General features: G+C 68.0%; 59 protein-coding genes and 1 tRNA gene (1 of these 60 only partly in view). 33 read left to right on the top strand and 27 right to left on the bottom strand.

Translation table 11 applies throughout. The annotated features are described in order from the left end of the window. Together EGH21_RS08140 and EGH21_RS08135 are read right to left on the bottom strand one after the other, a co-directional pair. Positions 1–15: the 5' portion of a DNA-directed RNA polymerase subunit B'' gene (locus tag EGH21_RS08140; protein ID WP_166968172.1), read on the bottom strand. Its footprint begins 1551 nt before the window's first position; the window shows 15 of its 1566 coding nt (coding positions 1–15); the start codon lies at positions 13–15; its stop codon lies off the left edge, out of view. After that, positions 15–242, bottom strand: a complete 228-nt coding sequence (locus tag EGH21_RS08135) for a DNA-directed RNA polymerase subunit H (RefSeq protein ID WP_220617961.1) — start codon at positions 240–242, stop codon at positions 15–17. The genes EGH21_RS08140 and EGH21_RS08135 overlap by 1 nt, the downstream gene beginning before the upstream one ends. Before the next feature lie 288 nt (positions 243–530). On the opposite strand from EGH21_RS08135, the gene EGH21_RS08130 reads away from it, so the two are divergent. The 4 genes from EGH21_RS08130 (at position 531) to EGH21_RS08115 (ending at position 2742) form a co-directional block, all read left to right on the top strand. Further along, a tRNA-Asp gene (locus EGH21_RS08130) sits at positions 531–603 on the top strand. 407 nt (positions 604–1010) lie between these two features. Then, on the top strand, positions 1011–1661 hold the full coding sequence (locus EGH21_RS08125) for a hypothetical protein (RefSeq protein ID WP_220617960.1): 651 nt from the start codon (positions 1011–1013) through the stop codon (positions 1659–1661). Between the two features lie 239 nt (positions 1662–1900). Then, a complete protein-coding gene (locus EGH21_RS08120) occupies positions 1901–2212 on the top strand; it encodes a winged helix-turn-helix transcriptional regulator (RefSeq protein WP_220617959.1) in 312 nt (103 codons plus the stop codon). A gap of 41 nt (positions 2213–2253) precedes the next feature. Next, entirely contained in the window at positions 2254–2742 is a 489-nt protein-coding gene (locus tag EGH21_RS08115) for a metallophosphoesterase family protein (RefSeq protein WP_220617958.1), read from the top strand. Between the two features lie 12 nt (positions 2743–2754). Here the strand turns inward: EGH21_RS08115 and EGH21_RS08110 are convergent, their stop codons facing one another. Beyond that, the gene (locus EGH21_RS08110) at positions 2755–3093 is read right to left on the bottom strand and encodes a hypothetical protein (protein ID WP_220617957.1); all 339 of its coding nucleotides are present in this window, start codon (positions 3091–3093) and stop codon (positions 2755–2757) included. Between the two features lie 117 nt (positions 3094–3210). Between EGH21_RS08110 and EGH21_RS08105 the strand changes: the two genes are divergently transcribed. Continuing rightward, on the top strand, positions 3211–3984 hold the full coding sequence (locus EGH21_RS08105) for a coenzyme F420-0:L-glutamate ligase (protein ID WP_220617956.1): 774 nt from the start codon (positions 3211–3213) through the stop codon (positions 3982–3984). Continuing rightward, positions 3971–4954, top strand: a complete 984-nt coding sequence (locus tag EGH21_RS08100) for a 5,10-methylenetetrahydromethanopterin reductase (protein WP_220617955.1) — start codon at positions 3971–3973, stop codon at positions 4952–4954. The genes EGH21_RS08105 and EGH21_RS08100 overlap by 14 nt, the downstream gene beginning before the upstream one ends. On the opposite strand, the gene EGH21_RS08095 is transcribed toward EGH21_RS08100, so the two are convergent. Further along, positions 4902–5129, bottom strand: coding sequence for a DUF8024 family protein (locus EGH21_RS08095; protein WP_220617954.1), 228 nt, complete (start codon positions 5127–5129; stop codon positions 4902–4904). The genes EGH21_RS08100 and EGH21_RS08095 overlap by 53 nt on opposite strands. A gap of 91 nt (positions 5130–5220) precedes the next feature. On the opposite strand from EGH21_RS08095, the gene EGH21_RS08090 reads away from it, so the two are divergent. The 5 genes from EGH21_RS08090 to yciH all read left to right on the top strand — a co-directional run bounded on the left by EGH21_RS08090 (position 5221) and on the right by yciH (position 10191). Next, positions 5221–5523: a DUF7573 domain-containing protein gene (locus EGH21_RS08090; protein ID WP_220617953.1), complete on the top strand. Its 303-nt coding sequence runs from the start codon at positions 5221–5223 to the stop codon at positions 5521–5523. A 171-nt stretch (positions 5524–5694) separates the two neighbouring features. Continuing rightward, positions 5695–6654: an AAA family ATPase gene (locus EGH21_RS08085; RefSeq protein ID WP_220617952.1), complete on the top strand. Its 960-nt coding sequence runs from the start codon at positions 5695–5697 to the stop codon at positions 6652–6654. A gap of 1 nt (position 6655) precedes the next feature. Then, on the top strand, positions 6656–7630 hold the full coding sequence (locus tag EGH21_RS08080) for a DUF58 domain-containing protein (RefSeq protein WP_220617951.1): 975 nt from the start codon (positions 6656–6658) through the stop codon (positions 7628–7630). Then, positions 7627–9843 carry a transglutaminase TgpA family protein gene (locus tag EGH21_RS08075; RefSeq protein ID WP_425433298.1) on the top strand — a complete coding sequence of 739 codons (2217 nt, stop codon included), beginning with the start codon at positions 7627–7629 and terminating at the stop codon, positions 9841–9843. Before EGH21_RS08080 ends, EGH21_RS08075 begins: the two co-directional genes overlap by 4 nt. Positions 9844–9897: 54 nt before the next feature. Then, a complete protein-coding gene (gene yciH / locus EGH21_RS08070) occupies positions 9898–10191 on the top strand; it encodes a stress response translation initiation inhibitor YciH (RefSeq protein ID WP_004516073.1) in 294 nt (97 codons plus the stop codon). Between the two features lie 86 nt (positions 10192–10277). Here the strand turns inward: yciH and EGH21_RS08065 are convergent, their stop codons facing one another. Continuing rightward, complete coding sequence (locus EGH21_RS08065; RefSeq protein ID WP_220617950.1) at positions 10278–10619, bottom strand: HalOD1 output domain-containing protein; 342 nt, start codon at positions 10617–10619, stop codon at positions 10278–10280. 267 nt (positions 10620–10886) lie between these two features. After that, entirely contained in the window at positions 10887–11504 is a 618-nt protein-coding gene (engB, locus tag EGH21_RS08060; RefSeq protein ID WP_220617949.1) for a GTP-binding protein EngB, read from the bottom strand. A 115-nt stretch (positions 11505–11619) separates the two neighbouring features. On the opposite strand from engB, the gene EGH21_RS08055 reads away from it, so the two are divergent. Further along, the gene (locus EGH21_RS08055; protein WP_220617948.1) at positions 11620–12900 is read left to right on the top strand and encodes a TIGR00341 family protein; all 1281 of its coding nucleotides are present in this window, start codon (positions 11620–11622) and stop codon (positions 12898–12900) included. A gap of 61 nt (positions 12901–12961) precedes the next feature. Beyond that, complete coding sequence (locus EGH21_RS08050) at positions 12962–13675, top strand: SIMPL domain-containing protein (RefSeq protein WP_220617947.1); 714 nt, start codon at positions 12962–12964, stop codon at positions 13673–13675. A 22-nt stretch (positions 13676–13697) separates the two neighbouring features. On the opposite strand, the gene EGH21_RS08045 is transcribed toward EGH21_RS08050, so the two are convergent. After that, positions 13698–14696 carry an NOG1 family protein gene (locus EGH21_RS08045; protein ID WP_220617946.1) on the bottom strand — a complete coding sequence of 333 codons (999 nt, stop codon included), beginning with the start codon at positions 14694–14696 and terminating at the stop codon, positions 13698–13700. A 147-nt stretch (positions 14697–14843) separates the two neighbouring features. On the opposite strand from EGH21_RS08045, the gene EGH21_RS08040 reads away from it, so the two are divergent. Together EGH21_RS08040 and EGH21_RS08035 are read left to right on the top strand one after the other, a co-directional pair. Further along, a complete protein-coding gene (locus EGH21_RS08040; protein WP_220617945.1) occupies positions 14844–15872 on the top strand; it encodes a DUF7972 family membrane protein in 1029 nt (342 codons plus the stop codon). An 82-nt stretch (positions 15873–15954) separates the two neighbouring features. After that, entirely contained in the window at positions 15955–16272 is a 318-nt protein-coding gene (locus EGH21_RS08035; protein WP_220617944.1) for an ASCH domain-containing protein, read from the top strand. A 4-nt stretch (positions 16273–16276) separates the two neighbouring features. Here the strand turns inward: EGH21_RS08035 and EGH21_RS08030 are convergent, their stop codons facing one another. From EGH21_RS08030 to pdxT, 4 genes are all read right to left on the bottom strand, one after another. Continuing rightward, a complete protein-coding gene (locus tag EGH21_RS08030; RefSeq protein ID WP_425433299.1) occupies positions 16277–16993 on the bottom strand; it encodes a hypothetical protein in 717 nt (238 codons plus the stop codon). Between the two features lie 120 nt (positions 16994–17113). Then, positions 17114–19033 carry an ATP-binding protein gene (locus tag EGH21_RS08025; RefSeq protein WP_220617942.1) on the bottom strand — a complete coding sequence of 640 codons (1920 nt, stop codon included), beginning with the start codon at positions 19031–19033 and terminating at the stop codon, positions 17114–17116. Between the two features lie 131 nt (positions 19034–19164). Then, positions 19165–19458, bottom strand: a complete 294-nt coding sequence (hisE, locus tag EGH21_RS08020; RefSeq protein ID WP_220617941.1) for a phosphoribosyl-ATP diphosphatase — start codon at positions 19456–19458, stop codon at positions 19165–19167. A 42-nt stretch (positions 19459–19500) separates the two neighbouring features. Then, positions 19501–20094 carry a pyridoxal 5'-phosphate synthase glutaminase subunit PdxT gene (gene pdxT / locus EGH21_RS08015; RefSeq protein WP_220617940.1) on the bottom strand — a complete coding sequence of 198 codons (594 nt, stop codon included), beginning with the start codon at positions 20092–20094 and terminating at the stop codon, positions 19501–19503. Positions 20095–20215: 121 nt separating this feature from the next. On the opposite strand from pdxT, the gene EGH21_RS08010 reads away from it, so the two are divergent. Then, complete coding sequence (locus EGH21_RS08010) at positions 20216–21250, top strand: PrsW family intramembrane metalloprotease (protein ID WP_220617939.1); 1035 nt, start codon at positions 20216–20218, stop codon at positions 21248–21250. On the opposite strand, the gene EGH21_RS08005 is transcribed toward EGH21_RS08010, so the two are convergent. Beyond that, positions 21247–21825, bottom strand: a complete 579-nt coding sequence (locus tag EGH21_RS08005; protein WP_220617938.1) for a riboflavin synthase — start codon at positions 21823–21825, stop codon at positions 21247–21249. The two genes, EGH21_RS08010 and EGH21_RS08005, sit on opposite strands and share 4 nt — an antisense overlap. Positions 21826–21956: 131 nt before the next feature. Between EGH21_RS08005 and EGH21_RS08000 the strand changes: the two genes are divergently transcribed. After that, positions 21957–22100 (top strand): hypothetical protein, encoded by a 144-nt coding sequence (locus tag EGH21_RS08000; RefSeq protein WP_220617937.1) that lies wholly within the window; start codon positions 21957–21959, stop codon positions 22098–22100. Here the strand turns inward: EGH21_RS08000 and EGH21_RS07995 are convergent. Together EGH21_RS07995 and gap are read right to left on the bottom strand one after the other, a co-directional pair. Next, positions 22097–23302 (bottom strand): phosphoglycerate kinase, encoded by a 1206-nt coding sequence (locus tag EGH21_RS07995; protein WP_220617936.1) that lies wholly within the window; start codon positions 23300–23302, stop codon positions 22097–22099. The genes EGH21_RS08000 and EGH21_RS07995 overlap by 4 nt on opposite strands. Before the next feature lie 151 nt (positions 23303–23453). Then, the gene (gap, locus tag EGH21_RS07990) at positions 23454–24461 is read right to left on the bottom strand and encodes a type I glyceraldehyde-3-phosphate dehydrogenase (RefSeq protein ID WP_220617935.1); all 1008 of its coding nucleotides are present in this window, start codon (positions 24459–24461) and stop codon (positions 23454–23456) included. A 198-nt stretch (positions 24462–24659) separates the two neighbouring features. On the opposite strand from gap, the gene EGH21_RS07985 reads away from it, so the two are divergent. Then, entirely contained in the window at positions 24660–25046 is a 387-nt protein-coding gene (locus tag EGH21_RS07985) for an Hsp20/alpha crystallin family protein (RefSeq protein ID WP_220617934.1), read from the top strand. A 192-nt stretch (positions 25047–25238) separates the two neighbouring features. Here EGH21_RS07985 and EGH21_RS07980 read toward each other — a convergent pair whose 3' ends face one another. The 3 genes from EGH21_RS07980 to EGH21_RS07970 form a co-directional block, all read right to left on the bottom strand. Next, complete coding sequence (locus tag EGH21_RS07980; protein ID WP_220617933.1) at positions 25239–26114, bottom strand: ATP-grasp domain-containing protein; 876 nt, start codon at positions 26112–26114, stop codon at positions 25239–25241. 61 nt (positions 26115–26175) lie between these two features. Beyond that, positions 26176–26376: a hypothetical protein gene (locus EGH21_RS07975; protein ID WP_220617932.1), complete on the bottom strand. Its 201-nt coding sequence runs from the start codon at positions 26374–26376 to the stop codon at positions 26176–26178. Positions 26377–26568: 192 nt separating this feature from the next. Beyond that, the gene (locus EGH21_RS07970) at positions 26569–27102 is read right to left on the bottom strand and encodes a 50S ribosomal protein L16 (RefSeq protein WP_220617931.1); all 534 of its coding nucleotides are present in this window, start codon (positions 27100–27102) and stop codon (positions 26569–26571) included. Positions 27103–27275: 173 nt separating this feature from the next. On the opposite strand from EGH21_RS07970, the gene EGH21_RS07965 reads away from it, so the two are divergent. Both EGH21_RS07965 and EGH21_RS07960 read left to right on the top strand, forming a co-directional pair. After that, the gene (locus EGH21_RS07965; RefSeq protein WP_220617930.1) at positions 27276–28340 is read left to right on the top strand and encodes a glutathione S-transferase family protein; all 1065 of its coding nucleotides are present in this window, start codon (positions 27276–27278) and stop codon (positions 28338–28340) included. A 75-nt stretch (positions 28341–28415) separates the two neighbouring features. Continuing rightward, entirely contained in the window at positions 28416–28910 is a 495-nt protein-coding gene (locus EGH21_RS07960; protein WP_220617929.1) for a type IV pilin domain-containing protein, read from the top strand. Here the strand turns inward: EGH21_RS07960 and EGH21_RS07955 are convergent. Then, a complete protein-coding gene (locus EGH21_RS07955; RefSeq protein WP_220617928.1) occupies positions 28907–29956 on the bottom strand; it encodes a TrmB family transcriptional regulator in 1050 nt (349 codons plus the stop codon). The genes EGH21_RS07960 and EGH21_RS07955 overlap by 4 nt on opposite strands. Before the next feature lie 136 nt (positions 29957–30092). Here EGH21_RS07955 and EGH21_RS07950 point away from each other — a divergent pair, with 136 nt between their 5' ends. After that, positions 30093–32492: a glycoside hydrolase family 15 protein gene (locus EGH21_RS07950; protein ID WP_220617927.1), complete on the top strand. Its 2400-nt coding sequence runs from the start codon at positions 30093–30095 to the stop codon at positions 32490–32492. Between the two features lie 79 nt (positions 32493–32571). Then, complete coding sequence (locus tag EGH21_RS07945) at positions 32572–34581, top strand: DUF7997 domain-containing protein (RefSeq protein ID WP_220617926.1); 2010 nt, start codon at positions 32572–32574, stop codon at positions 34579–34581. A 122-nt stretch (positions 34582–34703) separates the two neighbouring features. Here the strand turns inward: EGH21_RS07945 and EGH21_RS07940 are convergent, their stop codons facing one another. Next, a complete protein-coding gene (locus EGH21_RS07940; RefSeq protein WP_220617925.1) occupies positions 34704–35876 on the bottom strand; it encodes an ABC transporter ATP-binding protein in 1173 nt (390 codons plus the stop codon). 139 nt (positions 35877–36015) lie between these two features. On the opposite strand from EGH21_RS07940, the gene EGH21_RS07935 reads away from it, so the two are divergent. Then, a complete protein-coding gene (locus EGH21_RS07935) occupies positions 36016–38565 on the top strand; it encodes a glycoside hydrolase family 15 protein (protein WP_220617924.1) in 2550 nt (849 codons plus the stop codon). A gap of 19 nt (positions 38566–38584) precedes the next feature. Here EGH21_RS07935 and EGH21_RS07930 read toward each other — a convergent pair whose 3' ends face one another. Further along, positions 38585–40654, bottom strand: coding sequence for an alpha-amylase family glycosyl hydrolase (locus tag EGH21_RS07930; protein WP_220617923.1), 2070 nt, complete (start codon positions 40652–40654; stop codon positions 38585–38587). A gap of 295 nt (positions 40655–40949) precedes the next feature. Between EGH21_RS07930 and EGH21_RS07925 the strand changes: the two genes are divergently transcribed. Genes EGH21_RS07925 through EGH21_RS07915 form a run of 3 tightly spaced genes read left to right on the top strand, consistent with a single transcriptional unit; the run spans position 40950 to position 44290 of the window. Further along, positions 40950–42233 (top strand): extracellular solute-binding protein, encoded by a 1284-nt coding sequence (locus EGH21_RS07925; protein ID WP_220617922.1) that lies wholly within the window; start codon positions 40950–40952, stop codon positions 42231–42233. A 12-nt stretch (positions 42234–42245) separates the two neighbouring features. Next, the gene (locus EGH21_RS07920) at positions 42246–43208 is read left to right on the top strand and encodes a carbohydrate ABC transporter permease (RefSeq protein WP_220617921.1); all 963 of its coding nucleotides are present in this window, start codon (positions 42246–42248) and stop codon (positions 43206–43208) included. Then, positions 43208–44290, top strand: coding sequence for a sugar ABC transporter permease (locus tag EGH21_RS07915; protein ID WP_220617920.1), 1083 nt, complete (start codon positions 43208–43210; stop codon positions 44288–44290). Before EGH21_RS07920 ends, EGH21_RS07915 begins: the two co-directional genes overlap by 1 nt. A gap of 18 nt (positions 44291–44308) precedes the next feature. On the opposite strand, the gene EGH21_RS07910 is transcribed toward EGH21_RS07915, so the two are convergent. Continuing rightward, the gene (locus EGH21_RS07910; protein WP_220617919.1) at positions 44309–45043 is read right to left on the bottom strand and encodes a nucleotidyltransferase family protein; all 735 of its coding nucleotides are present in this window, start codon (positions 45041–45043) and stop codon (positions 44309–44311) included. Between the two features lie 75 nt (positions 45044–45118). On the opposite strand from EGH21_RS07910, the gene EGH21_RS07905 reads away from it, so the two are divergent. Both EGH21_RS07905 and EGH21_RS07900 read left to right on the top strand, forming a co-directional pair. Then, positions 45119–45280: a hypothetical protein gene (locus EGH21_RS07905; protein WP_220617918.1), complete on the top strand. Its 162-nt coding sequence runs from the start codon at positions 45119–45121 to the stop codon at positions 45278–45280. Between the two features lie 54 nt (positions 45281–45334). Then, on the top strand, positions 45335–46078 hold the full coding sequence (locus tag EGH21_RS07900) for a DUF429 domain-containing protein (RefSeq protein ID WP_220617917.1): 744 nt from the start codon (positions 45335–45337) through the stop codon (positions 46076–46078). A 68-nt stretch (positions 46079–46146) separates the two neighbouring features. Here the strand turns inward: EGH21_RS07900 and EGH21_RS07895 are convergent, their stop codons facing one another. The 3 genes from EGH21_RS07895 to EGH21_RS07885 are packed head-to-tail and all read right to left on the bottom strand — an operon-like array spanning position 46147 to position 46735. Beyond that, on the bottom strand, positions 46147–46341 hold the full coding sequence (locus EGH21_RS07895) for a cold-shock protein (RefSeq protein ID WP_123537499.1): 195 nt from the start codon (positions 46339–46341) through the stop codon (positions 46147–46149). Between the two features lie 2 nt (positions 46342–46343). Continuing rightward, positions 46344–46538, bottom strand: a complete 195-nt coding sequence (locus EGH21_RS07890; protein ID WP_220617916.1) for a cold-shock protein — start codon at positions 46536–46538, stop codon at positions 46344–46346. 2 nt (positions 46539–46540) lie between these two features. Beyond that, a complete protein-coding gene (locus EGH21_RS07885) occupies positions 46541–46735 on the bottom strand; it encodes a cold-shock protein (RefSeq protein ID WP_166968122.1) in 195 nt (64 codons plus the stop codon). Between the two features lie 153 nt (positions 46736–46888). On the opposite strand from EGH21_RS07885, the gene EGH21_RS07880 reads away from it, so the two are divergent. Together EGH21_RS07880 and EGH21_RS07875 are read left to right on the top strand one after the other, a co-directional pair. Continuing rightward, entirely contained in the window at positions 46889–47950 is a 1062-nt protein-coding gene (locus EGH21_RS07880; protein WP_220617915.1) for an ATP-binding protein, read from the top strand. Between the two features lie 38 nt (positions 47951–47988). Further along, on the top strand, positions 47989–48498 hold the full coding sequence (locus EGH21_RS07875; protein ID WP_220617914.1) for a hypothetical protein: 510 nt from the start codon (positions 47989–47991) through the stop codon (positions 48496–48498). On the opposite strand, the gene EGH21_RS07870 is transcribed toward EGH21_RS07875, so the two are convergent. Continuing rightward, the gene (locus EGH21_RS07870; protein ID WP_220617913.1) at positions 48492–49517 is read right to left on the bottom strand and encodes an NADP-dependent oxidoreductase; all 1026 of its coding nucleotides are present in this window, start codon (positions 49515–49517) and stop codon (positions 48492–48494) included. The genes EGH21_RS07875 and EGH21_RS07870 overlap by 7 nt on opposite strands. 117 nt (positions 49518–49634) lie before the next feature. Between EGH21_RS07870 and EGH21_RS07865 the strand changes: the two genes are divergently transcribed. Then, a complete protein-coding gene (locus tag EGH21_RS07865; protein ID WP_236035440.1) occupies positions 49635–49976 on the top strand; it encodes a hypothetical protein in 342 nt (113 codons plus the stop codon). Positions 49977–50055: 79 nt separating this feature from the next. Continuing rightward, complete coding sequence (locus tag EGH21_RS07860) at positions 50056–51051, top strand: DUF7972 family membrane protein (RefSeq protein ID WP_220617912.1); 996 nt, start codon at positions 50056–50058, stop codon at positions 51049–51051. Positions 51052–51053: 2 nt separating this feature from the next. Here EGH21_RS07860 and EGH21_RS07855 read toward each other — a convergent pair whose 3' ends face one another. Next, positions 51054–52874, bottom strand: coding sequence for an outer membrane protein assembly factor BamB family protein (locus tag EGH21_RS07855; protein ID WP_220617911.1), 1821 nt, complete (start codon positions 52872–52874; stop codon positions 51054–51056). A 101-nt stretch (positions 52875–52975) separates the two neighbouring features. Next, the gene (locus EGH21_RS07850; RefSeq protein ID WP_220617910.1) at positions 52976–53515 is read right to left on the bottom strand and encodes a hypothetical protein; all 540 of its coding nucleotides are present in this window, start codon (positions 53513–53515) and stop codon (positions 52976–52978) included. Between the two features lie 121 nt (positions 53516–53636). On the opposite strand from EGH21_RS07850, the gene EGH21_RS07845 reads away from it, so the two are divergent. Next, positions 53637–54587: a succinylglutamate desuccinylase/aspartoacylase family protein gene (locus EGH21_RS07845; protein WP_220617909.1), complete on the top strand. Its 951-nt coding sequence runs from the start codon at positions 53637–53639 to the stop codon at positions 54585–54587. The last annotated feature ends 76 nt before the right edge of the window (positions 54588–54663 follow it).

Genomic DNA, 54663 nt, shown 5'->3' with positions numbered 1-54663 from the left:
GTCCTGTGTGTTCATTATTCCACCACCAGCCGATAGACGACTGCCGTATCGGTCGTTCGCGAGTCGCGTTCGATGCGGATGACGTCACCGACCTCCGCGTCGTCCGGGAGTGCCGGGTCGGCGCGTTTGATCTTCGGGAGGTCGGTCTTCTTGATGTCGTACTCGTCGAGCACTGCCTCGAGGTCGTCCTCGTCGACGACGCTGTGGTCGGGGACGAGGTCGTGTTGACTTACATCTACCATGTGTGTGTGCGTGCGTGGGGCCTGCTGCTGGAGAAGGTGGCTGTCACGAGATACTACAGGTCGGTATTGTCGGCACGCATATAACACTTACCAACTTGGCCTGCTGTAGCTACTGGAGCCCACAGCGCCCACACACAGGCGGCCGTGGGATGGCCTCTCGTACCAGCCAGTTCGACCAGACCGAATATAGAAGTTTGGGTCCCGTCACGAGTACCCATAACAGGGCGCCTTCCTTTGGAAAGTCTTAATACTACCACCGGGATACGAATGAATGCAGCGAGGCAGCGTGCCCGGATGGTGTAGTGGCCCATCATACGACCCTGTCACGGTCGTGACGCGGGTTCAAATCCCGCTCCGGGCGTCTTCTACCGCGAACAACTCCGACGACCATCGCGTAGTGTGTGCTCGTCACAGTGAGTGGGTGAAACGCTGAAAGGGATTTGAAGCACGGAACGAGTGAGCGGAGCGAACGAAGTTCAGGTGGTTCAAATCCGGCTCCGGGCGTCTTCTCTCTCACTCAACTCTCCAGCGAGGCGTCTCGTCGTGCCGTGTGCTCAAGACCGTCGCTCGTCGTCGACACCCCAGATTAGCGGCGGTATAACCAAACGACCGGGCCGAGAACTGCGGCACGTGAGGGGGTGTCCCCCCTCTCCCTGTCATAGGCCCGCCGTGGGGGCGGACGTACGGAGACTGACGCCAATCGGGCATAGGCTTTGTCCCGCGACAGCCGTCGACAGACTGTTTAGTGGCGCCGTACCAACAGGGGGCATGGACGACGTCGACGGCGAGGAGATGCCCGGCGCCATCGTCGAGGCGTTCCTCGAACGCGAGGAGGGCGTGCGGGCGCTACTGGAGGAACTGGAGAAGTTGACCATCGAGGGCCGCCACGGGGAGGTGCGTGAGCGCCTCCGCAACCTCGCCGACAGCGACGAGTCCGTGTTCTACACCGTCGCCTTCAGCCTCACCAACTCCCGGCAGTTCTTCGGCGACGTGGAGGCCCAACTGGACGTGACCGCCGCCGACCGCCTGCGTGACCTCGCGGAGACGTACCCGACGCTGGCCGAACCGTTCAACATCGTGCGCACGGAGCGAGCGGAGGACCGTCTGAACCCGGTGACGGACACCAGCTACACCGTCACGTACCACCACACCGTCGAGTCGCCGATGATAACGTACAGTCCGCTCTCGGGCGACCAGCAGTTGTACGAGTCACGCGGCACCCCGAGCGAGGTGTTGCGGGTGGCGACGGACCTCGCGTCGGCGACGACCGACGGCCTGGACGTCGCGTTAGAGAACGACTACTCGGTGAACACGGAGGAGTTGAGCACGCTCATCGACCGGCGCGAGGAACTGGAGACGGAGCTGTCGAAGCTCAGAGACCAACTGGACGAGTTGCGTCGGACGCCCGTAGAGGAGTAGGGTGGGGCGCGAGTGAATCGAGCGGCCCACCTCGAACGCGAGCGGTGAACGGAGTGAACCGCGAGCAGTAGCGAGGGTCTGAGCGGAGCGAGGACCCTCGGCGGAACGGGGAACGGAGTGACCCGTGGAGCGATAGCGAGAGCGCGACCGGAGAGCGGGCAGCCCGCCACGCGGCCGGTGACGCGACCACAACTGGAGCGTTTATATACTGCCGCGCGTAACCGTAGGTACGATTCTCAATGGGCATAGAGCGACTCGCCAATCAGGTAGAGAAGGAGAGCAGGGACCTCGCGATTCTGGAAGTCGTCATCGAACAGGGGCCGATAGGTATCGTTCGTCTCTCGGAGGAGACCGGCATCCCCGAGCACAAGGTGCGGTACTCGCTGCGGATGCTGGAAGACGACGAACTCGTCGACCCGACACCGCAGGGGGCGGTTCCGGCCGACGACATCGGCCAGCGGGTCGCCGCCATCAACGAGGGTATCGCCGGCCTCGTCGAGCGCCTCGAAGACCTCGCAGACCTCGTCCCGACGGCCGAGACGGCCGAGTAGGCCGGCCAACCGTTTTCACGGGGGCCGTCGAAGCGGGTTCCATGGACGTCGCACTCGTCAGCGACACGCACATCCCGTCACGAGCGACGGCGATACCCGACGCGTTCCGCGAGCGCATCGAGGCCGCCGACCACGTCGTCCACGCCGGCGACTTCGACAGCGAGGGCGCGCTGTCGAACGTCAGAGCGGCGGCGCCGCGCCTCACCGCCGTCGGCGGGAACATGGACCCCAGAATCGGCCTGCCCGACGTGGCGACGGTCGAACTCGGCGGGGTCACGTTCGTCGTCACGCACGGCACCGGGTCGCGCCGCGGCTACGAGGACCGGGTGGCCGGCATCGTTCGGGAGGCGGCAGGGCCGGACGCCGTCGGCGTCGCGGGCCACACCCACGAGGTGCTGGACACGACCCACGGCGGCGTGCGCCTGTTGAACCCCGGGAGCGCGACGGGCGCGTCGCCGGCGGACCGAGCGACGATGATGACCGCCACCGTCGCCGACGGCGACCTCGACGTGACGCTCCACGAGCAGTAGCCGTCCGGGTTCTCACGACTGCGTCGTCGGGTCGCGGCGTGGCCCACCGACGAGACGCCACAGCGCCCAGAGACAGCCCACGGTCCCGACGGCGGCGAGGACGGTACCGACCGGGCGGAGCAGGGCGGCCGGGAGCGACGCCAGCACACCGGGCGTCACGGCCGTCGGCACCAGCAGGAACCGCAGGCCGAGGCCGACGACGACGAACAGGCCACCGAGCGCGTAGTCCCGACGGACCGGCCACGCGGGAACCGCCCCGGAGAGCGTCCGGACGAGGTGAAAGACGAACAGGAGGCCGGCGGTCGACCCCATCGCGTGGAGGAGGAGGAACGCGGCCAGACGGGCGTCCATGGCGTCGTTCGGAGCCCGGGCGACAAAACCCCACGGACGCTACCGGCAGCGATTGCCACCGTCGGACGGGCTTGCTACTAACGGCGTCCTTTTTCCCGCGGAACCCACAGGAGCAGTATGGACGTCTCCGCGGTCGAGGGACTGCCCGAGGTGCGCCCCGGCGACGACGTGGCCGAACTCGTCGCCGAGTGTGCGGACCTGCAGGACGGCGACGTGCTCTGCGTGGCCAGTACCATCGTCTCGAAGGCGGCGGGCCGACAGGCCGACCTCGACGACTTCGAGGCGAGCGACCGGGCCCGGGACATCGCCGACCGCATCGCGGCCGTCGCCGGCGAGGAGAAAGACCCGCGTTTCGCGCAGGCGGTCATCGAGGAGAGCGAGGAGATCATCCTCGACGCGCCGTTCATCCTCGCGGTGACGCACTTCGGCCACATCACGGTCAACGCGGGCATCGACCGCTCGAACGTGCCAGACGCCGACCTGCTGTTGCTCCCCGAGGATCCGACGGACTGCGCCGAGCGGATTCGGGCGGGCGTCCGCGAGCGAACCGGGGCCGACGTGGCGGTCGTCGTCACGGACACCTCGGGCCGGCCGTTCCGTCTCGGACAGCGCGGCGTCGCGCTGGGGTGGGCGGGCATCCACGCCGCCCGCGACTGGCGCGGCGAACACGACAGGGACGGGCGCGAACTCGGCGTCACCGTGCAGGCCGTCGTCGACGAACTCGCCGCCGCGGGCAACCTCGTCACCGGCGAGGGCGACGGCGGCACCCCGGTCGCTCTGATTCGGGGCTTCGAGTTCGGCGACCACGGCGGGAGCGACGACCTCTACCGCTCGCCGGAGAAAGACGTCGTCCGGCAGGCACTCAGGGAATGGTCTCATGTACGGGATTGAACTCACTCCGGAACACCCAGTCGCACAGCTATCCGACTTCGCCGTGCAGGCCGAAGAGGCGGGCTTCGACGCCGTCTTCGCCAGCCACCACTACAACAACCGCGACCAGTTCATGTCGCTGGGAGCGATGGCCAGCCAAACCGACGAGATTCTGCTCGGGCCCGGCATCGCCAACCCCTACGAGACCCACCCAGTGACGCTGGCCTCGCGGACGGCGACGCTCGCGGAGACGAGCGACGGCCGCGCCGTCTTCGGCGTCGGCCCCGGCGACAAGTCCACCATCCGCAACCTCGGGTTCGACCACGACGACGCCCTCCGGCGCGTGCTGGAGACGTTCAAGGTCGCCCAGCGCCTCTGGGACGGCGAACGCGTCGACCACGACGGCACCTTCACGGCCGACGACGCGGGCCTGAACTACGAGGTCGGCGAGATTCCGGTCTACGTCGGCGCGCAGGGGCCACACATGACGCGGATGGCCGCCAAACACGCCGACGGCGCACTGTACAACGGCGCGCACCCGAAGGACCTCGCGTGGGCCCGCGAACAGGTCGAGGAGATGGCCGAGGACCGCGTCGCCGACACCGAGTTCGACCTCGCGGCCTACGCCAGCGTCTCGGTCGCCGAGGACGCCGACGCGGCCCGCGAGGCCGCCCGGCCACCGGTCGCGTTCGTCGCGGCCGGGTCGCCACCGCCGGTGTTAGACCGCCACGGCATCGACCACGACGTGGCCAGCGACGTCGGTGACGCCATCTCGGCCGGTGAGTTCGAGACGGCGTTCGGGCTGGTCACGGAGTCGATGCTGGAGGCGTTCTGTATCACCGGCACGCCCGAGGACGTCGCCGAACGCACCGAAGCACTGCGAGAACACGCCGACAGCGTCGTCTTCGCCTCGCCGCTCGGTCCCGACGTCGAACGGGCTATCTCGCTTCTCGGGGCGGCGGTGACCGACCGCCGCTCCCCGGACGCATGACGAGCGAGAGCGCCGCGCCCAGCGTCAGGTAGCCGAAGACGACGGAGGCGGCACCGACGAACAGCGTCCCGAACAGGATGAGGATAGCCGACAGCGGGTCGGCCAGTGCGACGTCGGCGAACCGAACCGGCATCTCGACGATACTCTGGATAAGCTGTGTGAGTAGCCCTTGCATACGCGCCGCTTAGCAGTCGGCCCACTTTGTGCTTCCGTTCGCGGCGACCGAGCCACACAGCTATTTGACGCTCCCGGCCCCAGTGAGCGCCATGGGAGAAGACGCCTCGCTGGACCAGTTCGTCGGCAGCGGAGACGACGGAGACGACGACGCGGGCGACACCGACGCGAGCGACGCCAGCGACGCGACGGCTGTCGACAAGGAGGCTGCGAGCGAGGACGCCGACACCGAGACGGCGACGGCGTCCGAAGGCGACCCGACGCCGGCGACGACCACCTACGCGTGGTCCGACGAGGGCACGCAGTGTGCGTCGTGTGGCGAGGTCGTGGAACGTCGTTGGCAACAGGACGGTTCCCTCGTCTGCGTAGATTGCAAGGAGTGGGACCGGGCCTGATACGGTCGTGTGTCATAGGTGCGCATCCAGCAGAGTTACGTGCTCTCGCCCCAAAGTACGGGCAACTGGAACTTCGCACCGTGGTGACGGGCACGGGGACAAAGCACTTACTCGGCGTCGCACCAACGCAGGATGCCCTGTGGTCTCCACCACCGTGCGGACCCTCCACTCATGACAGATACGGACACTACACGCGGCCAACAGTCGGACAGTGCGCTCCGCGACGCGACCGGCGTCGCGACACAGGTAATCGAGAACGTCGAGGAGGTCATCGTCGGCCACCACGACGAGATCGAGCACATCGTGACGGCGATGCTGGGCCGTGGCCACATCCTGCTAGAGGACGTCCCCGGCGTCGGCAAGACGATGCTCGCGCGGTCCGTCGCCGCGTCGTTCGACGGCGAGTTCAAGCGCGTCCAGTTCACCCCCGACCTGCTCCCGACGGACGTCACCGGCGTCAACGTGTTCAACCAGAAGACCCAGGAGTTCGAGTTCCGCCGCGGCCCCATCTTCGGCAACGTCGTGCTGGGCGACGAGATCAACCGCGCGCCGCCGAAGACCCAGTCGGCACTACTCGAAGCCATGGAGGAGGGACAGGTCTCCGTCGACGGGACGACCCACAGCGTCCCGCAACCGTTCACCGTCATCGCCACCCAGAACACCGTCGAGCAGAACAAGGCCTACGACCTGCCGATGGCCGAACTCGACCGGTTCATGACGAAACTCCATCTGGGCTACCCCGACGAGGGCGAGGAGACGGCGATGCTCGGCGAGGTCGTCGGCCACCACCCGATAGAGGAACTGAAACCGGTCGCGACGCTGAGCGACCTGCAAGCGGCCCGGGACACCGTCGCCGACGTGTCCGTCGAGGAGCCGATTCGGGCCTACGCGACGCGCCTCGCCCGTTACACCCGCGAGCACGCCGAGTTGGGCGTCAGCCCGCGCGGGAGCATCTCGCTGTTGCGGGCCGCACAGGCCCGGGCGGTGCTGAACAACCGCGAGTACGTCGTCCCCGACGACGTCCAGCAGGAAGCGCCCGTGGTCCTCCCCCACCGGATTCGGACCGACAGCAGCGAGCAGACGGCCGCGGACCTCGTCACCGCGGCCCTGAACACCGTCGACGTCGAGTAAGATGCGCCCGACACGTCGCGGCGTCGGTGTCCTGCTGGTCGCCGGCGCCGCCGTCGCCGTCGGCGCGCAGTTCGGCCAGCAGGCGCTCGGTGCGGTCGCCGGTCCCCTGTTCGTCGCCGTCGTCGCCGCCGCCGGACAGGTGTACTGGGCCGGCACGCCGACCGTCGAGCGCCAGCCACCGCGCCGTGGGTTTCCGGGCGAGAGACGAAGCGTCGAACTGACGGTCGACGGGAGCGGCGTCGCCCGCATCACCGACCGCCTCCCGGACGGCATCGACGGGACGACGACGACCGCTCGCTCGCTGCCGGCCACGGTCAGGTACGACGTGACCTACGACCGACGCGGCGAGCACCGCCTCGGCCCGGTCGACGTCAGGGTGACCGACTCGCTGGGCCTCGTCACCGCCTCGACTACCGTCGACGTGACCGACGACGTACTCGTCTACCCGCGGGTCTACCGACTGGGCGGGCCGGAGGCGTTCGTCCGGACGCTCACTCCCGACGCCGAGGACCGGCAGGCGTTCGACCGCCTCCGCGAGTACGTCCCCGGCGACTCACTGCGGGACGTCCACTGGAAGTCGAGCGCGAAGCGCGACGACTTGCTCGTCAAGGAGTTCGCCGACCGGAACAGCGACCGCGGCCTCGTCGTCGTCGCGGAGGCCGAGGAGGGACACGCCGACGAGATGGCCGCCGCCGCCGCGACGGTGGCGATGGGCGCTCTGGAGAGCGGCCTCGCCGTCGAACTGGTGACGCCCGACGGGAGCGTCGACACGGGCTACGGCGACACCCACCGGGTCCGCCTGCTGGAGACGCTCGCACGCACCGGCGCCGGGACGACCGGCCGGAGCGGCGACGCGGACGTGCTGGTGACCGCCGACGCCGACGGCGTCACGGTCACTGTCGAGGACAGACAGCGGGCCTTCGAGGACGTGACCGTGAGCCACGACAACCCCCTCGCCGGGGAGGTGGGGTCGTGAGCGTCCTCGCCCGCGTCCGCGGACGGCTACCGTGGGGCGAGACGCGACTGCTGGCGCTGCTGTCGGTCGCACTCGTCCTCGGCGCGCCGCTCCGGACGATGTACCACCTCATCGACGTGGTCGGGTCGCCGACGGTGTTCCTCGTCGTGACCGTCGTGTCGCTGGCCGCGGCGGCCGTCCTCGCACGAGTGCTGCGCCCGATACTCGCGATAGCGGTGGGTGCGGTCCTGTTCGGTGCCGGCCTCGTGTGGTACGTGACGAACCTCTCGACGGACCCGGCGGTGTCCGCGCTCCTGCGTGACACCCTGGCGCTGTTGAGCGGTCGACGACTGCTCCAGATAGCCAACGTCCGCCTGTGGGTCATCTCCTTCGCGCCCGCCCCGGTGTTCCTCACGACGTACTTCGCGCTCCGCCGGTGGTACGTCACGGCGACGCTCGCGGCCGGGACGGCGCTGGGCTTCTTCGTCCTGACGACGGACGCCGGCGTGGTGACGACGTTGCTCGGCGTCGTCGGTGCGTTCGCGACCATCGGGTTCGGGACGCTCGACACGCTGGACGACGGTGAGAGACGCACGGCGGAGAGGAACGCCGCCGGCCCGGGCACGAGCACCGACGACGAGGGCATCGACTCGGGTCGGCGCGGCGTGCTCGAACAGTTGGCGGCGATAATCGTCCTGCCGGCGATACTCTCGCGACTGCCGTCGGTGGCGGGGACGTCGCTCTCGTTCGCCGACGAGGAGCAACCGACCGTCGAGGGGAGCATCGTCGACGCCGACGAGTCGATGACGGTACAGGGGGACATCACGCTGTCGCCGACGGTGCGCTACACCGTCGAGAGCGAGGAGGCGCGCTACTGGCGGGTCGCGGCCTACGACCGCTACACCGGCGACGGGTGGGTCCGGACGGGGAACGACAGTCCGTACGACGGGACCCGTCTCGCCGGGCCACCGGGCGACAGCCGGACGGTCCGGCAGTCCTTCGAGGCGGAGTCGGACATCGGCACCGTCCCCGCCGCCTGGAAGCCGGTGCGGTACAACGGCGACCCGGCGGTCGAACTGACGACGCACGAGGGGTTCCAGCCGGTCGGTGACGTCGCCGCCGGCGACAGCTATCAGGTCGTGAGCGAAGTGCCTGTCGCGACGCCGCGGCAGTTGCGCGAGGCCGGGACGGAGTACCCCGACGTGGTGACCCGCCGCTACCTGCAACTGCCCGAGAGCACGCCCGACCGGGTCGGCGAGACGACGGCGACGCTGACCCAGAACGCGCAGAACCCCTACGAGACGGCGCTCGTCGTCGAGCGATGGCTCCAGAACAACCGCGAGTACTCGCTGGAGGTCGAGCGACCGGAGCGGAACGTCGCCGACCGGTTCCTCCACGCGATGGACCGGGGCTACTGCGTCTACTTCGCGACGACGATGGTGACGATGCTGCGCACGCAGGGCGTCCCCGCGCGGATGGCCGTCGGCTACACGCCGGGGGAACAGGTCGACGAGAACCGCTGGGTGGTCCGCGGCCTCGACTCTCACGCGTGGGTCGAGGCCTTCTTCCCCGGTCACGGCTGGGTCCAGTTCGACCCGACGCCAAGCGACCCGCGGGAGGCGGCCGAACAGGCCCGCATCGAAGAGGCCCGCGGCGACGGCGTAGAGTCGGTCGACACGGGAGAGACGGGCAACGGCTCCGAGTTCACCCAGACGGAGACGCCCACCCCGCCGCCACTGACCGAGGACAACGAGACCACGACGACGGAGACGCCCGAGCCGACCAACACCACGAACGAGACGACGACGCCGTTCGGTGGCCCACAGGGCGACAGCGGCGGCGAGGGCTCGTCGGGCTTGACCGTCCCCGACCTCCCCTCGCGCGAGGAGACGGCGCTGGGACTGGTCGCACTGCTCGGGACGGCGGCCGGCCTCCGCAGGGCGGGCGTCACCGAGCGCGTCTCCCGGGCGATATGGCTCCGCCACCAGCGTCGGACCGACCCGGAGACGGACGTCGAGCGGGCGTTCCAGCGAGCGATGTACGTCCTGCAGGACGAGCACCGTCCCCGAGAAGCCGGCGAGACGGTCCGGACCTATCTCGACGCCGTCGACGCCGACGCGGACGTCCGTCACCTCGCGACGCTCCGCGAACGGCTCCGGTACGGTGGGACTGTCTCGGAAGTAGCAGCCGACGAGGCCGTCGAAATCGCCGACAGCGTCGTCTCGAACCGGTAAGCTCCGCTTTCCCCCGACAGTGTTTAATACGAAGGTTTCGTACGGCCCGATGTAATGTCGGAAGTCTGCTCGACGTGCGGGCTGCCTGAGGAGCTCTGCGTCTGCGAGGACGTCGCTAAGGAGTCTCAGGAGATAAACATCCGCATCGACGAGCGCCGCTACGGTAAGGAGGTAACGATAATCGAGGGGTTCGACCCGAAAGACGTCGACATGGACTCGCTGTCCTCGGACTTGAAGAGCAAGTTCGCCTGCGGCGGGACCGTCGAAGACGGCCAAATCGAGCTCCAGGGCAACCACACCGGTCGCGTCGAGGACTTCCTCCGCGACAAAGGCTTCAACGTCGCCTAATCTCCCGACCCCGGAACGGTTCTGTGGTAGCTAGCCCACGAGTACCGACAGTGGCCGCGCCGTCGGCCGAGAGACACCGGGCCGCGTCAGTCACAGCAGGCCTGCTCGAAGGTCGGCGTCGGTTCGCCGGTCTGTGTGGGGTCACACACCCGGATGGCCCCGTCGCCGCGGACGAACACGTTCCACCCGGCGACCGTATAGCTGAGGACGTGGGCCTGCCCCGTCGTGTCGTCGTTCTCGAAGAGGGCGTCGACCGCCTCGAGGTCGATGTCCGCCGAGAGCGAGCGGAGTTCGGTCGGTTCGACGCCTTCCGCGGCCGCGACGGCCTCGACGACCGCGACCGACGGCGGCCGCTCACTATCGCCGCTGTACTCCGCCTCGTGGACGGCCACACAGGCACAGGAGATCGAGAGGTGTCCAGACGTCATGGAAACTGCAACATCCCCCAGTTACTTTTATATTTAGGTTGACGTTTGAGCGGCCACGGCGGCAAATACCCTCTCCGAACCGGCCGGTGGTGTGTGGTCGCGGTCGGTCCCGTGTGTTCCGGTTCGCCGTCGCCGCGGACCCTACCCGGAGGCACCACACCCGCGAGAGTATCGGCGGTTACCGGGCACCGGAAGGCCGGCACCGGGCGCCGTTGCACGCGACGCGCCACGGCGAATCACGCTCCGGTTCGGGACAGAGCGGGGCGGTCAGAAGAACTGGAACAAATCGTCGCGCTTGGCCTCGTGGAGGTGGTGGCGGACCGCCTCGTTCAGGGCGTCGATGTCGCCCCGCTTCGCGGAGATGGGGGCGATGGTCTCTTGCCACTGCTTCCACGGCGGGTACAGGCCGAGACGGTCACAGAGGTCGTTCAGCCGTTCGTCCTCGTCGTCGACCTTGTCCATCTTGTTGACGGCGACGACGGGTTCGACGCCCACCTCCCGGAGGAAGTGGAACATCTCGACGTCGTGGGGAATCTCGTCGGGGCCGGAGTGACGGTCGATTATGTCGACGACCGACTTGCCGTCGACGACGAGGATGCCGACCAGAATCTTCTCGGCGTTGGCCTCCACGTACCGGACCACGTCCGTCTTTATCTCCTCGCGAACCTCCTCGGGGACGCCCTTCATGAACCCGAACCCGGGGAGGTCGGTTATCATGAAGTCGGGGCCGGTCCAGTCGTAGTGGTTGGGGCTCCGGGTGACACCCGGGCGCTGGCCGGTGTCGAAGGTGTGACCGGTCACCTCCCGCATCAGCGTCGACTTGCCGACGTTCGACCGGCCGACGAGCACCACTTCGGCGTCGCGGTCCGGGCGTGACTCGAACATACCCCCGATACAGCGCCGAGGGGGAAAAGCGCGTCAGTTTCCGGCCGCGGCGGAGGGCGGGTCGCGGAACCGGTCATCACCCGGGTTTTTGTCCGGTCGCGTCCCAGCGGTAGCCGTGCGGTTGGTACATCTCTCGGTCCCGACGGGCAAGCGCGAGGCGGCACTCGGCGTCCTAGACGACGAGGGCATCGACTACGTCGTCAGCGACGAGACGAGCAACCGCGACATCGCCGCCGTCGTCTCGTTCCCGCTACCGACGAACGCACTGGAACCCGTCCTCGAGTCCCTGCGCGAGGTGGGTATCGACGACGACGCCTACACCGTCGTCGTCGACGCCAACACGGTCATCTCCCGCCAGTTCGAGGCGCTCGAAGACCGCTTCGCCGAGGAGGAAGACGAGGACCGCATCGCCCGCGAGGAACTGACCTCGAAGGCCAACGACCTCGCCCCGTCGCTCCCGACCTACGCCATCATGACCGTCATCAGCGCGGTCATCGCCACCGCCGGCCTCCTACTGGACTCGCCGGCCGTCGTCGTCGGGTCGATGGTCATCGCGCCGCTCATCGGGCCCGCGATGACCGCCAACGTCGGCACCGTCGTCGACGACCACGAACTGTTCGTGCGCGGGGTCAAACTGCAGGCGTTCGGCCTGCTGTTGGCCGTCGTCAGCGCCACCGCCTTCGCCGTGTTCGTCCGGACGGCCAACGTCATCCCGCCCCTCGCGGACGTCACGTCCGTCGAGCAGATACGCGAGCGAGTCGCGCCCGACTTCCTCTCGCTGGTCGTGGCGCTCGGGGCGGGGGCGGCCGGCGTCATCAGCCTCACGTCGGGCGTCTCGACGGCGCTGGTGGGCGTGATGATAGCCGTCGCGCTCATCCCGCCGGCGGCGACGGTGGGCATCGGCATCGCGTGGGGCGAACCGCTGGTCAGCCTCGGGTCCGGCGTCCTCTTGCTCGTGAACGTCCTCTCTATCAACCTCGCCGTCCTCGTCGGCCTCTGGTATCAGGGGTACCGACCGGAACACTGGTTCCGGGAGGGCAACGCCCGGTCGGCGACGGTCAAGCGAATCGGCGTCCTCGTGGCGTCGATCCTCGTGTTGTCGGCGTTTCTGGGCGGCGTCACGCTGGACTCGTTCCAGCGGGCGACGACCGACGCGGAGATTCACGACCGGGTCGAAGGGGCCGTCGAGTCGCCGGCCCGCGTCCTCGCCGTCGACGTCGAACAGACGAACACGGTCATCTTCCAGCAACCGCGCCGGGTCGTCATCACCGTCGGTATCCCGCCGGGCACCGACCCACCCGGGCTGGCCGCGGAACTGGACGAAATCGTCGACGCGGCCGCCGGCCGAGACGTCGAGACGTCGGTCCACTACGTCGTCGTCGAGACGGCCTCGTGACGCTCAAAACGAGGTTTGAGCGTTCGACGTGCTAAATATCTCGGGTAGCGTCCACCCGGGTATGGTCTCCAAACCACTCGCAATCGCAGGCGTCGTCGCAGTCCTCCTGGCCGGCGGTGCCGGCTTCGCACTCGCAGACAGCGGCGGGACGCCGACAGCAGAGAACGCGACAGTCAGCGTCAGCGCCGACGCGACGGTCGAACGGGCGCCCGACCGGGCGACGGTCACCGTCGCCGCCGTCGGTCGCGGTGAGACGGCCGCGGCCGCCCGGGACAACCTGACCGGTGACGCCGCCGCCGTCCAGCAAGCCCTCGAAGACGCGGGCGCGAACGTCACGTCCTCGCGGTTCAGCATCCACCCCGAGTACGAACGCACCGAGAAAGGTCGCGAGCAGGTCGGTTACGTCGCCGTCCACACCGTCGAGGCCGAGACCGGCGACGTGGACTCGGTCGGGACCCTCGTCGACGCGGCCGTCGACGCGGGCGCCGACCGGGTGGACGGCATCCGCTACGAACTGAGCGAGGCGACCCGGCAGGACGCGCGTGAGGACGCCCTGACGACGGCGATGGAGCGTGCCCGTGCCGACGCCGAGACGGTCGCCGCCGCCGAAGGCCGGAGCGTCGACGGCGTCGCCACCATCCAGACGAGCGACAGCGGTCGGTACGTCGTCCGGGCCGAGACCGCGTTCGCGGCCGACGCCGGCGGTAGCACGACCATCTCGCCCGGTCCCGTCACCGTCGACGCGACGGTGCAGGTGACCTACGAGTTGAACTGACGCGAGAACGGCGGGTCTCCGATTACTCGTCGTCGAACGGCAACTCTATCTCGTAGCCGACGGCGTCGATAGCCGCCTGCAACACGGCGTCGACGTTGTCGTTCTCGGTGACGCTCATGTAGTGGTCGGCCTCGACGTCGGTGGAGCGGTCGCTCTTGTTGGCGATTGTCAACACCGGCGCGTCGAAGCGTGCCTCGATGTCGTCCCGGAGGTCGAGTTGCTGGTCGAGGGGGTAGCCACACTCCTCGCTGGGGTCGACGAGGACGAGGACGGCGTCGGCGACGTGTTCCAGCGCACTGACGGCCTGTGACTCGATTTCGTTGCGCTCCTCCGGCGGCCGGTCGAGCAGGCCCGGCGTGTCGACGAGCTGGTAGCGGATGCGCTGGTCCTCGAAGTGACCGACGCGAATCTGTGTCGTCGTGAAGGGGTAGGAGGCTATCTCGTTGTCGGCCCGGGTCACCCGGTTGACGAACGAGGACTTGCCGACGTTGGGGTAGCCCGCGACGACGACGGTCGGTTCGTCCGGGCGGATGTCCGGGATACCTTTCAGCGCGTCGCGGGCTTTCGAGACGGCCGCGAGGTCGTCCTCGACCTCCTCGACGACGTCGGCCATGCGGGCGAACGCCTGCTTGCGGAGTTTCCGGGCGGTGTCCTTGTCGCCACGGACGAGACGCCCCTCGTACTCCTGGCGAATCTCCTTGGCCTTCCGGCCGGCCCACGACACCTCCGAGAGGTGCTGTTTCAGGGCGTCGATACCCGGGTCGTCGTCGGCGGGGTAGGCGTCGCCGACGATGGCGTCGGCCAGTTCCACGTAGAAGGGGTCCAAGTCGTCGATGGTCGGCCACGACTGGGCGACGTTCTGGAGGTTGTCCGAGACGATGTTCGAGGCCGTCATCAGCATGGACTGCTGGGCCTCGACGCCCTCTTTGGCGCCGCCGGCACGCGTCGCCCGCGAGAAGGCCTTGTCGATGACCTCCTCGGCGGTCGGTGTCGTCGGTAGATTCTCGAAAGGATGGCTCATTACGGCGCTGTAGACGGTCGGTGCGTAAAAACGCGTCCACTCGCCACGCGGCGTCACCCCATGGCATATTACCCCCGGCGCCGAGAGATTGGAGCGCATGCTCGCGTTCGGATGGACACGCGTCAGTGAGGGGGCGCGGCCGCCCGTATGACAGACCGCGTCTCGTGGCTCCGGTTCGAGGCACGGTTGTTCAGGGACGACGCCCTCGAGTGGCTCCTGCTGACCGGCGACCGCCGCCTCGTCAGCGCCCTCCAGCTCGGTGTGTTGGTGACCACGGTCACGGCGGTCGTGAACTCCAGTCTCGTGCCGTTACGGTCGGACACGCCGGTTCTGTTCCTCCTGTTCGCACTCATCGCCGGCAACTTCACGCTCATCGCCATCGTCACGTCGCTCAGCCAGTTCGTCCTCGGGCGACGGCTCGAATCACCGGGCGAGATTCGGGCGGAGATAGACGAGACCGTCGCCTACCGTCGGGACGTCGGCGAGACGAGTGGTCAGCACCTCATGCCGGTGAAACCCGACGCCTTCCTGTTGCAACTCTACCGAAACGCCCGCGAGGACCTCGATTCGCTCAGCGACGTGACCGACGAGACGCGGACGAAGCGGACGCGCGAGGAACTCGAGGACCTCGTCGAGGGACTGGCGGCCCACATCGACTACGTGGTCGCCCTCCTGAGACAACCGTCGAGTGGGCTGAAACACGCCCTGTTCGTCACGCTGACGACGGACTACGAGAACTACGTCCACCGGACGTGGTACCTCCAGACGGAGTACGACGACGAGTACACCGACGCGGTCAGCGAACCGCTCACCCGGTTGACGGAGACGCTGGAGCACATGGTCGTCGCGACACGGCTGTTCAAGACGACGTTCATCGAGTCGGAAGTGGCCGAGCTGTCGCGGTACCTCCTCTACGTCGGGTTGCCGGCCCAGATTGCGGCGGTGCTGGTGACGCTGTTCTACACGACGCCCGGGACGCCGCCGTCGGTGTCACACGGGACGCTCGAGGTGCTCGTGCCGGCCGTCCTGACCGCCGGGTTCGCCCCGTTTCTGGTGTTGAGTTCCTACGTCGTCCGTCTCTCCGTCGTGGCCCGACGGACCGCCGAGAGTTTCCCGTTCAGTTCGCAACTCGACAGCGCGCTCACGTCCCGCGGCGAGTTCGGCGACGACGCCTGAGGTGTCGTCGTGCCCGGACTCGACGGCCGCGCTCCGACGGTCGGCGGCACACGTTTTTCTCCGTGGCGTCCCGAGGCCCGGTATGGCACACATCGACGCCGGCGAGATACTGCCCAACGAGCACGTCCAGCAGATGGCCGCCGCGGGTCGGGTGACACAGATGCACCGCGGCCACCAGTACGCCGATGAGGGCGACACCTTCGAGATAGACGGCCAGCGCTTCGAGGTGACGGACGTGACCCACCGGACGCTCGGTGACGTGACCGACGAGGACGCCCGGCGAGAGGGGTCGGACGACCTCGAGTCCTACCGGGAACGCCTGAACCGCGTCCACGACGAGTTCGAGTGGGACGACGACAGCGACGTCGTCCGGCACCGCTTCGAACCGGTCGAGGCGTAGCGGGTCAGAACCCGCCGTACCGGAGGTACACCATGTCCGCGATAAGCAGCAGTTGGACGAGTCCCTGCACGCCGCCGAGCATGGCGTTCTGTCGCCCGATGGCCGAGATGATGCCGGCGTCGGGGGCGGCCGAGGTCATCTCCCTGTAGATGCGGATTTCGCCCGGCATCAGGAAGCCGAAGCCCTGCACCGAGAGAACCGTCACGAGGACGAGTGCGACGGCGATTGCGGGTTCGGTCATCCGGAACTGGCCGACGGTCGTCGCGACCCACGCGAGCGACCCGACGGTGGCGACGGCGAAGGGGAGGCGCCAGCGCCAGTCCGACCACGCGTTCAGCCGCCACCCCAGCAAGAGCAACACCGGAATCAGGTTCGCCGCCGTGAACAGGGCGAGCCACGGGTCCGGGTTCGTGAAGACGCCCAGTCGGAGCGCCAGCGCGAGGCCCGACGCGATGGTGAGAAACGCCATCGACGGGAGGAAGAAGGCGGTCTTCGGCGTCAACTTCTCGAAGACCGCGGCGCTCTGTTGCTCGTCGAGACTCCCGACGACCGGACCGAGGATAGCGCCGATGAAGATGTCCGTCCCCGTCCAGAGGACGCCGGCCATCACGTGGACGTACGTGTGGTGCTGGACCGACGCCGTCGTCGTCGCGTAGGTCAGCGCCGCCACCGCGACGGCGACCACCCCGCCGGCGAACGCCGGGTTCGCCCGTTGCCCCATCCCCGCGACCGTACCTCGAACTGTCGACGTACTCATACGACGTGTGAGCGAACTGGAACTGCAAAAAGTGTCACGCTCGTTTCGAACGTCGAAAGACCCGGGCGGCAGATAGCGCCCGTCTCACGTGTCGGCAGTCTCCACGCCGGTAATCTCGAATCTGGCGCCGCCGTCGGCGCTCTCGGTGACCCGCACGTCCCAGCCGTGTGCCCCGGCTATCTGTTCGACGATTGCCAGCCCGAACCCGGTGCCGTCGGTCCGCGTCGAGTAGCCGCTCTCGAACACTTTCTCCCGGTCGGCCTCGGGGATGCCGGGCCCGTCGTCGGCGACGTAGAACCCGCCGGGACAGTCGCCGACGGTGACGGTCACGGCTCCACTACCTCCGGCGTCGTCGTCGGACTGGGCCGAACCGGTCGCAGAGCTGTGCTCTACGGCGTTCCGGACGAGGTTCTCCAGTAGCTGTTTGAACCGCGTCACGTCGGCCAGAATCCGCGCGTCCGTCTCCACCACCAGCGTCGCCGCCCCCGTCTCCACGGTCGCCCAGCACTCCTCGACGACAGCGCCGACGTCGACGGGTTCGAGGTCGGAGACCCCCTCACCCGTCTTCGCGACCATCAGCAGGTCCTCGATGAGCGCCTCCATCCGGCGGAGCGACCGGTCGATAGCGTCCAGATGCTCGCTGTCACACTCCTCGCGGACCAGTTCGAGGCGCCCGGACGCGACGTTGAGCGGGTTCCGGAGGTCGTGGCTCACCACGCTGGCAAACCGCTCCAGACGGTCGTTCTGGGCCGCCAGTTCCCGTTCGCGTTCGCGCAACTCGTCGTCGCGGACCACCGCGTCCAGCGCCGCCTCCATGTTGGCGGCGAGGACCTGTCCGAGCGCCACGTCCTGTTCGTCGAACGCGTCGGCGACGGTGGACGCGGCGATGAGGATTCCGTGGTCGCCCAGTGGCAGGTACAGTTCGCTCCGAATCGGCGTGTCGGGGTTGTGAACGTCGGGGTCGTCCCGAACGTCGGAGAGCGCCGTCATCTCGCCGCTCTCGTAGACGCGCCACGCGATACTGTCGTCGCCGGTGAACGACCCGAGGTCGCCGACGAGATCGCGCAACGCCGCGGTCGCGGCGACCGGTTCGAGGTGTCCGTCGTCGTCGACCAGATGGACCGCGTTCGCGTCGAGACCGAGTATCTCGGAGGCCGCCGTGACGCCGATGCCGGCCACCGTGTCCCGTCGTTCACAGCCCATGAACTCCCGCGTCGCCTCGTGGAGGGCTTCGAGACGGCGTTCGCGAGTGTCCGACTCGGTCGTGTGCTGGAAGATACCGACGACGGCCGCCGCCCCGTCCCACGTGACGGTACAGGCGGTCACCGTCGCGATGACCGTCGACCCGTCGCCACGCCGGACCGTCGTCTCGACGGCGTGGGCCGTCTGTCCGGCCGCCCGCTCCGCCTCGAACACGTCGCTCCCGCCAGTGACGACGTCGTCGACCGGCCGGCCGACGAGGGCGTCACGCTCCCCGACCTCGAAGAAGTCGGCGGCGGCGGGGTTGGCGTACACGACGCGCCCGTCGACGGTGGCGAGAATCGCGTCGGGCGCGGCGTCCAACAGTATCTCGGTGCTGGCCTTGGTCTCGGCGGCCGCCCGCGTCGCTCGGTGTCGTTCGACGACGGTACGCACGCGGCGAGCGAGCAGTCGATACCGACCGTCGTCGCCGTCTCGCTGCATGTACTCGGAGACGCCGGCGGCGATGGCGTCGCTCGCCAGCGACTCGCTACCCTGTGCGGTGAAGAGGACGAACGGGAAGTCCGGATGCTCGGCTCGAACCGCCTGCAGGAAGGCGAGGCCGTCGATGTCGGCCATGGCGGCCTCGCTGACGATACAGTCGAACGCCGCGTGGTCGAACTTGTCCAGTGCGTCGGCCGCTCCCGTCGCCGTCGTGACCGCGAAGTCGCCCTCGGCACGGTCCAGCCCCGTGGCGAGGGCGTCGAGCGCCTCCGTGTCGTCGTCCACACAGAGTAGTTCGATAGGGGAGCGGCCGGCGTCCATGCCTCGTATCGAGGGTGGGACGGTCTTAAATGGTCTACCTCACACGGCCTCGATAGGCGACGTCGCTACCGCTCACGGTTCACGTCGTTCCCCGTTCGCGCTTCGAGACCCCCGCTCCGCCCGCGCGCTCGCTACCGCCGCTCCGCCAGTTCGGCCCGCAAGTCCTCGAGGTCCATGTCCTTCATCGCCAGCAACACCAGCAGGTGGTAGACGATGTCGGCCGACTCGTGGGCCAGTTCCTCGTGGTCGTCGTCTTTCGCGGCCAGAATCAGTTCCGTCGTCTCCTCGCCGAGTTTCTCCAGGACGGCGTTCTCGCCCTTCTCGTGGGTGAACAGCGAGGCCGTGTAGGAGTCCTCGGGGAGGTGCTCCTTGCGGTCCTCGATGACCGCGAACAGGTCGTCGATGACGTCGTCGGCGTCGTCCATACGCCGGGAATCGGCGGGGTGTGCCTTCAGGCCGTCGAACCCCTACGACTCCACGCTGTCGAAGAACGCGAGGTCGTGGATGCGCGGGTCCTCGGTCAGTTCGGGGTGGAAGGAGGTGCCGACGACGGGGCCGTCACGGACCGCGACGGGGCGGCCGTCCCACGAGGCCAGCACCTCGACGCTGTCGGCGACGTAGTCGATGACCGGCGCGCGGATGAACACGGCCGGGAACGGCGACGCCAGTCCGTCGACGTCGAGCGGTGCCTCGAAACTGTCCTTCTGCCGGCCGAAGGCGTTGCGCTCGACGGTCACGTCCAGCACGTTCAGCGTGTCCACGCGGTCGTCGTGGGCGTCGCTGGCGGCGACGATGAGGCCCGCACACGTCGCCAGCACCGGCTTCCCGGCCTCGACGTGGGCCGTGATTTCGCTGTCGATGCCCTCGCGTTCGATGAGCCGCGAGATGGTCGTCGACTCCCCGCCCGGCATCAGGAGGACGTCGCAGTCTGGAACCAAGCCCGATTCGCGTATCTCGACGACGTCCGCCGTCTCCCCGTGGGCCGCCGCCGCACGCTCGATGGCCGCGGCGTGCTCCGACACGTCGCCCTGCACGGCGAGGACGCCTGCCCGTAGACTCATGTCACGTGGTAGGCTGGGCACCGTCAAAACACTCTCGTCTCGACGGAGACTCGTCGCGGCCACGTTCCGAGCAGCTACCGCGAGCCAAACCGTTAGGTGGCGCGCTCCCCACCACCAGTGCATGGACAAGCGACGGCGGGACCCGGTCGCGTCGAACGCCGACCGGTCGACGGACCTCTACGAGATAGCCGACTGGGAGGTCCGCTCACGGTTGGACCGGTTCGCACACTGGCTCTATCACGCCGGACTGTGGGCGCTCCGGGGACTGGTCATCCTCGTCGCCGTCGCCATCCTGGTGTTACAGGTCGCCTTCGGCAGTCTGGGCGCGCTGGGCGTCCAGCCACTGTTCGCCGGACTGGCCGCGCTCTCGGCCGTGCCGGCGTTGCTGCTCGCGGCCTACATCTGGTACGCCGACGTGACCACCGCCGAACCGCTGACGCTGCTGGTCGGTACCTTCCTGCTGGGGGTGCTGTTCGCCGGGTTCGCCGGGTTGCTGAACGTCGTGTTGGGCGGCCCGGTGCAGGCCATCGGCTCCGGGTTCGGCCTGTTCCAGCCGGCCGGGACGCTGTTCTTCTTCTTCCTCGTCGTCGGCCCCGTCGAGGAGAGCGTGAAACTGCTCGCCGTCCGACTGTACCCCTATCGCGACGACCGGTTCGACGCGGTCATCGACGGCGCGGTGTACGGCGCGGCGGCGGGGCTCGGCTTCGCCACCATCGAGAACGCGCTGTACATCGTCCAGAACACCGACGTCGTCACCGGGACGCTGGCGGCGTTCGACGCCGGGAGCGACATCGCGGCGGTGCGGGCGCTGGCCGGTCCCGGCCACGTCATCTACTCCGCGTTCGCGGGCTACTACCTCGGACTCGCGAAGTTCAACCCCGAGGACGCCGGCCCCATCGTCCTGAAGGGGTTGCTCATCGCGACGGTCATCCACGCCACCTACAACTCGCTCTCGGGCGTGGCGACGGGCGTCCTCTCGGTGGTGTTCGGCGTCGACCAGTTGGTCGCCTTCTTCGCGTTCGTGCTGGTGTACGACGGCGTGTTCGGCCTGTTCCTGTTGCGGAAACTGGACGCCTACCGGCAGGCCTACCGGACGGCCAACGCGGGGCCAGCGGAGACGGCGTACGAACCAGAGCGGACCGAGTTCGACCCCTAACAGAGCTGTTCGACGTACTTCGCGACGACGTCGACCTCCAGATGCACGGGGTCGCCGACCGACTTCTCGGAGAGGGTGGTCTCGTCGTACGTCGTCGGGATGATGGCCACGTCGAAGGACTCGTCGTCGCGGGCGGCGACGGTCAGACTGATACCGTCGACCGTGATAGAGCCCTTCTCGACGAGGTAGTCCCGTTGTGTCTCGGGGAGGGAGAACGTGAACGTCCAGTCGTCGCCCTCCCGTTCGATAGCCGTGATTTCGGCGGTGGCGTCGACGTGCCCCTGCACGATGTGCCCGTCGAACCGCCCGTCGGCCGGCATCGCCCGTTCGAGGTTGACCGCGTCGCCTCCAGCGAGGTCGTCGAAGTACGTGCGGGCGAGCGTCTCGCGGGCGAGGAACACCTCGAACCACTCGCCGTCGGCGAACTTCTCGACGGTGAGACAGGCGCCGCTGACGCTTATCGACTGTCCGTGGTCGAGGCCCGCGAACGGCGCGCCGATGCGAACTCGTCGGCCGCCCTCGTCGTCCACGACTGCCTGTACCTCGCCCGTCGCCTCGACGATGCCGGTGAACATACCGGGAGGTGGGGCGCTGGCGTCGAAAACACTTCGACTCGGGCGACCGTCGTCAGTACTTACTCACGACCGAGTTGTATTTTTCACAATCAATCACAAGGAATTTACTACCGAGGGTCGTAGCAGTGGCTATGTCTGCGATGGCTCCCCGAAAGCGCGACGACGGTGACTGGACGGCCCGCCACGCGCGAATCCGCCCCCGTGAGAACCGCCCGGTGGCAGTCTACGACCCCGAAGACGGGCGCGGCCGACGCCACGCCATGACGAAACGTTAGCGCTGGAGGACCTCGACGCCGACCAGTTCCGCACCGGTCAGCGCGCGGATGTAGGCCCCGCCGGCGATAGAGACGTGGCCGAACTCGTCCTCTGACATCCCGTACATCTCGATAGCCCGGGAGGTGTCGCCGCCGCCGACCACAGAGAAGCAGTCGGTGTCCGCGATGGCTTCGAGGACGCCCGCCGTCCCCACGGAGAAGCGCTCGTCCTCGAACATCCCGAGTGCACCCTTCACGAAGACGGCCTCGGAGTCCCGGATTATCGGCGAGTACTCCATGACCGTCTCACTCCCCACGTCGAGGTAGGAGACGGTCTTCTCCTCGATGTCGTCGACGCTCTGTTCGGCCCGAGAGCCGTCCTCGTCCTCGTAGGCTAAATCGACCGCGAGCGTAATCTGGTCGCGGTGGTCCTCGAGCATCGACTCTATCTTCTCGCTGTTCTGTTCCCACTGCTCGTCGTAGAGGTTGGCGTCGTCGATGTCGTAGCCGACGGGGTAGCCCGCCGCCCGCAGGAACAGTTCGCCGGCGATACCGCCCAGCAGGAAGTCGTCGACCTTCTCGTCTAAGTGGGTCATCACGTCGATGACGTCGGTGGCCTTGGTGCCGCCGACGACCATCGTCACCTGTCCCTCGAACTCCTTCTCGGCGATGGCGGTGTTGGCCTCGTACTCTGTCTCCATCACGCGGCCGGCGTAGGCGTCCATCACCAGCGGGAAGCCCACGAGCGAGGCGTGCGAGCGGTGGGCCGCCGAGTAGGCGTCGTTGACGTAGGCGTCGAACTCGCCTTTCAGCGTCTGGACGAACTCCGTCTGGGACTTGACCTCGGGGTCCTCCTCGGGGAGTTCCTCGTCACACATCCGGGTGTTCTCCAGGACGAGGACGTCGCCACCGTCGAGGGCTGCGATGTCGTGGATAGCGTCGGGCCCGAACGTGTCGCCGACGAACTCGACGTCGCTGTCGATATGCGATTCGAGGATGTCGGCGTGTTGTTCGAGCGAGACGAAGTCGTCCCGACCGGGGCGGCCCTGATGGGCCAGCACGGCGACTTCGAAGTCGCGGTCGACCAGTTCGCGGACGGTCTCCGCGTGGCGGTCGAACCGGCGGTTGTCCTGCACCTCGCCGTCTTCGACCGGCGAGTTGAGGTCGAGTCGGACGAGGACGCGTTGGCCGTCCTCGAGGTCGTCGAGCGTCTGGAAGGTCATCAGGCGAGACAACGCCGGCCCCGTGTATAGGCGTTTCCGAGTCGAGCGACCGGCGACCGCACTACGGGCGTCCAGCGCCGCCGGTACCCGTGAATCGACGGCGAGACCACTCCGGGGAGCGGTGAAAAGATACTGCGAGTCGAGACGGCGCTTACTGCTCGGTGATGTACTGAGCGACGTCCAGCATCCGGTTCGAGAAGCCGTACTCGTTGTCGTACCACGTCAGAATCTTCGTCATCCCGCTGACGACGTTCGTCGACTGGAGGTCGACCTGCGTGGAGTAGGGATCCCCGAGGATGTCCGAGGAGACGACGTCCTCGCTGGTGACGCCCAGCACGCCTTCGAGTTCACCTTCGGCGGCCTCCTCGAAGGCGGCGTTGACGTCGCTCTCGGTGACGTCGTCGTCGAGGTCGACGACGAACTCCGTGATAGAGCCGTTCGGGACCGGGACGCGGATGGCCATCCCGTCGAGTTTGCCCTCCAGTTCGGGCAGGACCTCGGTGGCGGCCTGTGCGGCGCCGGTCGAGGTGGGGATGATGTTCTCGGCGGCGGCGCGGCGGCGACGCGGCTTGCTGTTGGGGCCGTCCATCAGGTTCTGCGAGCCGGTGTAGGCGTGGACGGTCGTCAACTGGCCTGCCTCGATGCCGAACTCCTCGTCGAGCACCTTCGCGACCGGTGTGATGGAGTTGGTCGTACAGGAGGCGTTCGAGACGACGTCCTCGCCGTCGTACTCGTCCTCGTTGACGCCGTAGACGATCTGCTTGACGGGTTCCTCGCCCTTCGGCGGCGCGGAGATGAGCACCTTGTCGGCGCCCGCTTGGAGGTGCTGGCTGGCGTCCTCCTTGGTGCGGAAGATGCCGGTCGCCTCGAAGGCGACGTCGACGTCGAGGTCGTCCCACGGGAGTTCCGTCGGGTCCGTCTCGTGGAAGACGCCCGCCTCGAAGTCGGTGCCGTCGACGGTCAGGACGCCGTCGTCGACGCTCGCACCCTCGAGGTTGCCCATCACGGTGTCGTACTGGGCGAAGTAGTCGATCTCGTCGTCGTCCATCACGTCGTTGATACCGACGATTTCGACGTCGTCGTTCTCCAGCGAGGCTCGGAATACGTTGCGGCCGATACGGCCGAAGCCGTTGAGGCCAACGCGAACTGGGTCGCTCATACCGCCTAGTAAACCTGCGCTACGGAGTAAAGTGTTTTCGGAGTTGTTTTCGCAGGTGATTGTTTATGAGCATTCCGTACCGAATATACGTCCTCACGCGAACGGCGCGGCGCGGTCGAGTCGAACCGCCGGAAGTGGAAGCAAAGAGTGAGCCCGTCAGAAGGCTTTTCAGACAGAGCGACGTACCGCCTCGTACTGATGAGACGGGACGACAACGACGACCCCTTCGACGAGTTCTTCCGCGAAATCGAACGCATGATGGACGAGATGATGGGTTCCGAAGGGGACGTGCACATCGACCGCGACGGCCCGAACGGCGGCGGTGACCTCCACGTCGACGTCCACGAGACCGACGACGAGGTCCGCGTCGTCGCCGACATCCCCGGCGTGGAGAAGGACGCTATCGACCTCAAGTGCGACGGGAGTGTCCTCACCATCGACGCCGACAGCCACCAGCGAGAGTACCACGAGCGGCTCACCCTCCCCAGCGAGGTCGACGAACACTCCGCGTCGGCCACCTACAACAACGGTATCCTCGAGGTCACCTTCGACCGCGAGGAAGACTCCGCGGACATCGAACTGTAAGGTCGTCCCGTCCCCGTTCTCTCCGTTTTCGCGTCGTGTTCGTTCGTGACCGGCCAGCCGTGCCCCCGTTCGCGACCGGTCACGCGGTCGCCCGAATCAACCTCGCCGACTCCTCCCGAGACCACCTTTTTCCCGTTCGGGTGGCCTGCGGCCACCACGCACGGCAAAAACGTGGGCGAAAAAGCCGGTCGCTCACGCCGTTCGCGACCGGTCACAGGTCGCCCGAATCAACCTCGCCAGGTCGTCCCAGAAGCCGTCTTCGTACTTCGTCGCGCTGTCGATGGTCGGGCGGGCGTTCGTCTCGTTGACCACCGCACGGTCCTCGGTCGCCAACAGGTCGACGCCGAGATACGGGACGTCCAGCACCTCCGCCGTCCGTTCGGCCAACTCGCGTAGTTCCCCGGACAGGTCGACGCCCTCGGCCTCGGCACCGCGGTGGACGTTGTGCTTCCAGCGCCCGCGCTCGCGGGCCGCGGTCGGGAGGCGACGTTCGACCGCGCCGACGTACTCGCCGTCGACGACCATCGCCCGGTAGTCCCGCGCGTCGGGGAGATACTCCTGCACCAGAAACGACCGGTCGCCGGTCGCCCGGTAGTCGTGGACCAGATCGAGGTAGTCCGCGACGCCGAGAAAGGAGTCGAGGTCGCGGGCCGTCGTCACGCCGACGCCGCGGGTCGTCGAGTTCGGTTTCACGACGACGGGCGGCCCGACCTGTTCGAAGGCGGCGACGAGTTCGGACTCGCCGGCCGGGTTCGACACCATCACCGTCTCGGGGACAGGGACACCCGCCCGTCCCAACCGAGCGAGGACGTCGGCCTTGTTGCGCGACCGGAGGATGGCCTCGCGGTCGTTGACCCACGGCACGTCCAGCAACGCGTCGGCGACGCCCCCCTCCATGATTCGGGAGGGGTAGACGAACCCCACGTCGTAGTCGTCGAACGGGTCGTCGGTCAGCGAGACGGCCCGTTCGCTGGTGTCGACGTGCCCGACAGCGATGTCCCGGGCCGCGAGCGGGTCGGCCATCCGCTCGAACGTCTCGGCCCGCGTGGTGACGGCGAGGTCCAGCATCGTCGTCGCTTGGGCCGGTCGCTACATAGGTGTGTTTCCTCTCGCTGTCGGCGCCGAGGGCCTACGCCTCGCTGTTCCCGCGGCCACGCAACAGGACCCACAGCACGATGACGGCGCCCTCGACCCGTGCGACCTTGTACACCCACGGTTTGAGTTCGACGTCGCCGTCTTCCGCCGCGAGGTCCATCCAGAAGTCGACCATCTTCCGGGGGGCGGCGAGTTCGAGCAGTCCGACCGCCAGCAGTAGCAATCTGAGGACCATACCGCTAGCTACGACATGTTAGGACAATACTATTTCGGCGGTGGGACTGCCGCCTGCAGCACTTCGTCGAGTCGGTTACATCCGGCGACGCTCAGCGCGACCGCTAGAGGAGACGAGTCGTCGTCCGGTCGGACGACCAGTGTGAGAAAGTCGTCGCGCTCTGCGACCGGCGAGCGCGAAGTCCCGACCGGCTTACGCGATCAGCAGTTCTTCGCCCTTCTCGACCTTGATGCGGCAGGAGGGCGTAATCTTGTTGTAGGCACGGCGGAACGCCTCTTTGACGTGTTCGGCGTCTTCGACGTTGCAGTAGGCGGTGAACAGCCGTTCACCGGCCTGCACGCGGGCGGCGGTGCCGACGATCTTCCCGAAGGCCTGTCGCATCCCGTCGGAGACACGGTCGGCCCCGGCACCGGTCGCCTGCTTGTTCTCGCGCAGGACCTGGTGGGGGAACTTCCGCAGCGTCATGCGGTAGTCGCCGTCCTCGCCGAGCTGCTTGATGAGGTGGCGGTTGGCCGACAGGCGGGAGGCTTCGAGCGAGCCGTGTCGAAGCTGGACCGACTCCTCGACGATGAGGCTAATCTGGACGGGGTAGTCCGATTTCTCGGCGGTCTTGCGACCCATCTCGTGCTGTGCGATCTTCGAACCGGGGATGCCCGTGATGTACTCGCGTCGGGTGTACGAGGGCTTGTCGATGTCCCGGTACATCGAGGCAGGTTTGTCCGACATAGGTACTCTTGGCGAATACGTGGCCGAGCGACCTGATAAGGGCTTCGAAGGACCGGCGTGCGAGTGGGTCGGACCCACACGCCCCGGAGCGGCCGAGAGGCTGTCGTCGAGGGTGACGCGAGTGTTACCACGCTGGGGTGTTTATCCGCTTCGAGCGCCAACGGAGGGGTACCATGAACATGCTCGTCGACGGCGAGTGGCGGACAGACGCCTACGAGAGTACGAACGACGACGGAGAGTTCGACCGGCAGGACACGACGTTCCGGGACCGAATCGATGACGACCCGGACGCCCGTTTCCAACCGGAAGCGGGCCGCTATCACCTCTACGTCTCGCTGGCGTGTCCGTGGGCTCACCGCACGCTCCTCGTACGCAAGCTGAAGGGGCTCGAAGACGCCATCAGCGTCGACGTCGTGGACCCGTACCGCGCGGACGACGGCTGGCAGTTCACCCCCGAGAAGGAGGGCTGTACCGAGGACTCGCAGTACGGCGCCGACTACCTCCGGGAACTGTACGTGAAGGCCGACCCCGACGCCACCTGCCGCGTGACGGTCCCCGTCCTGTGGGACAAACAGGAGGAGACCATCGTCAACAACGAGTCGAAGGAGATTCTCCGGATGCTCGACACGGAGTTCGACGACGTGGCCGATCACGACGTTGACCTCTACCCCGAGGGGTATCGGGACGAGGTGGACCGCATCGTCGACGACATCTACGACCCCATCAACAACGGCGTCTACCGCGCCGGGTTCGCGAACACGCAGGACGCCTACGACGACGCCGTCACGGAACTGTTCGACGCGCTGGACCACTGGGACTCGGTGCTGGAAGACCAGCGGTACCTCGCCGGTGACCGACTGACGGAGGCGGACATCTGCATGTTCACGACGCTGGTGCGCTTCGACGAGGTGTACCACACCCACTTCATGTGCAACCACCAGTTCATCAGAGAGTACGACAACCTCTGGCCGTACCTGCGTGACCTCTACCAGACTGGCGTTCCCGAGCGGAGCGAGGGGACGCCGGACGAACGAACGGGGAGCGACCCGGCCCGTGAGTCGCCCGGCGTCGCCGACACCGTGAACATGGCCCACATCAAGGAACACTACTACACCACCCACCCGGACGTCAGCCCGAAGCGCATCGTCCCGATGGGCCCCGACCCGGACTTCGAGGCGCCACACGACCGCGACGAACTGCCCGGCGACGCCCCCGAAGACCTGTTCGCGACCGCCTAATCGCTCGGTCTCTGGTCGGTATCGAGCGGCGAGGACGTGCGAGCGCTTTTTGACGCCGAGTCGTAGAGAGGATGCATGGGTGTGGGTTCAGAACGGGGTGTCAGTCCGGTCGTCGGCGTGGTACTCATGGTCGCCATCGTGGTCGTACTCGCGGCGACGGTCGGGGCCTACCTCGTCGTGTTCACCGGCGAGCAACCGTCACAGGCGCCCCAGACCGCCATCGTCGCCGACTACAGCGAGCGGACGACGGGGAACGGCGAGTACCTGAACCTGAGTTTCGAGAGCGGGGACACGCTCGACCGGACGAAGCTCTCGCTCGCGATTTCGGGGGCGAGAGACTCGACGGGCACCGACGCGACCCTGACCGGTGACCCGCTGGGAACGCAGGCGCCGACCAGCATCACGTCCGGCGTCGAGATATCGATTCACGCGGGTCACTTCAGCGAAGTCGGGCCGGGCGAACACCTCGACCTGAGCGAGGCGACGCTCCGGTTGGTCTGGGACCCGAAACCGTCGACGGAGAGTGAGACGTACGTCGTCTACCGCTGGCCGGACCCGAGTCGCCGCTAGGGGTTCGAGAGCGTGACCTCGTCGGCCTCGTAGTCCTCGATGAACGACCCGGGGCCGCCGATGGTCACCGTCTCCTCACCCGTGTCGACGACGAGGGTGTGTTCGATTGGGTAGGCGTTGGTCTGTGGTTCGGCGAGGCCCTGTCGGGTGTCGACGACGGTCCCTTCGAGTGTTCCGGGGTCGTCGTCGGCCTGCACGGGCTGGACGAGAGCGGAGACGTGTACCTCCTCGTCCGCGCGAAGGCGGAGGGTCGCCTCCAGCACCGGCTGACGGAAGTTCTGGTAGGTGGCCGGGAGTACACGCGGTTCGGCGACGTATATCTCGCTGGACATCGGCCAGTAGTTCCCGAGGAACGATCCCGAGAGGACCGGGACGAGTTGCTCCTGGACGAAGGCGATGGCGCGCTGGTCGGAGTTCGAGCGGATGATGATGTCCGCGGGCGCGACCAGGCCGAACTGGCCGTCGACGGTGAGCACGATGGGCATCTCCTGGTCCCACGCGCGGGCGACGGAGGCCATCCCCGCGACGTCGTCGCCGTCGACGTCCGTCGCGCTGCTGACCACGAGGAGGACGAGGACGCCCCGGTCGACGGCCGCCTCCAGTTCGTCGGCTATCTCGGGGAGGTACTGCTGGGGCACCGACAGCATGACCTCGCGCTCGGCGTTGGCGAGGTACTCGGTGAGCCGTTTGACCACCGTGACGCGGGACTTGATGACGTCGAACTGCTGGGCCCGCCGCTCCGTGTCGGAGAACCGGTCGTCGAGCGCCGTCTCCATCTCCTCTAACTGGTCCGACAGCGCCTCGATGACCTCCGAGGGCGGGCGGGCGCGTATCGTGGTCGGGACGACGTGGTCGTTGACCTCGACGAACCCCCGTTTCTCCAGCGACTCGCTGATGCTGTAGACGTACCGCTTCGAGACGCCGGTGTCGTCGGCGATCTCGCTGGCCTTCGCCTCCCCGTTCTGGAGGATAGAGAGATAGGTGTCGACCTCCTTCTCCGAGAGCCCCAACTGTGTGAGTCTGTCCGCGAGCGTCGAATCGTCCATGCTAATTCATCATCTCCACTGTGGCAAGTAATTTGGTTTCGGTCCCGTTCGGGCCGCTACTGCCCCGAGCAGGGTAGTTGTAATAGTTCGTTACGACTTGAGAAACCATTAAGGTACTGGTCGCATAGGGGCTCGTATGACAGAGCGAGAGCGACCGACTGCCACGCCGGACGCGACGTGGACAGTCGGCGAGAAATACGGGTTCGGCACCGTCTGTGACCACGACGACGCCGACCCGTCGCGAGTCTGGTACACGCTGACCGAAGGCGCCGTCACCGAAGTTCGGTTCCCGCGCGTCGACGTGATGAACGTCCGCGAACTCGACTTTCTGGTCACCGACGGCGACGGCTACGCCGCCCGGACCTTCCGGGAACGGCGCGACCTGCCGGACGCCGTCGAGCGTGAGACGACGGCGGCGAGCGAGGACGCACTCCTCTTTCGCCAGACCGCCCGACCGACCGACGACCACGACTGGTCGCTGACCGTCGACCACGCGACCCACCCCGACGAGGACGCCCTCCTCTTGGACGTCACCTTCGAGGGCGAGGGGTACGACTGCCACGTCGTCGTCGATTCGGCGCTGTCGGCACACGCCGACCACGATGTCGCACGCGCCCGCGAGGACGCCCTTCTGGCCCGACACGACCGGCCGGCGGGTGCCGACCCCGCGTTCTGCTACGAGGGCGGCGACCCGATAGACGTGGGGCTGGCGCTCGCGAGCGCCGACGGGTTCGACTGGACCACGGCCGACGTCCGTGAGGGCGACGTCGAGACGGCACTCGTAGAGCGCGGGTCGACCGAGGAGCGACACGCCGAGGCACAGGGCAACGTCGTCCTCGCCGGGACGCTGTCGAGTCACGACACCACGCTGGCGCTCGGGTTCGCCGAGGACGGCGACGACGAGGGCGCACTGGTGACCGCGGAGGCCGCCCTCGACGACCCGTTCGAGGACGTTCGCGCCGCCTACGTCGACTCGTGGGCGACGTACCTCGACGAGGTGGCCGTCCCCGACAGCGTCGCCGGCGACGACGACCTGTTGGCCCAGTACAAGACCGCCGTGATGGTGATGAAGGCCGCCGACTCCAAGGCGTTCCCCGGCGCCGGCATCGCCTCGCCGTCGGTCCCGTGGGGGGACGCCGTCGACGCCAACGCCCCCATCGACTACGGCTACAACTACGTCTGGCCCCGCGACCTGTATCAGGCCTACACCGCCTTCGACGCTATGGGCGACCTCCAGAGCGCCATCGACGCCACCGAGTACCTCTACGAGTACCAACAGGAATCGGACGGCTTCTTCCCGCAGAACACGTTCCTGGACGGGCGCACCCGCTGGGGCGGCGAGCAGATGGACGAAATCGCCTTCCCGCAGGTGATGGCCCAGCAACTGAAGGAACGCCACGGCTACGACTTCGAGGAGGCGGACTACGGCTACGAGAACGTCCGCCTGTCCAGCGACTACGTCGTCACCAACGGCCCCAGCAGCCAGCAGGAGCGCTGGGAGGAGGAGAGCGGCTACTCGCCGTCGACGACGGCCGCCGAGATAGCCGGCCTCGTCTGTGCCGCCGACCTCGCACTCGACGCCGGCCACCCCGCCGACGCCATCGCCTACCTCGGCGTCGCCGACCACTGGGTCGACCGACTCGAAGACTGGCACGCGACGACGACCGGCACCCAGAGACACACCAACACGCCGTACTACGTGCGCATCACCGACGAGGGGAACCCGGACGACGGGGAACTCCGCACGCACAACAACGGCGGCGGGACGCTGGACGAGCGTAACATTCTGGACGGTGGCTTCCTCGAACTCGTCCGACTGGGCGTCCTGCCGGCCGACGACGAGACGGTCCGGAACACCGTCCTCGAGTACGACGACGACATCATGGTCGAGACGCCCCACGGCCCGGCGTGGTACCGCTACACCGGCGACGGCTACGGCGAGAAGCGGGTCCAGTCCGGCGCGCCGTGGATGCCGGACGAGACCGGTAAGGGTCGCCTCTGGCCGTTCTTCACCGGCGAGCGTGGCGAGTACGAACTCCTGCTCGAGGACCCGACCTTCGACCCCGAGGCCCTGCTGGCGACGCTGGGCGACTTCGCCAACGACGGGCGGATGCTCCCCGAACAGGTGTGGGACGAGGCCGGCGAGAACGACTTCGACTGGGAGTTCGGGTCGGGCACGTCGAGTGCGACGCCGCTGTCGTGGACCAACGCCCAGTTCGTCCGCCTCGCGTGGAGTATCGACGCGGGCGAACCCGTCGAGACGCCCGCCGTCGTCCGAGAACGCTACGACGGCGACGCGCCGGCAGACGGGCCGGCCCTCGACGTGGCCATCGAGCGAGCGGACGACGCCGCCCGCGTGACGGGCCACACCGACGGCGACGACCTCGTGGTGAAGACCCAGACCGAGACCGTCCACGTCTCCGGGGGCGACGTCGACGTCACCGTCGCTGCCGAGGACGGGGCGCGCGTCACGGTCGTCGCGGCGAGCGGCGACCTCCCCGAGGTCGAGACCACCGTCGCGTACGACCGGGTCTGAGCGGGTCGCCGGGTCGGTCTGTAAGTGCGAAAAATAATTACACCATATTTTATGGTGGAGGGCGTGTTGCCTAGTGGCAATGACGCTCCGGACATCGTTAGACGACTTCAAACGCCACCGGGACGCCGACCGGAAGTTCCCCGGTGAACTCCGTTCTACGACAGGTCTCTTCGCTGGGCAGGGCGACCGTCTCGTCCACGTCGACGCGGACGGCTCGTTGCGGGACTACTCGTACCCGCTCAGCGGTCTCTCCGGCATCGACGCGTCTCGGTTCGGAGTCGGCGACGACTGGTTCGACGCCGACGCCGACCAGCGCTATCGCGGTGAGACGGGCGTCGTGGAGACGGTCCACGACAACGGCCAGTGGGGGGTCGTCCAGCAGGACCTGACGCTGGGCCGCGCACACGTCACGCGGTTCGAACTCGACGGCGACGCGCCGTCGGACCTCGACCTCCGGGCGTACGTCCGGTTCGCTCCGGACGGCCGCGAGGGCCAGACGAGTCTACTGGTCCACGACGACGCCGTCGAGGCCTACCACCGTCGCGAACACGACTACGTCGGCGTCTCGACAGACCTGTCCGGGGCCCACGGCCAGATTCCCGAACGGTTCGACGAACTCGTCGCCGACGACCCCGTCGACTTCCCGCGGACGACCGACGAGGAGCGCTACGAGGACGAGGTGCTGACGGCCGGCGTCCTCGTCACCGCCCCGTTCGAGGACGGGAGCGTCACCCTCGTCACCCTCCTCGCCGAGCGCGGCGAGACGGACCGCGAGGCCGCGCTGTCGAGACTCGACGACGTCGCTGGCGACGGGGCGGCGCTGACGGCGGCGAGCGAGCGCCGGCGCGACTGGGAGGTCCCTCGGACGGTCGCCCACCGCGAGACGGTCGTCGACGACCTGCGCGTCGTCTCGATGCTGTCGGCCGAGAACGGCGCGCGCATCGCCGGTCCGGACTTCGACCCCTTCTACGTCACCTCCGGCGGCTACGGCTACACGTGGTTCCGGGACGACGCCGAAATCTCTCGGTTCCTGCTCGATGGGAGCGAGGCCCTCGGCGTCGACCTGAGCCACTGGCACCAGCGGTCGGCCGAGTTCTACTGCCGGACCCAACTCGACGACGGGAGTTGGCCCCACCGCGTCTGGCCCGGCGACGAGACGCTCGCACCGGGGTGGGCCAACGCCCGCATCGAGAGCGGCACGGACACGGATTATCAGGCCGACCAGAGCGGGAGCGTCGCCGGCTTCCTCGCGACCTTCCTGCGGACCGGCGACCCGGACGACCCCGAGCGCGTCGAGGCCGCCATCGAACGGGCCGTCGAGAGCCTCGACGACACACTCGAGGCCGACGGTCTCCCCGTCGCCTGTCAGAACGCGTGGGAGAACATGCAGGGCCGGTTCGTCCACACCGCCGCCACGTTCCTCCACGCCTACGCCGCCGTCGCCCGAGCGCCGGTGTCGACCGACCTCCGCGACCACGCACGGGCACAGGCCGACACCGTCGTCGAGGGTCTCGACCGCCTGTGGACCGGCGAGTTCTACGCGCTCCGAGAACAGGGGGGCGAACTGGACGAGCGACTCGACTCCGGGTCGCTGGCCCTGGCCGCTGCGATGCGCGAGTACGCCGCCGTCGCACCGGTCGCCGACGAGACGGTCGACCGCCTCGTCACGCACGTGGAGACGACGCTGGACGGCCTCGAACGCGAGACGGCGGCCATCCGCGGCCTCGTCCGGTTCGAGGGCGACGACTGGCGCCAGCACGGGCAGGGCGCAGAGAAGGTGTGGACCGTCTCGACGGCGTGGGGCGCCAACGCCGCCGCGGAACTCGGGAGCCTCCTCGAAGGCCGGGACGACGACCGGGTGGCCGACGTCTTCGGCCGGTCGCGCGACTTGCTCGGCGAGATTCTCCCCGGCGGGTCGCTCGCCCGACAGGGCGGCTACCTCCCCGAGCAACTGTTCGACGACGGGACGCCCGACTCCGCGACGCCGCTGGGGTGGCCCCACGCGCTCCGACTGGCGACCGTCGCCCACCTCGACGATGTGGGCGAACTGCGGGTGGAGGCGGCGGAGGCGACGGCTCGGACGGAGTGAGCGGCCTCGGGAGCGACGCGAGGGGCTAGTCCTCTGCGAAACGCACCCGTCACGAGTGTTACGGCGGCGACGCTATCGGACGAGCGGGCAACTGGAGAACAGAAGCGTAGACCGGCGAGTGGCTACTGCATCGGCGTGACCGCCTCGGCGTCGGTCGCCGTGACGGCCTCGCCCGTCTCGGTTTCGAAGAGGTGGACGGAGTCCTCGTCGAAGGCGATCTGTACCACGTCGCCGACCTCGGGTTCGATGTCGGCCGGGACGCGGGCGATGAAGTCCGGCGCGTCCTCGGTATCGAAGCTCCGGGATTCGGTGCCGAGGTCGAGGTAGAGGTAGTTGTCGCTCCCGACAGGTTCGACGACGTCCACCGTCGCCGGGATGGTGTCGGTGCCCGCGACGTCGCCCTCGCTGACCGCGACGTGTTCCGGACGGATGCCCAGCACGTACGAGCCACCGGCGATGTCGCCGAAGGCGCTGGCCCGGCCCGAGGTCAGGTCGTAGGAGAAACTCCCGTCGGCGCCGTTCAGGCGGACGCCGCCGTCGAAGGGGTCGGCCTCGACGTCGACGAAGTTCATCGACGGCGACCCGACGAACCCGGCGACGAACTGGTTGGTCGGGTTCTGGTAGACGTGGGTGGGTTTGCCCGTCTGCTGGAGTTCCCCGTCGTTGAGGATGACGATGCGGTCGCCCATCGTCATGGCCTCCTCCTGGTCGTGGGTGACGTACACCGACGTGATGCCCAGTTCCTCCTGCAGGCGCTGAATCTCGGTCCGCATCGTCGTCCGGAGTTTCGCGTCGAGGTTCGAGAGTGGTTCGTCGAACAGGAACACGTCGGGTTCGCGGACGATGGCCCGTCCCAGCGCGACGCGCTGTTTCTGCCCGCCCGAGAGTTCGCCGGGCGTATCGTCGAGCAGGTCCTCGATGCCCATCATCTCGGCGGCGTCGTACACTCTCTGCTCCCGTTCCTCGGCGGACATGTCGGTGCTCATCCGCAGGCCGAAGGCCATGTTCTGCTGGATGGTCTTGTGGGGGTACAGCGCGTAGTTCTGGAACACCATCGCCACGTCGCGGTGGCGCGCGTGGACGTCGGTGATGTCGGCGCCGTCGACGTGGATGCGACCGCTCGTCGGTCGCTCCAGCCCGGCTATCATCCGCAGTGTCGTCGACTTCCCACAGCCTGACGGCCCGACCACCGTTACGAACTCCCCGTCCTCGATTTCGAGGTTCAGGTCGTCGACCGCGACGATGGACCCGCCGTCGAACTCCTTGCGAAGCGATTTCAGTTCGAGACTCGCCATTACTCCCTGTGTACGTGTCCCGCATGATAAATGTTCCCCAAAACTTCGAATTTGTGAGGGAAAATTTCGTAGAGGTTTTCGTGCCGGCGTGTCTGTAACCGACGATGGTTCACGTCCCACGGACAGGCGGGAGGCACAGATGAGGCGGCGACGAGAGTTCATGCGCACGGCGGCGGGCGTCGGTTTCGCCGGGCTGGCCGGCTGTCCCGGTCGGTCGGGAGACGGCGGGACCCCGACAGACGCCACCGAAGCCGGGACGGACGCGACGACCACGGACGCACGAATCGAGGCCGTCCCGCCCCGGTGGACGACCGGGAAGAAGTACGGCGTGGCGACGGTGCCAGACCACGAGAGCGAGGCCCCGTCGCGCGTGTGGGCGACGTTCACCGCCGGCGCGGTGACGGAGGTCCGGTTCCCGCGGGTTGACCTCATGAACCTCCGGACGCTGGAGTTCCTCGTCGTCGACGCCGACGCCGGGCAGACGTGGCGCACCCACGACGCCGACCGGACCACCGACGACGGCGTCGAGCGCTCGACGACCCTCGCGACGGACGAGGGCCTGCTGTACGAACAGACCGCCTCGCCGACCGACGGCGACTGGTCGCTGACCGTCGAGTGGGTCACCGACCCCGAACGGGACGCGCTGGTCGGCGACGTGACCTTCGACGGCACCGACTCGCTGGAGGTGTACGCCGTCGCTCGCACCGCCTGTTCGCAGAGCGCCGGGGCCGACGTGGGCCGTGTCGCGGGCGCGGACGGTGATGCCCTCGTCGCGTGGGACGGCACCGACAACGACAACCAGCACGTCGTCCGGGCGGACGGCGAACCCTACGCGGTGGCGATGGGACTGGCCTGCGGAGACGGGTTCGACCGCGCCAGCGCGCTCTCGGCCGACGACGGCCAGCGACTCCTCGAAACGGGCGCGTGGACCGACAGCGACGGGGCCGAGGACGTGGTGACGCTGGCCGGCCGCGTGCTGTCGGGGTCGGGCGAGACGACGCTGGCGCTGGGTTTCGCGAGCGAGCGAGACGACCGGGCCGCGGCGGAGACGGCCGCGGCCGCCGCCGAGATAGACTTCGCCGCTACCCGGACGGCGTATCTGGACGCGTGGCGCGACTACCTCGCGGAACTCGACGTGCCCGACAGCGTCTCCGGGGCGTTGCTGACCCAGTACCGCGTCGCCGCGATGACGCTGGCCGCTGTCGAGGACAAGACCTACCTCGGCGCGGGCATCGCGTCGCCGTCGGTCCCGTGGGGCGCCGCCGTCGGTGCGACCCCGCCCAGCGACTACGGCTACAACTTCGTCTGGGCGCGTGACCTCTACCAGTCCTTCACGGCGCTCCGGGCGATGGGCGACGTCGCGGGCGCTCGCCGCGCCCTCGAGTACGTCTTCGAGTACCAGCAGGACGACTCCGGCTTCCTCCCGCAGAACACGTTCGTCGACGGGCGCACCCGCTGGGGCGGCGAGCAGATGGACGAGATCGCCTTCCCGCTGGTGATGGCCTACCAGTTGGCCGACCGCCACGGGGTCGCGTTCGAGGACGTGAACTACGACTTCGAGAACGTCCGGGCGTCGGCGAACTACGTCGCCAACAGCGGGCCGGCGACCGACCAGGAACGGTGGGAAGAGGAGAGCGGCTACTCCCCGTCGACCATCGCCGCCGAAATCGCCGGGCTGACCGCCGCGGCGTCGTTGGCCGCCGACGCGGGCGAACGGGACGACGCACTCCGATGGCTGGCGACGGCCGACGACTGGGCGCGCAACGTAGAGGAGTGGTGTGCGACGACCACCGGGACCGAGGAGCACACGACGACGCCGTACTACATCCGGGTCGACGACGACACGGACCCCGACGACGGCGCGGACCGCGACCTCGCCAACGGCGGGCCGACGCTGGACGAGCGGAACGTAATCGACGCCGGCTTCCTCGAACTCGTCCGTCTCGGGGTCGTGCCGGCCGACGACCCGACCGTCGAGAACTCCGTCGCCGTCGTCGACGACACCATCCGCGTCGACACGCCGAACGGCCCGGCCTGGTACCGCTACAACGGCGACGGCTACGGCGAACCGGAGAGCGGCGAACCGTGGACGAGCGAGGGCCAGGGACGCCTGTGGCCTATCTTCACCGGCGAACGCGGCGAGTACGAACTCCGGCGGGCCGACAGCCCCGACGACGTCGCGCCCGAGGCCCTGCTCGAAGCGATGGCGAACTTCGCCAACGAGGGCCGGATGATTCCCGAGCAGGTCTGGGACCGCGAGGACCCCACCGAGTACGGCTGGGCGTTCGGCGAGGGCACCGGTTCCGCGACACCGCTGTCGTGGTCGATGGCCCAGTTCGTCCGTCTCGCCCACGGTATCGACGCGGGCGAACCCGTCGAGACGCCCGCTATCGTCGCCGAGCGGTTCGGCACGGAGCGACCACGACCCTCCCTGTCGGTCGCGGACCTCCCGACGACCACCGAGGACGAACCCATCACGGTCGAAGTGGAGACGGACGCCCCCGAAGTGCTCGTCCACGCCGACGAGACGACCCGGCGGGCCGCCGTCAGCGACGGGAGCGTGGCCGTCGACGTCCCACTCTCGGGCATCCGGACGACGATTACGGTCGTCGCCGTCGAGGACACGGGCGAGTTGGTCGAGGCGTCGCTGGCCGTCGACCGACAGACGGTGACCTACACCGGGGACTGAGGCGGCAGAAACCGGACCGCTACTTTTCGACCGGCGTCACGACCACGTCGGCCACCCGCAGGCCGTCCCCGGTCGTCACGTCCGTCCCCGAGAGCAGGTCGTGACCGGTCACGTCGGCCTCCAGCGCCACCGTCGCGGCCTCTGCACCGAAGTTCAACAGGACGGCCAGCGTCTCCTCACCGTCCGAGCGAGTGTAGGCGACCACGTCGTCGGCGTCACCCGCTACGACGGTCCAGTCGGCCGGGTCGACGCCGGGCGCGCGCAGTGCGGGGTGGTCTTGTCGGAGCGCCACCAGTCGGCGGTGGAAGTCGGTCAGGTCGGCGTCGCCGTCGTGCCAGCGCATCGTCCCGCGCTGGTCTTCGACGCCGCGTTCCTGCCCGTAGTAAATCATCGGCGCACCGGGGACGGTGAACGTCGCGCCGACGGCGGCCCGTAGGGGCGTCTCGCCACAGTCGTCGCGGTAGCGGTCCTCGTCGTGGTTCTCGACGTAGCGCATGTGGACCGAGCGGTCGGGGTAGCCCCGTCGCGGCGACAGTTCGAGGGCGTCGAACAGCGCCGTCGCCGGTTCCTCTCCCTTGCCGACGTCGCGGAGCGTGAAGTAGAAGTCCGTGTCGTAGTGGACGTCGAACTCGTTCTCGCGGAAACCGGCGTCCCGGGGCACCGTCTCGTCCAGCAGGAGGAACTCGGCGTCCTCGGCTTTCACCCGTTCGCGGACCTCCTTCCAGAAGCCGTGGGGAACCCCCCACGCCACGTCACAGCGGAAGCCGTCCACCTCGCCGGCCCACTCGTCGACCACGTCGAGCATCCACCGGCGGACGTCGAGCGAGTCGTAGTTCACGTTGGGAATCTTCGTCCAGTTGAAGTACAGGCCCGCCGCGTCGTCGCCGGCCCAGTCGACGCCCGTGACGTTCTGGGACTCGGGAATCCGTTCGTAGTAGTCCTCGTAACCGGGGACGCCCGAACGGTGGAACTGGAAGTACGGGTGGTCCCGCGAGGTGTGGTTGATCACCAAATCGAAGACGACCCGGATGCCGGCGTCGTGGAGCGTCTCGACCAGCGAGGCGAACTCCTCGCGCGTGCCGAGGTCCGTCGCCGTGTCGAACAGGTCGGTGATGTGGTAGCCGTGTCGGGTCGGACTCTGGACGACGGGGGTGAACCACACCACGTCGACGCCCAGCGACTCGATGTAGGGTACGCGACGCTCTATCTCCTCGAAGGACGTCTCGGCGACGTCCCCGACGAACTCCCGGACGAATATCTCGTAGATGCTGGCGTCGCTGGCCCACTCGGGGGCGTCGGCGGGTCGCTCGAAGGAGACGTCCTCGTCCGCGCGGAGGGTTAGCGTGTCGGCGACGCTGTGCTGTTCGGCGACGGCGACGGCGTGGACCCGCGAGAGGACCGGGAGCGAGTCGACCGGCACGCGCAGTTCGTCGCCGTCGACGGTGACGTCCGCCTCGGCGAGGGCGTCCCGGTCGTCGAGGTGGAACTCCACGTCCGGGTCGCTGCCGTCGGGGGCCGCGCGCGCGTCGGCGGTGACGACGACGGTGTCGCCCTCGCGTCTGCCCTGTAGTTCGACGCGGGGTCGGCCCGCGCCCGCGACGGTCACCTCGTCGTCGGCGAACGGGTCGAACTCGCCGTCGAACGCGAAGATGACGCTGTGGGCACCCGGCGGAAGGTCCGTCTCGAAGACCCACTCGCCCTCGCTCTCCTCGGTGGCCCAGTGAGTCCCCATCGTGAAGTCGTTGAACCGGCCCATGACGACGCAGTCCTCGGCGTCCGCGACGTCGTCCGGGTCGCCCTCGACGACGTCGTCGGCCGTGACGCTGAACCGGACCGTCTCGCGTGCGGTGGCCGGGAACGCGCGGACCGTCTGCGTGTGCGTGCCGTCCGGCGCGTCCAGTTCGGCGCGATACGTGCCGGGCGCATCCGGTTCGAGGTGGACGACAGGCCCGTCGTCAAGCGAGACGGAACTGTCGGCGGGCGCGTCGGCGAGTCGCCATCTGAACGTGGCCTCGGGGTCTGGTCGGCGCGGTGCCAGTTCGACTGCCTCACCGACCGTACAGAACCGCGGCGGACCGGGGTGGTGCATACGGCATGGCTTGCTACCTCGGTATTTGACTGTTCCCCTTGGTTTCGACGTCTCGGTGAGTCGTCGACCAATCGTTCAACTCGCTCGTTACAGACGTGAGGTACAATTTCGTAGTATTTTTGTGCATGGAGGGTAGACATAGATGTGAACGGCTAGCACGGCGAGCGCGTCGGCGGCCACGGCCCTCGTTTTTCACCACCTCGACGAGCGACTGCAATCGCTAGATATGTGATAATCGTTTGTGACTATCCGAATGATTTAAGTTGTGAAAGACTATTTCATCCATTATCCATCCATGACAATGGACCGCAGAACGCTGATCAAGCACATCGGTGGCGTCGGTGCCGCGGCGGCACTCGCCGGATGTAGCGTGCAGGAAGACAGTGGCGACGGTAGCTCCGGGTCCGACGGCGAGTCGGGCGGCAGCTCCGACGGCAGCAGCGGGACGGAGAGTCAGGGCCCCGCCGGGACGGCGACGGCCTGGTACTCGCTGTCCGAGAGCGAACTGGCGAGCCGCGAGGAGATAATCAGTGCGTTCAACGACGAGAACCGCCACACCGTCGAAGGGGCGGACATCTCCGACCTGAAGAAGAAGACGTCCAGCGCCATCCCGGCCGGCGAGGGGCCGCAGATATTCGACTGGGCACACGACTGGGCCGGCAACTCCTACGAGCAGGGGTTCGTCGTCGACCAGAGCGACCAGGTGTCGGTCAGCCTCGACCAGTTCACCGAGACGGCCCGTAGCGCCGTCCAGTACAAGGGCAACCTCGTCGGCCTCCCGTACGGTGCCGAGACGGTGACGCCCATCGCCAACATGGACGTCGTCGACTCCGTTCCGGAGTCCGTCGACGAGATGGTCTCCATGATGGAGGAACACCACGACCCCGACAACGGCCAGTACGGACTGGGCTACCCCTTCGACCCGTACTTCGCGAGCGCGTGGCTCCAGGCCTTCGGCGGCTACTACTTCGACCCGAGCGCCGAGGAACCCCTCGGCGTCAACAACGACGAGACGGTTCGCGGCCTCGAGTTCGCGCTGGAGAACCTGCGTCCGTACATGCCCAACGACCCGAGCTACGAACCGCAGGCCGCCGCCTTCGCCGAGGGCAACGCCGCGTTCACCATCAACGGACCGTGGTCGCTGTCCGGCCTCAACAGCAACGACATCAACTACGAGGTCTTCAGCTTCCCCGAGATGAGCGACGGGACGCCGAGCCCCTACACGGGCATCTCCGTCTGGTACTTCGCCAAGCCGATGGCCGACGGCGGCGCCGCCGCGAAGGCCGGGCGACAGTTCACCGAGTGGTTCGTCACCAACGAGGACCACCTCCTCAGTCTGGCCAACGAACAGGGCGCGATTCCCGTCCTCGACAGCCTCGTCGGCAGCAGCGACCTGCCCGCGGAAGTGCAGGCGTACTCCGAGTCCGCCGGGCAGGGCGTCCCGATGCCCAGCGCCCCCCGTATGAGCGACGTCTGGGGACCGGTCGGCACCGCACTCACGCAGGCGTTCAACGGCGACAAGACGCCCCAGAAGGCGCTCGACAACGCCGCGGCGCAGATTCGCAGCAACTGGGAGTAAGCCCGGACCAGCATGAGTACGGCAACACGCGTCGCGAACCGCGTCGAGAAGGTGCCCTTCCTCAGCCGCGGAGACGCATCGCTACTGCTGGTGCTCCCCGGCCTGTTCATCTTCTCGGCGTTCATGCTGTTCCCGGTCGTCTACCTCGTGGGGATATCGTTCACCAACGCCGAACCGGCGAACCTCTTCGCCGGCGAGGGCGTGGTGTCTATCCTCACCTTCGGTGACGCCACCTACGTCGGCCTCCAGAACTACGCCGACGTGCTGACGGACCCGCAGTTCTGGAACTCCTTCGGGGTCACGTGGCTGTTCGTCGCCACGAGCGTGCTACTGAAGATTCTCACCAGCATCTCTATCGCGCTGGTGGTCACCAGTGACCTCGTCCGCGGGAAGCGGTTCCTGCGCTCGTTCATCATCTTCCCGATGGGCCTGCCGGCCATCTTCACCATCACGGTGTGGCGCGGTATCTTCAGTTCCGCGCAGTTCGGGTTGATGAACCAGTTCCTCACCGGGTTCGGCTTCGAACCGGTCGCGTGGCTCTCGGGCCGCTGGACCGCGTTCATGGCGTACAACATCACGGAAGCGTGGCTGGCCTACCCGTTCATGGTCATCATCACCGTGAGCGCGTTGCAGGACGTCTCCGAGGAACTCCACGAGGCCGCCGTCGTCGACGGCGCGGGCTTCGTCTCCCGGTTCCTCCACGTCACGCTCCCCTCTATCAAGCGACCGGTGCTGTTCGCGACCATCCTGACCTCCGCCGCGTCGTTCCAGCAGTTCCTCATCCCCTTCGTCTTCAACGAGGGTGGACCCGCGCGGGCGAACGAACTGCTAGTCGTCTACGGCTACCGGGAAGCGCTGCAGTTCCAGGAGTACGGTCGCGGGGCCGCCATCAGCATCGTCGCACTCGTCTTCATCGGTGCGTTCATGTGGCTCAACGTCAAGAAAGGACGGCTGGCTGACGGGGTGAACGACTGATGGGACTGCTCGCCAACATCGGGCGAAAGCTCTCGCAGGACGCGAAGAACGTCGCGACCACGCCCGCCGACACGCTCCGGAACTGGAAGTACACCGCCGAGGCCGTCCAACGCGGCGAAGTGCCGGCCTCCGAAGTCGTGAAAGTCGCCGTCTCGACGGTACTCGCGACACTGATGGTGCTCGCGCTCCTGTTCCCCATCTACTGGATCCTGATGGCCGCGCTGTCGGGCAGTGGCGCGTCGCTGTACACCTCCGAGAGCTTCACGCTGATTCCGGCCGACCCGACGCTGCAACCGTTCATCTGGGTCGTCGGCGACCTCATCGTCCCGGGGTACGCCATCTCCCTCAGTATCCCGCTGACGGACCTCGCGGTCGTGTTCGACACGCCGCAGGTGACGATACTCGACGCCGCGAACTACGGCATCGAGCGCCCGTCGGAGTTCAAGAAGTTCCTCTGGAACAGCGTCACCGTCGCCATCCCGACGGTGCTCATCGCGATGTCGCTCATCATCCCGGCGTCGTACGCGCTCTCCCGGCAGGAGTTCCTGCTCCGCCGGAAGGTGCTGTTCCTCTACGTGCTGATGACGCAGGTCGGCGGCGGTCTCGGCGTCGCCCTGCTCATCGGGATGTACGCCATCTACGTGCAGTTCGGCATCAACAACAGCAAACTGGCGCTCGCGGTGTACTACGCCGCGACGGCCGTGCCGTTCAACACGTGGCTGCTGAAGACGTACATGGACGGCATCCCCGTCTCCTACGAGGAGGCCGCCGTCGTCGACGGCGCGCCGCCGTGGCGCGTGGTCACGGAGGTCATCCTCCCGATGTCCGCCGCCGGACTGGCGACGGTGTTCATCTTCATCTTCCTGACCGGGTGGACCGAGTTCGTCGTCGCCCAGACGCTACTGGGCACGGAGAACTACACCCTGCCGGTCGGTCTCTACTCGCTGGTCGGCGAGTACTCCATCCCGTGGGCGCGTTTCTCCGCCTTCGCGCTCACCTTCGCGACGCCCATCATGCTCGTGTACCTCTTCGCACAGCGGTACATCGAGGGTGGCCTCTCCTTCAGCGGGATGGAAGGCTGAGGCCCTCGCACCACTACCTCACTCGCCGTTCTCTGTACCGTCGAGCGACTGCAACCGGTCGGTCACCGCCGCCCGGTCACCGGGGTCGTTGACGTTGTGACACCAGCCCTCGAGTTCGACGGTCTCGACACGCTGGTCGGCTTGCACGAGCAGGTCGACGGCGTCGGCCAGTTCGTACTCGCCGCGGGCCGACGGCGTGACCTCGTCGATGGCCAGGCCGATGGCGCCGCCGAAGGCGTAGAACCCCCGGGTGACGAGCGTCGACGGCGGGTCGTCGGGTTTCTCGACGAGGCCGGTGACGCGACCCTCGGCGTCCGTCTCGACGACGCCGGTCTGTCGGGCCGTCTCGCGGGACATTCGTTCGACCAGCAACGTCGCCGCCGCGTCCGACTCGCGGTGGTGCCGGACCACCGCGTCGAGGTTCGCTCGGCAGACGTTGTCGCCGTTCAGCACGATGAGCGGCGGGTCGACGACAGGGAGCGCCTGTGCCAGCGCGTGGGCGGTGCCGAGTCGGTCGTCCTGTCGGACGTACTCGAGCGGCGTCCCCCGGTAGCTGTCGCCGAAGTGCTCGACGACGTCCGCGCCGCGGTAGCCGACGACGACGACCACTCGGTCGACGCCGACCGACCGGAGCGCGTCGAATCCGTGTGCGAGGAGCGGTCGCCCGGCGACGTCGACGAGTCCCTTCGGCTGTTCGGCCGTCAGCGGGCGCATCCGCGTCCCCTCGCCGGCGGCCAGTACCACGCCGTCCATGGGTGACTACTCGGGTGCGACGGGAAAAAGCGTCCCGGCGGGTCGCTTTTCACCGGCGACGACCTAGTCCGACCGATGACCGACGCACGGTTCGACTGCGACACCTGCGGGCGAACGGTCGCCCGCGCCGAGGCCGACGTGTCGGGGACGTTCGGCGATTTAGAGGGGTGGCAGACCCTGTGCTGTCCCCACTGCGGGGCGCGTCTCCGGACGGTGTTCGTCGGCTCGGAGGAGTGAGCCACCCGACACAGGCGGGTCAGACCTTTGTGCCCCCGTCACCGATATCCACCGATGGCTGGGCAACTGCACGTCGGCGTCCACTGGAGCGACGGGTCGTGGCTGGCCGTCGCGTTCGGGCCCGACGGCTACGACCACACCGCGGTGTTCGAGGGCATCGGGGACTGCTGGGGCCGCTACGAGGACACTGCCAGTCAGATACTGGTCGACGTCCCCGTCGGCCTCGTGGAGTCCGGCGACCCCGTCCGGCGGTGTGACACGCTCGCACGCTCGGTCCTCGGACCGCGCAGCGAGGCCGTCTTCGACCCGCCGGTGCGGGAGGCGACCCGCAAGCGGCGGTACTCGACCGCCAACCGCGTCAACGAGCGAAAGAGCGGGGAGGCCCTCTCGGAGGCCGCCTTCGAGGCCAGCGAGGGCATCGCGATGTGTGACGAACTCCTCCGGGAGGTGCCCGAGGCCGCCGCGGCCGTCCGGGAGAGTCACCCGGAGGTGTGTTTCCGAGCGTTCGCCGGCGAACCGCTCGAGTACGACCGGGACACCGCCGGTGGGTACGCCGAGCGGATGCGGACGCTGGTCCACTACGACCGCGACGCCGCACCGCTGGTCCAGAACGCCGCCGAGGCCACCGCCGGCCACGACGTGACCGTCGCCGACGTCCTCGACGCCGTGGTGCTCGCCTACACCGCCCGGCCGGGCGAGGGGAGACTACGGACCCTGCCGGAGAACCCGCCGACGGACAGTGCAGGGCTGCCGATGGGACTCGTCTACCGGGCGGCGGCGCCGCTGACGGAGTCCTGACGCCGACGCACCCGTCGAGAGCAGTCGCTCGTCGCCGAGTGTAGTGCTGACTGAAGACAGAAACCGTCTTACAGTCGTTCGAGGTTCGTCGCGCGCGGACCCTTGTCCGCCTGCTCGATGTCGAACTCGACTTCCTGCCCCTCTTCGAGGTCAGGGCCGCCGACGTCTTCCATGTGGAAGAAGACGTCCTCGTCCGCGTCGTCAGTGTCGATGAAGCCGTACCCGCCCGTGTCGTTGAAGAAATCGACTTTGCCTTTCGCCATCGTTAGAGCCTCGTGACGTTGGTCGCTCGCGGACCCTTGTCCGCCTGCTCGATATCGAACTCGACTTCCTGCCCCTCCTCGAGGTCAGGACCGCCGACGTCTTCCATGTGGAAGAAGACGTCCTCGTCTGCGTCGTCAGTGTCGATGAAACCGTACCCGCCCGTGTCGTTGAAGAAGTCGACTTTGCCTTTCGCCATTGTTAGAGCCGTGTTACGTTGGTCGCTCGCGGACCCTTGTCTGCCTCTTCGATGTCGAACTCGAGTTCCTGTCCCTCTTCGAGGTCCGGACCGCCAACGTCCTCCATGTGGAAGAAAACGTCCTCGTCCGCGTCCTCAGTTTCGATAAAACCGTAACCGCCAGTGTCGTTGAAGAAATCAACCGTTCCTTTCGCCATTGCACTCGGAGAGTGACCGGGACCACGGATAACAGTTCCGGTACGGCCACCGACGACGCGAAACAGCGTTCTGGCCACCGAAATGCCCGATAGCGGTGGTGAGCAGTAGTCCTTCTTCACAACAATTATAAGAATGCTGAAATTATAGCGGGTATGGAACGGAGGGGGGTGTACCGGGCGGCCCCGTGGCTACTCGCCGGCCTGGGCGTCTCGTTGTACGCCATCGCGGCAGTGTGGCACCTCGCCGTCGAGACGACTAATTTGGCGACGCTGAGCGGCCCGGTCGTCTCGTTCGCGCTGGACGGGGTCGTCCCCCTGACGCTCGTCTACGGCAGTTACCGCCTCGTTCGGGCGGACCTCCCGATGGAGCGCATCTGGACGGTGTTCCTCTGGAGTCTGGCGGGGTGCCTGCTGTTCTCGGTCGTCATCGGCCTGAGCATCTTCATCCGCCAGACCGAGGGCCGCATCGTCGCCGAACCGGTGTTCATCATGCTGCTGGCCGCCGACACGGGCGCTGTCGCGGGCGCCGTCGCCGGCTACTTCGCGGCGCGGGCGCGCCGGGACGCCGACCGTGCGGCGCGGGCGACGCACACGTTGACGTTCGTCAACGACCTCCTGCGCCACGACATCACGAACGGACTGACGGTCGTCGACGGCCGTGCGGCGATGCTGGCGGCGGATGCCGAGGACGAGTCTCGGCGAACGGCCGCACGGGCCATCCGCGAACAGGTCGAGGAGATGAGCCAACTGGTGGACAACGCCGGCGCCGTCGCGGCGACGCTCTCGTCGGGGCCGACCGTCCAGCAGCGAGACCTCGTCGGCGTCGTCGAGGGCGTCGTCGAGCGAACCCGGACCACCTACGACGCGACGATATCCCTCGACACGCCCGACCGTGCGACCGTCTGCGCGAACGAGGCAATCCGGCCGGTCGTGAAGAACCTCGTGGAGAACGCCGTCGAACACAACGACGACCACCCCACCGTCGATGTCACCGTCGAACGGGGCGACGAGACGGTCCGACTCCACGTCGTCGACGACGGCCCCGGTATCCCCGAGGGCGAGCGCGAGAGTATCTTCGCCCCGCGCGCGGGCGACACACACGGGGGTGGCCTCCACCTCGTCGAGACGCTCGTCGAACGGTTCGACGGCGACATCTGGGTAGCCGACGAGGGCGAGGGCGCCCACTTCGTCGTCGAACTCCCCCGACCTGCGTAGACACACCGTTCTTGTAGGTCCCGACCGAGAGTCGGGGTATGTTCCGCCGACTGCGGGAGAACGGTCCGGTCGTGCTGGTGCCGCTGGCGTGGACCTTCGCCACTGCGGCCCATCTGGACCTGCTGGCGCTTCGAACCGTCCTCGTCGCGCATCTCGTCATGGACACCGTCATCGCCGTCTTCGCCGTCCTCTCGTGGCGCGAGATGACCGACGGGGTCCTGCTGGCGTGGCGCCGCGTGCTGCTCGTCGGACTGGTGGTCACGCTCGCCGGAACCGCCGGCCTGTTGACCGACCCGCCGCTGGAACCGGTGCTCACGGCGACAGTCGTCGGGTGGATGCTCGTCCCCGCGGCCGGCCTCGTGTACACGGGCCTGCACGTCGACCGGCACCCGCGGGCCTACACCGTCGGGGCGGCGCTGAGTGTCGGCGGTGCTGTCGCGTACACCGTCGGCGTCCTCGCGCCCCTCTCCGCGTTCGTCCTCGCGGGACTGACGCTGACGAACGTCGGCCAGACGGCGGGTATCGTCGCCGCCGTCGCCGACTACTGACCGCCCTCGCGCTCGGCGACCTGGACGAGTTGCTTCCCGATATTCGCTCCCTCGAACAGGCCGAGGAAGGCGTCCGGGGCGTTCTCCAGCCCCTCGGTGACGGTCTCGCGATAGGCGACGTCGCCCGCGCCGACCCATCGGCCGAGCCGTTTGGCCGCCTGCTCGAACCGCGGTTCGAAGTCGCTCACGAGGAACCCCTCGACGGTGGCCCGCGTCTGGATGAGATGTCCGAGTTTTCGGGGGCCGACGGGCACTTCCTCGTCGTTGTACATCGAAATCTGCCCGCAGACGGCGACGGACGCGTCGACGTTCAACCGCGTGAACACGGCGTCGGTTATCTCGCCACCGACGTTGTCGAAGTAGGCGTCGACGCCGTCCGGGGCGGCCTCGTCCAGCGCCGCGCCGTAGTCGTCGGTCGTCTCGTAGTTGATGCAGGCGTCGAAGCCCAGTTCGTCCTCGACGAACGCGACTTTCTCGTCGGAGCCAGCGAAACCGACGACGCGAGCGCCCTGCAGTTTCGCGAGTTGGCCGGCGACCGACCCGACGGCGCCCGCCGCGCCGGTGACGACGAACGTCTCGCCCGCCGAGGGCTGGGCCACCTCGCGGGTCCCGAAGTAGGCGGTCAGACCGGGCATGCCGAGGACGCCCAGCCGGGTCGAGAGCGGGGCGACGTCGGGGTCGACGCGTGTCAGTTCGGTCCCCGGCGCGGTGGCGTAGTCGGCCCACTCGAGTTCTCCCGTGACCACGTCGCCGGCGTCGACGCCCGCGCCGTTGGACGCGACGACTTCGCCGACGACGGCCCCGCGGAGCGCGTCGCCGACGGCCCACGGTTCGGCGTAGGACTCGCCGGCGCGCATCCGGTCGCGCATGTACGGGTCGACGGAGAGATACAGCGTCCTGACGAGCGCCTCGCCCGGGCCGGGGTCCGGGACGGGCTCCTCGGCGAGTTCGAAGGCGTCGTGGGTCGGTGTTCCCTCGGGGCGGTGCGCCAGCCGATAGACGCGGTTCGTCTCTGGCATCGCACGCTGTACACCCGACGGCAGGAAGGGGGCTTCGAAAGAAGAAACAACCACCGGTTGAAAGTTTATTCGTCGGTAGCCACAGGACATAACCGACGCCGACTCCACGGCACACACATGGTCGACGACGACCTCGGGACGGCGACGATAGTGTACGAGACAGCCGACGACGGCACCGTCGAACGGACCGTCCAGAACGAGCACATCGCCTACTTCCAGGACCACTGGATACTCAAGACCGACGAGGACGCCGACCGCGACGTCGTCCGTCGGATCCCACGAGAGCGAGTCCACTACGTCGAGCGGTCGGTCGAGGAGTTCGAACAGGAGGTCGGCACCCTCCGCAATCAGGTGGAGTCGCTGGCCGACGACGTGCGCTCGAAACTGCTGGGCGGCGACGAGCGCTCCGAGCAGGAGGCCCACCACATAGACGTCGAGAGCGACGAGGACACGACGTAGCGTCCCGTCCGCGACCGCCGTCGCGTCGCCCCGCAACCGCCACTTATTGTGCTGGCATCTGAACCGACGACGCAGTTGCATGTCCGAGACCGAACGGTCCGGGTGGTCGGGGCCGACCGACCTCCCGGCCAAGCGCTGGGTACTGTTGACCGGGAGCAGGACGGTGTTGTCGGCCGTCGCGCTCCTCTCGCTGGTCGGACTGACCGGCGGCCTGATAGCCGCCGGCGTCGTCTACGTCGGGCCGGGCAGTACGTTCGCGTCCGTGCTGTCGAGCGGGATGCTCGGCGCGCTGGCGACCATCGTCACCGTCACGCTCTCTATCAACCAACTCATCCTCTCGCGGGTGTTCGGCGCGCCGGCCGACCTCACCGACCGACTGGAGGGGAACCTCGACTTCCGTCGCTCCGTCGAGGACATCGCCGGCGTCGACGCGAGTCCGAACGACCCCGGCTCCTTCCTCTCGCTGGTCGCCCGCACCCTCGAAGAGCGGGCGGCCGAACTCGAACGGCAGGTCGAGCGCGCGGAGGACGTGCCCGAGGCCCACCGCGACACCGCCCAGACGCTCGCGACGGAGCTCGTGAGCTACGCCGCCCATCTCGAGTCCGGCGAGGACTCCGAGAGCACGTTCGAGGTGCTCGCGCTCACCTTCGGCACCGAGTACGCGGACCTCATGGACGACGTGCGGGCGCTCCAGCGCGGCGCGGGCGAGCGCCTCCCCGAGGCGGCCGCAGGGGCGCTCGACGACATCCTCGAACTGCTCAAGGGTATCGCCACCATCCGGCAGTTCTTCAAGACGCTGGCCGTCCAGCAGGACCTCGCCGCCCTCTCCCGGCAACTCATCTACACCGGCGTCCCGGCCCTGCTCGTCACCTTCTACCTCGCGCAGGTGTACGCCGGGCCGGGCGGGTCGCCGACGCTCCCCGTCGCGTCGCTCCCGGTGGTCGCCAGCGTCGCCACTGCCGTCGTCTTCTCGCCGCTGGCCGTCCTCGTGTCCTACATCCTCCGCGTGGCGACGGTGACGCTGTACACCGTCTCCGTCGGGTCGTTCATCCCGCCGGAAGAACGGGCCGAGTAGCGTCAGTCCTCGACGGTCAGGACGACGGTCGTCTCGTCGGTGACGCCGTCCTCGTCGGTGACGGTGAGCGTGACGTGCCAGTCGCCACAGACGCCGTCGAGTTCGACGCTCGTCTCGACGCCGGAGCGGTCGTCGTGACCGTTGACCGTCCACTCGTAGGCAGCGAGGTCGCTCGTCCCGCCCGTCGAGGCGCTGGCGTCGAGGGTCACCGTCGCGCCGCTCTCGAAGGTCCGGGCTTCGGCGTCCGGCGGTTCCGTCTCGATGCGGGCGACAGGACCCTCGTCGGTGTGCTCTGACACCGTGACGGACTTGCTCGTCGAGGCGGCCCACCCGTAGTCGTTCTCGACGGTGAGTGTCACCGTCCGCTCGCCACTCCCCTCGAACGTGTACCGGGCCGGGTCGGTCACGGCGTCGGTACGGACGTCCGTCTCGCCGTCGCCGTCGACGTCCCAGCGGAACGCCGCGTCGCCGACGGCCGTGAGGTCACCGAACGCGTCCGAGCGGTTCTCGAACTCGACGGGCGTCCCCTGTACGACCTCGTCCGGAACGGTGAACTCCGGGACGGGTTCGGCCGAGGCGACCGACTCATCGCCCGATTCCAGCGCGACGAGCGTCGGGTCCGCGTCGTCGGCCTCGGCGAACTCGCCGACGTAGACCCGACCGTCGACGGCCACCGGCGGGACGACGACCCGGACGTCCGGGCTAGAGCGGTACTGCCCGACCGGGTCGCCACTGCCGGCGTCGAGGGCGTAGACGCCCGCTTCCTCCGTGCCGACGTAGACGACGTCGCCGGCGACGGTCGGCGAACTGCTGACGGTGGCCGCCGGCGCGTCGAACGTCCAGCGGCGCCGGCCGGTGGCCGCGTCGAACGCGGAGAGGCCGTCGCCGTCCGGGAAGTAGACCGTCCCGTCCGCGACGGCGGGGGACTGCTCGGTGTAGTTCCCGGGCGTGAACCCGTCGATGGCGACCCGCCACTGCTGGGTGCCGTCGAGCGAGAGCGCGTACAGCGCGTTGTCCGTGGCGAAGAAGACCCGCCCGTCGGCCACCGTCGGCGTCGCGACGTTCCCGACGTATCGCGCCCCCGTTCTGGGGAAGCCAGCGCCCCACCGCTGGTCGCCGGTGGCGGCGTCGAGGGCGTACAGTTCGCCGACGCCGGCGTCCGTGCCGACGGCCGCGTACGCCACGCCGTCTGCGACGGCCACGGCCGTCATCGACGCGGTACTGCCGGGCAGTTCCGTCCCGGCCTGGAAGGCCCACCGCTCGGTCCCGTCGGTCGTGTTCCGCGCCGCGATTCGCCCCTCGTCGCCGGCACCGGGGAGGTAGACGGCGCCGTCGGCGACGGTCGGCGACGGTTCGAAGAGACCGCCTCTGTCGACGTGCCACCGACCCTCCCCGGTCGCGGCGTCGAGTGCGAACAGTCCCCCGAGGCCCCCGACGAACACCAGTCCGTCGGCTACGGCCGGTGAGCACTGGGTCACGGCCGTCTCCGTCCGCCACAGTTCGGTCCCGTCCGCGTCCACGGCGTGGACGGTATTGTCGCCGCGCGTGGCCGAGAGGAAGTACAGGGTGTCGTCGGCGACGGCGGGCGCGGAGGGACAACCGTCCGCGCCCGGTCGCTGGAACCGCCACGCCGGACCGAGCGCCGTCGACGGGGCACTCGCGTCCGTCTGTCCTGTCTTGGCCGCGTCGTACTGGAGTTGGGCGGACTGCGTCGGCGTGGTCGACGCCGACCCGTCGGTCGCAGTAGCGGCGTCGCCCGCGAACGCGCCGCCGAGTGCGAGGCCCGCCGCAACGAGGACCGTGCGTCTATCAGGGGTACGCATACCGCGTCCAGTACCGCCTCCCGATTCCCTATGCAGTCGCTATCGCGTCGCGCCCGCGGTTAACTCGGTCTTAAGCGACTGGGGCCGGGAGCCGAGTGGCCTCACGTGACGTCGCGACGCTCGCTGAAGGTCGCCGACCCACCCTCCCAGCGGACGACCGTCTCTATCGTTATCTCGCCGTCGTTCTGTTTTATCTTCGCCCCGCCGACGAGGCCGACATCGATGCGTTTGGTCTCGGTCCGCGACGCGTCCGAGGCGAGGGTGCCGACGGACTCCTCGGCGTTCCAGACCGTGTCGTTGCCGGCGTAGATGTTGGTCGTGACCGTGACGTTCTCGCGTGCGTTCCCGCCGTTGTTCGTTATCGCGACCGTGACGTCTCGGCACGTCTCGCCGCACTTCTCGATGCTCCGGATGTCGATGGTGAACGGGCGGACGTGGTTCTCGCCCGGCGTGTTCTCGTTCGGCGTCGCGGTCGGTCCCGTCGGCGTCGTCTGCGTGCCGTTATCGGCGCCGAACGGACCGACGCCGAGGGCGACGATACCACCTGCCGCGAGGAGGAGCGCACCGACGACGAGTCCGACCGCGACCACCGTCGCACTCGCTCTACGTGACGTCTCCGACCCCGACTTCGAATCAGTCATGTCCTCACCTAGTCCGGGGTACGGGATGCTTATTCGCCGGCTAATCGGCACCCGCCACCGGTCGGCTTAGCCGCCCGATAGTAACGGGTGCCCGGACCGTCACTGCGAACGAGTCGTCACTATGGGACCCTCATCGAAGCCGTCGGCGTCGACGGTCCTCGTCCTCGCCGTCACGGTTCTCGTCACGGCCGTCGTCGTCACCGGGCCGCTGGCGGTCGGGACGTCACTGGCGAGCAGGTTCGCCCCCGCCGAGTTCGCCGCCACGGAGGCGTCGACGCCGGGCGAGCGACCCGGGACCACTCAGACGACGACACCCACGCCCACTCCGACCGTCACGACGACCGAACCGACACGGACGCCGACCACGACGACGGCGACCGACGACCGCCGATACCGGTACACGCTCCGCGAGGGCGCGAACGCGACGACCGTCCACGTCTCCGACTCCGGTCGTCCGGGACCGACCGTCGTGGTCGTCGGCGGGCAACACGGCAACGAACCGGCCGGCGCGGTGGCCGCGAGAGACGTGGCGACGTGGGAAGTCGAACGCGGAACGCTCGTCGTCGTCCCCGAAGCGAACCCGCGTGCGCTGGACAACGGAACCCGCGAGGTCGACGGCCGCGACCTGAACGCGCAGTTCCCCGTCGGCGACCGGCCGACCAGTCGGCAGGCCCGCGCCATCTGGAGCGTCCTCGTCCGGCACGACGCCGACGTCGTGGTCGACCTCCACAGTTCCGACGGCATCTACGGCGTCGACGGCGGCGTCGGACAGGCCGTCTTCCCGACCGTGACCGGCGACGCCGTGCCCCACGCCGAGACGGCTATCGCCCGAGTGAACGACGAGTACCGCCTCGACGGGCCCCGGTCGTTCCGCCGGGGCAACGCGATGGGCCGGTCCGGCCGCTCGCTCACCCGGAAGGTCGCCGGCGACCTGAACGAGACGGCCTACATCGTCGAGACGACGAAACGGAACACCACCCGGCGGACGCGCGTCGAGTGGACGACGTCGGTCACGTGGGAGGTACTCCGACTGCACGGCGTCGTCTCGGGCGAACGGCCAGCCCCCGAGTGAGCGACGTACTCGCGGTCTGGCCGAATCAGGCGCTCATCAGCCCGCGAATTGCGTACTGGCGACTGCAATGACTTGG

It is taken from the genome of Haloarcula rubra (assembly GCF_019599465.1).
GTDB classification, from domain to species: domain Archaea; phylum Halobacteriota; class Halobacteria; order Halobacteriales; family Haloarculaceae; genus Haloarcula; species Haloarcula rubra.
Note: the sequence above shows the minus strand (reverse complement) of the source record. Positions and strands in the feature narration are given on the sequence as shown.

Coding starts and splice junctions, on each gene's coding strand:
- EGH21_RS08025 (WP_220617942.1), bottom strand. CDS start 19,033: ATGGACGCCGGCCGCTCCCCTATCGAACTACTCTGTGTGGACGACGAC.
- EGH21_RS08085 (WP_220617952.1), top strand. CDS start 5,695: ATGACAGATACGGACACTACACGCGGCCAACAGTCGGACAGTGCGCTC.
- EGH21_RS07910 (WP_220617919.1), bottom strand. CDS start 45,043: ATGGACGGCGTGGTACTGGCCGCCGGCGAGGGGACGCGGATGCGCCCG.
- EGH21_RS08105 (WP_220617956.1), top strand. CDS start 3,211: ATGGACGTCTCCGCGGTCGAGGGACTGCCCGAGGTGCGCCCCGGCGAC.
- EGH21_RS07900 (WP_220617917.1), top strand. CDS start 45,335: ATGGCTGGGCAACTGCACGTCGGCGTCCACTGGAGCGACGGGTCGTGG.
- EGH21_RS08010 (WP_220617939.1), top strand. CDS start 20,216: ATGGACAAGCGACGGCGGGACCCGGTCGCGTCGAACGCCGACCGGTCG.
- EGH21_RS07905 (WP_220617918.1), top strand. CDS start 45,119: ATGACCGACGCACGGTTCGACTGCGACACCTGCGGGCGAACGGTCGCC.
- EGH21_RS07940 (WP_220617925.1), bottom strand. CDS start 35,876: ATGGCGAGTCTCGAACTGAAATCGCTTCGCAAGGAGTTCGACGGCGGG.
- hisE (WP_220617941.1), bottom strand. CDS start 19,458: ATGGACGACGCCGACGACGTCATCGACGACCTGTTCGCGGTCATCGAG.
- EGH21_RS07970 (WP_220617931.1), bottom strand. CDS start 27,102: ATGTCGGACAAACCTGCCTCGATGTACCGGGACATCGACAAGCCCTCG.
- EGH21_RS07960 (WP_220617929.1), top strand. CDS start 28,416: ATGGGTGTGGGTTCAGAACGGGGTGTCAGTCCGGTCGTCGGCGTGGTA.
- EGH21_RS07985 (WP_220617934.1), top strand. CDS start 24,660: ATGAGACGGGACGACAACGACGACCCCTTCGACGAGTTCTTCCGCGAA.
- EGH21_RS07930 (WP_220617923.1), bottom strand. CDS start 40,654: ATGCACCACCCCGGTCCGCCGCGGTTCTGTACGGTCGGTGAGGCAGTC.
- EGH21_RS08125 (WP_220617960.1), top strand. CDS start 1,011: ATGGACGACGTCGACGGCGAGGAGATGCCCGGCGCCATCGTCGAGGCG.
- EGH21_RS08120 (WP_220617959.1), top strand. CDS start 1,901: ATGGGCATAGAGCGACTCGCCAATCAGGTAGAGAAGGAGAGCAGGGAC.
- EGH21_RS07885 (WP_166968122.1), bottom strand. CDS start 46,735: ATGGCGAAAGGAACGGTTGATTTCTTCAACGACACTGGCGGTTACGGT.
- EGH21_RS07950 (WP_220617927.1), top strand. CDS start 30,093: ATGACAGAGCGAGAGCGACCGACTGCCACGCCGGACGCGACGTGGACA.
- EGH21_RS08000 (WP_220617937.1), top strand. CDS start 21,957: ATGTCTGCGATGGCTCCCCGAAAGCGCGACGACGGTGACTGGACGGCC.
- EGH21_RS07845 (WP_220617909.1), top strand. CDS start 53,637: ATGGGACCCTCATCGAAGCCGTCGGCGTCGACGGTCCTCGTCCTCGCC.
- EGH21_RS07925 (WP_220617922.1), top strand. CDS start 40,950: ATGACAATGGACCGCAGAACGCTGATCAAGCACATCGGTGGCGTCGGT.
- EGH21_RS07850 (WP_220617910.1), bottom strand. CDS start 53,515: ATGACTGATTCGAAGTCGGGGTCGGAGACGTCACGTAGAGCGAGTGCG.
- gap (WP_220617935.1), bottom strand. CDS start 24,461: ATGAGCGACCCAGTTCGCGTTGGCCTCAACGGCTTCGGCCGTATCGGC.
- EGH21_RS07870 (WP_220617913.1), bottom strand. CDS start 49,517: ATGCCAGAGACGAACCGCGTCTATCGGCTGGCGCACCGCCCCGAGGGA.
- EGH21_RS07895 (WP_123537499.1), bottom strand. CDS start 46,341: ATGGCGAAAGGCAAAGTCGATTTCTTCAACGACACGGGCGGGTACGGC.
- EGH21_RS07975 (WP_220617932.1), bottom strand. CDS start 26,376: ATGGTCCTCAGATTGCTACTGCTGGCGGTCGGACTGCTCGAACTCGCC.
- EGH21_RS07880 (WP_220617915.1), top strand. CDS start 46,889: ATGGAACGGAGGGGGGTGTACCGGGCGGCCCCGTGGCTACTCGCCGGC.
- EGH21_RS08115 (WP_220617958.1), top strand. CDS start 2,254: ATGGACGTCGCACTCGTCAGCGACACGCACATCCCGTCACGAGCGACG.
- EGH21_RS07935 (WP_220617924.1), top strand. CDS start 36,016: ATGAGGCGGCGACGAGAGTTCATGCGCACGGCGGCGGGCGTCGGTTTC.
- EGH21_RS08005 (WP_220617938.1), bottom strand. CDS start 21,825: ATGTTCACCGGCATCGTCGAGGCGACGGGCGAGGTACAGGCAGTCGTG.
- EGH21_RS08100 (WP_220617955.1), top strand. CDS start 3,971: ATGTACGGGATTGAACTCACTCCGGAACACCCAGTCGCACAGCTATCC.
- EGH21_RS08045 (WP_220617946.1), bottom strand. CDS start 14,696: ATGAGCCATCCTTTCGAGAATCTACCGACGACACCGACCGCCGAGGAG.
- EGH21_RS07860 (WP_220617912.1), top strand. CDS start 50,056: ATGTCCGAGACCGAACGGTCCGGGTGGTCGGGGCCGACCGACCTCCCG.
- EGH21_RS08095 (WP_220617954.1), bottom strand. CDS start 5,129: ATGCAAGGGCTACTCACACAGCTTATCCAGAGTATCGTCGAGATGCCG.
- EGH21_RS07855 (WP_220617911.1), bottom strand. CDS start 52,874: ATGCGTACCCCTGATAGACGCACGGTCCTCGTTGCGGCGGGCCTCGCA.
- EGH21_RS07920 (WP_220617921.1), top strand. CDS start 42,246: ATGAGTACGGCAACACGCGTCGCGAACCGCGTCGAGAAGGTGCCCTTC.
- EGH21_RS07890 (WP_220617916.1), bottom strand. CDS start 46,538: ATGGCGAAAGGCAAAGTCGACTTCTTCAACGACACGGGCGGGTACGGT.
- engB (WP_220617949.1), bottom strand. CDS start 11,504: ATGTTCGAGTCACGCCCGGACCGCGACGCCGAAGTGGTGCTCGTCGGC.
- EGH21_RS08050 (WP_220617947.1), top strand. CDS start 12,962: ATGGTCTCCAAACCACTCGCAATCGCAGGCGTCGTCGCAGTCCTCCTG.
- EGH21_RS08080 (WP_220617951.1), top strand. CDS start 6,656: ATGCGCCCGACACGTCGCGGCGTCGGTGTCCTGCTGGTCGCCGGCGCC.
- EGH21_RS07945 (WP_220617926.1), top strand. CDS start 32,572: ATGACGCTCCGGACATCGTTAGACGACTTCAAACGCCACCGGGACGCC.
- pdxT (WP_220617940.1), bottom strand. CDS start 20,094: ATGAGTCTACGGGCAGGCGTCCTCGCCGTGCAGGGCGACGTGTCGGAG.
- EGH21_RS07865 (WP_236035440.1), top strand. CDS start 49,635: ATGGTCGACGACGACCTCGGGACGGCGACGATAGTGTACGAGACAGCC.
- EGH21_RS07875 (WP_220617914.1), top strand. CDS start 47,989: ATGTTCCGCCGACTGCGGGAGAACGGTCCGGTCGTGCTGGTGCCGCTG.
- EGH21_RS08135 (WP_220617961.1), bottom strand. CDS start 242: ATGGTAGATGTAAGTCAACACGACCTCGTCCCCGACCACAGCGTCGTC.
- yciH (WP_004516073.1), top strand. CDS start 9,898: ATGTCGGAAGTCTGCTCGACGTGCGGGCTGCCTGAGGAGCTCTGCGTC.
- EGH21_RS07980 (WP_220617933.1), bottom strand. CDS start 26,114: ATGCTGGACCTCGCCGTCACCACGCGGGCCGAGACGTTCGAGCGGATG.
- EGH21_RS07915 (WP_220617920.1), top strand. CDS start 43,208: ATGGGACTGCTCGCCAACATCGGGCGAAAGCTCTCGCAGGACGCGAAG.
- EGH21_RS07955 (WP_220617928.1), bottom strand. CDS start 29,956: ATGGACGATTCGACGCTCGCGGACAGACTCACACAGTTGGGGCTCTCG.
- EGH21_RS08040 (WP_220617945.1), top strand. CDS start 14,844: ATGACAGACCGCGTCTCGTGGCTCCGGTTCGAGGCACGGTTGTTCAGG.
- EGH21_RS08065 (WP_220617950.1), bottom strand. CDS start 10,619: ATGACGTCTGGACACCTCTCGATCTCCTGTGCCTGTGTGGCCGTCCAC.
- EGH21_RS07995 (WP_220617936.1), bottom strand. CDS start 23,302: ATGACCTTCCAGACGCTCGACGACCTCGAGGACGGCCAACGCGTCCTC.
- EGH21_RS08090 (WP_220617953.1), top strand. CDS start 5,221: ATGGGAGAAGACGCCTCGCTGGACCAGTTCGTCGGCAGCGGAGACGAC.
- EGH21_RS08110 (WP_220617957.1), bottom strand. CDS start 3,093: ATGGACGCCCGTCTGGCCGCGTTCCTCCTCCTCCACGCGATGGGGTCG.
- EGH21_RS08035 (WP_220617944.1), top strand. CDS start 15,955: ATGGCACACATCGACGCCGGCGAGATACTGCCCAACGAGCACGTCCAG.
- EGH21_RS07965 (WP_220617930.1), top strand. CDS start 27,276: ATGAACATGCTCGTCGACGGCGAGTGGCGGACAGACGCCTACGAGAGT.
- EGH21_RS08030 (WP_425433299.1), bottom strand. CDS start 16,993: ATGGGGCAACGGGCGAACCCGGCGTTCGCCGGCGGGGTGGTCGCCGTC.